The organism is Leifsonia sp. 10L418, assembly GCF_056395445.1.
Genome location: NZ_JBFTJN010000001.1, coordinates 57672 through 115342, shown reverse-complemented (window position 1 = coordinate 115342; position 57671 = coordinate 57672). Strand labels below are relative to the sequence as shown.

The following is a 57671-nucleotide window of genomic DNA, read 5'->3' as shown; positions in this document are numbered from 1 at the left end:
CGGTCGCACGGCCCAGGCACTGGCCAAGGCGTTCGACATGGAAACCGTCGGTGACCTGCTCAGCCACTACCCTCGTCGCTACGCCCGTCGCGGCGAGCTGACTGCGCTCGACGAGCTGCCGCGCGGCGAGAGCGTCACGATCGTCGCCGAAGTGCTGTCGGTCAATCTCCGGGAAATGAAGTCCAAGCGCGGTTCCATCGTCGAGGTCAAGATTTCCGACGGCAACGGCATTCTCACGTTGACTTTCTTCAACCAGAAGTGGCGCGCCGAAGCGCTGCGCCGCGGCATGCGCGGCATCTTCGCCGGCAAGGTGACGGACTACAAGGGGGCCCTGCAGCTGGCACATCCCGACTACGAACTCTTCACCGACGACGCCGACGCACCTCCGCGCGACAGTGATGCGCAACGGCGCTGGGTCGAGGCGCCGATTCCGATCTACCCGGCCACCTCGACAGTGGCGAGTTGGCAGATCGCGAAGACCGTGGCGTTGGTGCTGGACGCCTTGGGCCCGCTGCCCGACCCGCTGCCCGGTGCCCTGCGCGCCGAACGCTCACTGCTCACTCAGCGCGACGCCCTCGAGAAGATCCATCGTCCGGCAACGGATGCCGACTGGCGCGCGGCCAGAGACACGCTCAAATTCACCGAGGCGTTCGTTCTGCAATGCGCGCTCGTGCTGCAGCACAATGCGGCCCGCGGGCGGGCGACGCGGCCTCGCGTGCCGACGCCCGGCGGTTTTCTCGATCACTTCGATGGCACCCTTCCGTTCGAGTTGACCGGCGACCAGCGCCAGGTGGGCGGCGAAATTGCCCGGGACCTGGCCGAGAGTGGTCCGATGAACCGTCTCGTGCAAGGCGAGGTGGGATCGGGAAAGACGGTCGTCGCGCTGCGCGCCATGCTCGCGGTCGCCGATTCCGGCGGACAGTCGGCCCTTCTTGCGCCGACCGAGGTGCTCGCGGCACAACATCTTCGCTCGATCGTGCGCATGCTCGGACCCGACCGTGCGGCCGAGCTCATGCCGACTTTGCTCACTGGAGCGCTGCCGGCCGCCGACCGCAAGAAGGCGCTGCTACGCACCGTGTCCGGCCAGGCGCGCATTGTCATCGGCACCCACGCGTTGCTCAGCGACACTGTTCACTTCTTCGACCTCGGCCTCGTCGTCGTCGACGAACAGCACAGATTCGGGGTCGAACAGCGTGAGGCCCTGCGCTTGAAAGGCGCCCAGCCGCCGCACGTGCTCGTGCTCACGGCCACTCCGATCCCGCGCACCATTGCGATGACCGTGTTCGGCGACCTGGATGTCAGCACCATCGCCGAACTCCCGGCCGGGCGCCAAGGAATCGAGAGCTTCGTCGTACCGCTCGCCGAAAAACCCGCCTGGTCGATGCGCGTCTGGACGCGGCTCGCCGAAGAGCTCGCACAGGGCCGCCAGGCCTTCGTCGTCTGTTCCGCAATTTCGCCCAAGCTGCGGGAACCGGGGGAGGAAGCGCCGCCTGCCGGTGAGGGCGACGAGGTGAAGACACCGCCGATCACCGTCGAGGGGTTGCTCGCCGAGTTGCGCGCCAAACCCGAGCTCGCCGGCGCCCGGATCGAGCCGCTGCATGGTCGGATGTCGAGCGACGAGAAAGACCTGACGATGCGTGCGTTCGCCGCGGGTGACATCGACATCCTCGTGGCGACGACGGTGATTGAGGTCGGCGTCGACGTACCCAATGCGTCGGCAATGGTCGTGATGGATGCCGATCGCTTCGGCGTCTCTCAACTGCACCAGTTGCGGGGCCGGGTGGGACGAGGCGAGATCCCGGGGCTCTGCCTGCTCGTGACCACCGCGTCGGCCGACTCCCTCGCCCGGGAGCGCGTCGATGCCGTCGCATCGACTCTCGACGGCTTCGAACTGGCCCAGGCCGACCTCTCGCTGCGGCGGGAAGGTGACGTTTTGGGTGGCGAGCAGTCAGGTGGCAAGTCGTCGTTGCGGCTGCTTCGCGTCGCCACGGATGGCGAGCTGATCACCCAGGCCCGTGCCCACGCACACGAACTCATCGGGGACGATCCCGATCTGTCGAGCATTCCGCCACTGGCCGCAGCGGTGCGGCGCCGGCTCGACGAGTCCGAGCGCTCCTGGCTCCGCAAGGGCTGAGTCTCGACTCAGCCCATCGTGCTCTCCGACGGGGGAGCGACGAACGATCAGGCTTCCCCGGGGGCCAGGGGCTTCTTTGCGCTGGGGGTCGTGTTGTCGACGACAGGCGTACGGGCGAGCCAGCCTTCGATTCCGTCGAGCAATCGCTGGAGCCCGAATTCGAACAAGGCGTTCAAGTCAAGGTCGAAGTCGTCTGATCGCACCAGGGAGGCGAGCAGCGGGAGGTCTTGCGGCGATACCATCGCCGCGATGTCTGGGGATCGTGTCGTCATGTATTCGTCGGCTGTGAGACCCGTGTCTTGCTGTTGCTCGGCCTCGGAGGCGATGTCGATCGCCATCCCCTTGACGTGACTGAAGACGATGACGCTGATGTACATCATCAACTCCATGCTCAACTCAAGCGGAGCGAGTGCTCGCAAACACCATTCCGTATAACGGAATCCATTCGGCACGAGCTGTGGTCTCGTGATTGACATCACGCCGGCGAGCCACGGATGCCGCAGAAAGCCCGCCCACTGCAACCGGGCGGAGACCTCCAGATCGGCACGCCAGTCCGAGTCTGACGGGGGTGGGAAGGAATCCTCCCCGAGCACCGTATCGATCATGAGCAGGACGAGGCCGTCCTTGCTTTCGACATACCGGTACAGCGACATCGTCGAGGTGCCGAGCTCGGCGGCGATGCGTCGCATCGAGATCGCATCGATGCCTTCCGCATCCGCCATCATGATGGCGGCCGCCACGACCCTTTCGGTCGACAGGTGTGCCGGCGACGGGGCGGCCGGCGATGCGACCACGCTCCCAATGCCCGGCGTCGACACGATGAGCCCCTGTAGTTGCAGCTGCGCAAGCGCCTTCGTGGCGGTGGCAATTGCGACTCCCCACTCCTTGGTGATCCCGCGCGCCGAAGGGACTCGATCGCCGGGGCCCAGAATTCCCGACACGATCCGCTTGGCGATCTCCGCCGCAATGCTCTGAGAAGTCACACGCACCGTACTAGTACACCACCCTCAAAACTAGAACACTTGTACGGCGTACATTGCTTGTACTACCGTTCGAGCTATGAACGAATACAGTGTACTCATTTCAGGTGCAGGGATCGCAGGGCCTGCCCTCGCGCATTGGCTGCACCGGCAGGGCATTCGGTCCACGATCGTCGAGCAAGCGCCCGATCTTCGACTCGGCGGACAGGCCGTCGACCTCCGTGGTCTCGGCGAGGTGGTCGCGCAGCGTATGGGAATCATGGCGCGCGTTCGAGAACGCATCGTGCACGAGAAGGGGCTGCGCTACATCGACAGAACCGGCAGGGAGCTCGCCACGATGCCCGCTGATCTGTTCGTCGGCGACGGCAGTCCGGTGACCGAGATCGAGATCATGAAAGGCGACCTCACGGAGATCCTTCACGACCTCGTCGAGGAGCACACCGAGATCATCTTCGGCGACCGCATCACGGCGCTGTCGGACGGTGTCGACGGCGTCGCCGTCACCTTCCTCAGCGGGCTCACACGCACCTTTGACCTCGTCGTGGGAGCCGATGGGATCCACTCGGGTGTGCGATCGCTCGCCTTCGGTCCGGAGTCCCAGTTCGTGGTCCACCTCGGCGCCTACCTCGGCTACTGCACGGTCTGGGATGCCGGACCACTCGACTCGTGGTTCGACATGTACAACGAGCCCGGCAGGATGCTCGCCCTTCGGCCGGAGCGAGGCGGCACCGCCAAGGCCATGCTCGCCTTTGCCGACACCGGAGTGGACGTCGATCGGCGCGACGTCGCCAGCCAGAAGCGTCTTCTGCACGAGGTCTTCGCGGGTATGGGCTGGCGATCTGAGGAGCTGCTCGCGGCGGCCGATGCGGATGACGACTTTCACCTCGACACAGTCAGCCAGGTGCATATGGAGGGCTGGTCCCGCGGCCGGGTCGCGCTGCTCGGAGATGCGGGCTACTGCGGCTCGCCGCTCACGGGCATGGGCACGAGCTTGGCCCTGGTCGGCGCGTACGTGCTGGCCGGTGAGCTGGGCCGTGCACAGGGGGATCACGCCGCGGCCTTCTCGCGCTACGAGAAGGTCATGCGGCCGTATGTCGCCGCGTCCCACACGCTGCCCCCGGGCGGCGTCAACGGCTTCCTTCCGAAGGGGCGCTTCATGCTCCGGATGCGGGTGCTCTCGGCGCGGATGATGCACCACTGGCCGATGCGCCAGCTCGTCGCTCGACTGCTCGACAAGTCCGACGCGATCGCCCTCCCCGAATACGGCTGAGAGGCAGCACCGGGGCCGGAACCCGGTGCGCTGATTTCGAGTGCCACCGGGCAGGGCGAGCAGCGCGGGCGGTCGCGAGTTCATCGCATCCGCCCGCTTCTGCGCGGACACGCTCAAGCTTGGAGGTTGCCTCTGAACGAAGCGGTGGATTACCGGTGGCGCTAGTGTGATCCCTATGCACAGGATCGCCGTCGTCCCTGGTTCTTTCGACCCCGTCACCCTCGGGCACCTTGATGTGATCGGACGGGCCGCCGGCCTCTTCGATGAGCTTCACGTTCTCGTTGTGCACAACCCCGGCAAGTCGGCGCTGCTGCCGATCACCCAGCGGGTCTCCCTGCTGGAGGAGGCGATCGCCGAGGCTGAGCTGCCCGGCAACATCGTCGTCGCCTCCTGGAGCGTCGGTCTGCTGGTCGACTACTGCCAGGAAGTCGGCGCGAGTGTTCTCGTCAAAGGCATCCGCTCGCAGGTTGACGTGGCCTACGAAACCCCGATGGCTATCGTCAACCGTAATCTGGCGTCGGTGGAGACGATCTTTCTACTGCCCGACCCGGCCCACGCCCATGTCTCAAGTTCACTTGTGCGTCAGGTCGCCTCCCTCGGCGGTGACATCGCTCCCTACGTGCCGTCGAATGTCGCCCGCTACCTGCAACAGGTGCGCGTGTGAACCCGGGCTCGCTTCCACTCTCGACCGACCAGGGCGTCGGCCGAGATGTCACTGTTCCCGTCGAGGGTGCGGCGGTGCGCGGCGGGCTGAGCGGGGAACCGGCCGGCAGCACACACGGTGCGAATTCCTCCCGGCTCGCTGACGGCTCGATCCCGGCCGTCGCTGAGATCCAGACGGCTGCGGCCCGTATCGTCCGCAACGTCGAAAAGGTCATCGATGGCAAGTCGGCCGCGGTGCACACGGCGCTGACGGTGCTGCTGGCCGGCGGGCACCTCCTGATCGAAGATGTGCCGGGTGTCGGAAAGACGATGCTGGCCAAAGCCTTGGCCGCCTCCGTGGACTGCAGCGTCAGTCGCATCCAGTTCACCCCCGACCTGCTTCCCTCCGACGTCACGGGCGTGTCGGTGTTCAATCAGGCTGAGCGGCGGTTCGAGTTCAAGCGCGGCGCGGTATTCGCCAACATCGTGATCGGCGACGAGATCAACCGGGCAAGCCCGAAGACGCAGTCGGCTCTGCTCGAATGCATGGAAGAGCGCCAGGTCACCATCGATGGTGTCACCTACCCGCTGGGGAGCCCCTTTACCGTCGTCGCCACCCAGAACCCGATCGAGATGGAAGGCACCTACGCGCTGCCCGAAGCACAACGTGACCGGTTCATGGCCCGGATTTCGATGGGCTACCCCGACACCTCGTCGGAGCTGGCCATGCTCGATTCCCGTGACACCACGAGCCCGCTGTCTGAGATCGGAGCGGTCGTGTCGGTCGAGGAGTTGAAAGCGATGATGGTGGGCGCCCGCAACGTTTTTGCCTCCAGCGCAGTCAAGGAATACGTGGTGGCGGTCGTACGCGCCACGCGGGATGATCGTGACCTCCGGCTGGGGGCGAGCCCGCGCGCCACTCTCCAACTGATCAGAGCGGCCAAGGCCCAGGCCGCCCTGCATGGGAGGGACTACGTTCTGCCCGATGACATCGACTCCCTGGCCGTCGCGGTGCTCGGGCACCGTCTCATGCCGACCAGCCGGGCCGTCGGCCACCATCGCCAAGACAGCGCGCCGATCATCGAGGAGATCGTGCTGCGAATCCTTGCGGCGACACCTGTTCCGGTGAGTGTCGCGCGCTGACGACAATGTCCCCACGACGGCGACCGGCGGTTCCGGTCTGGTTTCCGCGGCTGACTTTGCGCGGCAGAGTCTTTCTCATCGTGGCTGCCGCAATTCTGGCCGTCGCCTATCTGCTCGGACGTCAGGACCTGCTCTTCATCGGGGGCGTGCTCGTTTTTGTTCCCGTCGTCGCGGCGGTCGTGGTCGGATTGCGGCCGGTGCGGGTGCAGATTACTCGCGTGTTCCGGCCGCCCGTCGTCGCTGCGGGGTCGTCGGCGTCGGTGTCGGTGCGGCTGCAGAATCTGTCGGCGGGACCCCTCAACGGCATCCGTTGGACAGAGCTCACGTCCGCAGGGCTGCTCGGGCCGGATTCTGCCGTTCTCCCGGGACTCCAGGGGGTGCTGGGCGGCGCGCCGCACCGGCCGCAGACCGCCACCGTCGACTACACCCTCACCCCGGACGAGCGAGGCGTCTACGACGTCGGTCCACTCGTGCTCACCCGGTTCGACCCGTTCGGCTTGGCGTTCTCGCAACGGCCCTGCGGGTCGGCCAACGACCTGGTCGTGACGCCGCGCGTCGCGTGGCTTCCGGGCAGCGGGCTGTCCGTCGTCGGCGGCGACGGAGCAAACCACGAGCTGCAACGCCACCATAATCCGCACGCGGATGAACTCATCGCGCGGGAGTACCGCCCGGGGGATCCGATGCGGCGGGTCAATTGGCCGGCCACGGCCAGGCGCGGCGAGATCATGGTGCGACAAGAGGAACAACGCAGCAACCCGTCGGTGCGGATCGTGCTCGACACGACGGAGGCCGCCAACTCATCCCGCGATTTCGATGTGATGAACCCCGGCGATTCCGCCTTCGAGCTGAGCATCGAGTTCGTTGCCTCGATCGGTGTGCATCTGCTGGAGGCAGGCTACCGCCTCGAGGTCATTGAACTCGGACAGAGTCAGTTGCGCGCCGACGGGCCTGGCAGTGAGGCGGCAGCCATCCACGGCGATGTACCCGCGACCTACACCGGTCTGCACGGCGATCGTGCCCTGCTCGAGGGTCTGGCCGGAATTGTTCCGGTCGCCGCGCCGGTCGATGGTTCTCCCGCCGGCCCGCGGCGCACAGAGTCGTCGGCAGATCGGGGATTCGAACCGACCTTCGCCATTCTGTCGGCGGTCGATGATCAGGATGTCCACACCCTCGACGTTCTGCGCGTGCATGCCGACCCCGCCGTTGCCTTCGTGCTCGACACCGTGTCAGAAGAGATGATCGATCGCTTGGCCGACTCCGGCTGGCTTTGCGTGGCCGTGCATCGCGAAGAAGACTTCGGTCGGGCCTGGGAGCAGGCGATGAGTGTGCGCAAGGTCGAGAAATGATCCCGGTGCAAGCACCTCCCGGTTCTCCGGCCGTCGTGCGGCCTCCGGAGGCCACCGAAGAATCTGCGCGCAAACGAGCCGCGCGCGGCAGGAAGCGGCGGGTACCTGACGCCCAGTGGCCAATCGTTGCAGCCCTGCTGGTTCTCTTCGCCGTCAGTTGCGGAGCCCTCGGCGCGATCCTCGACGGCACCGGATGGTGGCTGCCGATGGTGGTCACCGCCGCAGTGGTTCTCGGCGCCGGGGGACTCCTCCGCGCGCGCGGACTCGGCCCCCGACTGACCGTGCTCGCGGAGGTCGGCGTCTTCGTGATGCTCATCACCTTGTTCTTCGGTCGAGGCAGCGGTCTGCTCTGGCTGATTCCGACGACGGCGACGATTGACCGGCTGGACGCCCTGGTCGGGGAGGGCATCGATTCGATCTACGTGCAGAACGTTCCGGCAGACGTCGATGCCGGCATTATGTTCTTGCTCATCGTCGGGGCCGGACTCCTCGCGATTCTGATGGATGCCTGCGCAATCGCCTGGCGGGCCCCCGCATTGGCGGGGGTGCCGATGCTGATTCCGCTGGCTGCGCCCGGCTTGCTCATCGATGGTGGAGCGTCTGTGGTGGCGTTGATGCTGGCCGCCGCCGCCTTCCTGGCTCTCCTGATGGTCGATCAGCGAGTGCGACGGCGCGTGGAGCAGTGGCGCGTCGGCGGTTCGCTTGTCGTCGGCGGAATCGGAATTGTTGCCGCGCTGATGCTCAGCATCGTCTTCCCGCCGGTCGGGGCGGGCCCGCTGGTGGGAAACGGAACCGGCGGGCTGTTGTTCGGTTCCGGGGTCAGCCCCCTGGTCGACATCGGCAAAGACCTGCGTCGACCCGATCCGAGCCCCGTACTTCATTACACGACGACGGCCACGACCCTTCCGTACTTCAAACTGCTGACTCTGGACCGTTTCGTCGGAACCACCTGGACGTCCGGTTCTCCTCCGGGGCGCACGGGCCTCTCCATCGACGAGATCACCCGGCCCCCCGGGCTCGGCCCAGATGTCAAGACGTCGGAGTCGAGGACCGAGGTTGACATCGACGGGGTGGCGACGACCTGGCTTCCGGCGCCGTCACCCGCCGTTGCGGTCGATGGTTTGAACGGCCGATGGTTCTGGAACGACTCGGCAGAGGTGATCACCAGCTCGAACAGCACGACCAGGGGTCAGCGGTACACCGTCACGGCGCTGCAACTCGAGCCGACAGCTGAACAGCTGCGCGCCGCGAGCACGAGCTATCCCGAGGACATCCTCGGCTCGCTCGACGTGCCGTCGCCGCGGCCCGCCATCATCGATGAGACCGCACAGAGCGTGACAGCGGGCGCGACGACCGCCTACGACTCCGCTGTGGCCCTGCAGGACTATTTACGGAGTTACCGATTCAGCTACGACACCAAGGCTCCCGTCGTGAATGGCGCTGAAAGCGGGGGAGTCCAAGTCATCGGCGCCTTCCTGGAATCGAAGACCGGATACTGCGTGCACTTCGCCTCGGCGATGGCCATCATGGCTCGCACGCTCGGCATCCCGGCCCGGGTGGCCGTTGGCTACCTTCCGGGCTCCCGCGAATCCAACGCCGGGGCGTCGGCCGGCACGTACACCGTCGACTCGCACGACCTGCATGCGTGGCCGGAACTGTATTTCGTCGGAATCGGCTGGGTTCCGTTTGAGCCGACGCCGAGCCGCGGAACCGTGCCCGCCTACGCCAGGCCCAATCAGCCGGCACCCGCCGGGAGCACGCAGAGCCCCGCGGCGCCGACGTCGATTCCGCGCCCGACCGACAAGCCAGGGCAGAGCCAGAGCACGGCAATTCCTGCCGAAGCCGCTCAAGCGCAGACGATCGACACGGTGGGGAAGGTGACCGGCGCGGTGTTCGCCGTGTTGCTGCTGCTGCTTGTGCCGCTGGTTGTCCGCCAGCTGCGCCGCGCCCGCCGCCGCGCTCTGATCAGATCCGGCGACGCGAATGCCGGTGTGGCTTGGCTGGAACTCACCGACACCGCACGGGATCACCGCATCGGCGTGTACAGCACGGAATCCCCGCGAGCTTTCGCGGCGCGACTGGCCGACATGCCGGCGATGACCGGTGCCGAGGAGCGAGCCGCGCTGGAGCGACTGCTCGTCGAGGAGGAGCGGGAACGATACGATCGCCGCCCTCGCGGGGACGATCGCACAAGCGGCGTCGAACGAGAACACGACGTTCTGCTCGTGGTCGGCGCACTTCACTCCGGCGCCCCACGCTTCACCCGTCTCCTCGCGACGCTGCTGCCGGCTTCGCTTCTGCCGCAGGGCCGAGGCGCTGCCCGCCCTGACCCGAGCAAGCTCCCATCTTGAGAAGCGTAGAATTAGATCTCGTGACCAAGTTCAAGAAAACGCCATACACGGTCGAAGTGCGTGACCTCATCAATCGGCCAGGCTCGATGCACGAGCGCCACCTCGATCTCGTGGTTCCAGAAGACCTCGGTGAAGGACTCGTGTCCGTTAAAGCCGGCTCAATCATGGCCACCGACCTGCGCCTGGAAACGATCCACGACGGCATTCTGGTGACCGCAGATCTGTCTGCACAGGCATCCGGAATCTGCGGCCGATGCCTGATTGACATCGAGTTCCCGCGTCAAGTTCATTTTCAGGAGCTTTTCGCGTACTCTTTAGACGAAGCTTTTGAGTTTGAAGTTCAAGATGACCACGTGGATCTTGAACCTCTGATCAGGGATGCAGTGGTTTTGTCACTGCCTTTCCAGCCGGTTTGCCGGCGGGATTGCCCAGGTCTCGACATGGAGACCGGGCAGCGGCTTGCCGAATCCCCGGTACTTGAACCGAAAGAAGTGCGCGACCCCCGGTGGTCCGCGCTTGCGGGATTCCAAGCCTTCGAAGACATCGGCACGGATGAAGACATTCATGCTGAAACAGATAGAGAAGAGAAGTAGTCATGGCAGTTCCGAAGCGGAAGCAGTCACGAAGCAACACCCACGCGCGTCGTTCACAGTGGAAGGCCGAGGCCCCCACGCTGGTCAAGACGCTCGAAAACGGCAAGGTCACCTACAGCCTCCCGCACCGTGCCAAGGTTGTCGAAGACTCCGCAGGCACCCCGCTGTTCATGGAGTACAAGGGCCGCAAGGTCGCCGACGTTTAGTCGATACTTTTCGGTATACCAGTCATGACCGGTATGCAGGCCGAGGGCTCGTCGCTCCAGACGACCCTCGGTGTGTCGATTAACCCGCAACTTTTGGAGCTCGCGCTCACACACCGGTCTTACGCCTATGAACATGGCGGAATTCCGACCAACGAGCGACTCGAGTTTCTGGGCGATTCAATTCTCGGGCAGGCCGTCACGGTCATGCTGTACCGGGATTACCCTCATCTCGATGAGGGCGATCTCGCCAAGCGCCGGGCGAGTCTCGTCTCGAGTGCTGCGTTGGCCGAGGTCGCGCGGAGCATTGGTCTCGGCCAATACATCCGCTTGGGTCGCGGGGAAATGCTCACCGGCGGTAACGAGAAGGCGTCGATCCTTGCCGACACCGTCGAGGCTCTCATCGGTGCCGTTTACCTCGATTCCGGGGTCGACGTCTCGACTGAACTCGTCATGCGTCTGATCGCGCCTTTGAAGGCCGATCCGACGCGGTTCGGCGCTTCGATGGACCCCAAGACGACGCTGCAGGAACTCGCGGCCCATCGTGGTGCCGGTGTACCCGTTTACACCATCACCGAGAGCGGACCCGACCACTCGAAGGTCTTCGTGGCCACGGTCACCGTCGGGTCACTGGTCAGCGCTGAGGGTCACGGAACCAGCAAGAAGCACGCTGAGATGGCCGCGGCTCTCGAAGCCTGCGCCCTCCTCGGTCGCAACTGAGGCCACGCGTGCCCGAACTGCCCGAAGTCGAGGTCGTGCGCGCCGGAATCGAACCGGCGGTCACCGGGGCCGTCATTGCCGGCGTCGAGATCTTCGAGCCCCGATCGCTTCGTCGGCATACCGGGAGCAGCGAATCCTTCGTGAACGCCCTCGAGGGACAGCGCGTGCACGCCGCGGTGAGGCGGGGCAAGTTTCTCTGGCTCCCGCTCGCCTCCGGTCAGGCCCTGGTCATGCACCTGGGGATGAGTGGCCAAGTGCTGCTTCGAAACCCGGGCGCCGAGGGTGACCGGATGCTGCGCATCCGTCTGCACCTCGATCATCCCGACCATGGTGAGCTCTGGCTCAACTTCGTCGACCAGCGCATCTTCGGCAGCATGGCTGTCGACACGATGCTGCCCACCCGCGATGGGTTCGTCGGCGGATTCAGTGGTGATGCCACCACGCCGGGGGAGTGGGCGCACCTCATCCCGTCGCAGGTGGCGCACATTGCACGCGACCCGCTCGATCCGGCCTTCTCCGCCGCCGGCTTCGGACTCGCGCTCTCCCGCAAGAACACAGGCATCAAGCGTGCCCTTCTCGATCAGGCTCTCGTCAGCGGGATCGGAAATATCTATGCCGACGAGGCGTTGTTCGCTGCCCGACTTCACTATGCCCAGCCGGCGAGCTCGCTGTCACGCCCGAAGGTGACCCGGCTGCTGGCCGCCGTGCGCGAGATTCTCGGCAAGGCGCTCGTCGAGGGCGGAACGAGCTTCGACGCCCAATACGTGAATGTGAACGGGGAGTCCGGCTACTTCTCGCACAGCCTCAACGCCTACGGGCAGCACGGAACGCCGTGCCCGCGTTGCGGCACGATTCTCGTGCGCGAGTCGTTCATGAATCGTTCCTCGCACTTCTGTCCGCGCTGCCAGCGTCTGCGCTGACGCGCGCCCGGACTGACCCGCGCCTGGGCGAGCTCGCCCCCGATGGCTTCTGCGCCGCGCGGGCTGAAAACCGCGACGCGCGTTGAGCTCGTCGCGCGTCGCGGTTTTCGACGCGCGCGACGGATTTCTCGGCGACCCTTGACATCCGCGAGCGTAGATGGTTGGTTAGTTACGCAAGTAACTAACCAATGAACCATCTTCACCCAGAGAGCGGGCCAGCGTTGATCGAAGAAGGCAAGCCGATCTTCGTTCAGATCGCCGAACAGATCGAGAACGACATTATCGAGGGTGTGATTCTCGAAGAGAGTCAAGTGCCCTCGACCAACGAGTTCGCGGCGTTCTATCGCATCAACCCCGCCACGGCGGGCAAGGGCGTCAACCGCCTGGTCGAAGACGGCATCCTCTACAAGAAACGGGGAATCGGAATGTTCGTGGCCACCGGCGCGCGTCAACGACTCGTCACTACACGCACCGACGAGTTTCCGGGCCGTTACCTCCGGCCGCTGCTCGACGAAGCAGCAAAGCTCGGCATCTCACCGAACCAGGTGGCCGAGATGATCCAGAACAGCCCGACGCTGACCTCGAGCAGCGCGACACAGAAAGAAGCGATGTCCTCATGAGCATGACAAACCCTCCCGCCGTGCGCGTTGACGGCCTGACCAAGCAATTCGGTCGGTTTACCGCGGTCGACAACGTGAGTTTCGACGTCGAAGCGAACAAGATCTACGGTCTGCTCGGGCGAAACGGCGCCGGAAAGACCACGGTGATGCAGATGCTCACCGGTCAGCAGTTCGCGACGAGCGGGCGCATCTCGGTGTTCGGTGAAGAACCCGTCGAGAATTCACGGGTGTTGCAGCAGATCTGTTTCATCAAAGAGAGCCAGAAGTATCCGGAGCAGTACAAGGTGAAGCACGTGCTGAAAAGCGCGCCGTGGTTCTTCTCGAACTGGGACGCGGACTTCGCCGCCCAACTTGTCGACGACTTCCGGGTACCGCTGAATCGCGAACTCAAGAAGGTCTCGCGCGGCCAGCTCTCGGCCGTCGGGGTCATCGTCGGACTCGCCTCCCGCGCACCGCTCACGTTCTTCGACGAGCCCTACCTCGGCCTGGATGCCGTCGCGCGCCAGATCTTCTACGACCGCCTGCTCGAGGATTATGCCGAGCACCCGCGCACCATCATCCTTTCCACTCATCTCATCGACGAGGTGAGCAATCTGCTTGAGCATGTGCTGCTCATCGATGAGGGACGCATCCTGCTCGATCAGGACGCCGACGAGTTGCGCGGCAGCGCCAGCACCGTCGTCGGGCGCGCCAGCGATGTCGACGCGTTCATCGTCGGCCGTGACGTGCTGCATCGCGAGCGTATCGGCGGGTTGGCCTCAGCAACGGTCGGCGGTCTGAACAGCGAGGATCACCGCCGTGCCTCCGCGGCCGGAGTCGAACTCGGCCCGGTCTCCCTGCAGCAGCTGATTGTTCGATTGACGACAGGGCCGAGCGGCGTTGCCGCGCGCGACGGCTCACGCACCACCGCAGATTGGAGCGCCTCAGCATGACCACAACATCCACCCCCGTACCGTCAGACCTGAGGGAGACACCGAGCATGAGCGATCCGGTCGTGACGGCACCACAGCATTCCTTCGTGACGCGAATGTGGAGCGTGGTGCGGATGCACCTCGTCGACCGCCGCACCTACATCGGGATTCCCTGGCTCATCGTTGCATTCGCCTTTGTGATTTCGATCATCATCTCGAACATCATCGGCTTCGCCACCGGGAACGGGCTCGGTGGTGTGGAAGCGACGGAGAACCAGCGCTACAGCTGGGCCGTGCTCGCACCGCAGTGGTACCTCATCGTCGTGGCCGTGCAGTCGATCGCGTTCGGATTTCCGTTCGCCCTCGGCTTCAGCGTGACGCGGCGGGAGTTCTATCTCGGTACCTCACTCTTGTTCGTGCTGATTTCCGCCTTCAACGCCGTGGCCTTCACCCTGCTGACCCAGATCGAGCAGCTCACGAACGGCTGGTTCATCGGCACCTACATGTTCAACGCCCTCTGGTTCGGGCAAAGCGGGTGGTACGTCGACCTGCTCGCCTTCTTCGTGATGCAGATGCTCGTCTTCTTCGTCGGCGCATCCGTGGCGACCATCTACATGCGCTGGCGGATGCCCGGAATGCTCGTCTTCTGGGTCTCGTTCGCCCTGGTTCTTCTCGGCAGTATCGCCCTGATCACGTACACCAGCAGCTGGCCCATGGTCGGAACCTGGTTCGTGGCGCAAGGCACGGCCGGCATCTTCGCATGGCTCCTGATTCCGACGGCGTTCGCGGCCCTCGGCGGCTTCCTGGCACTGCGCCGGGCGACCCCGAAGAATTAGTTCAGCGGATGGGTTACGAGGCGACCCGCTTCCACGCCCCCTCGTAACCCATCGGCACGAACCCCAGCTCCTCGTTGACCCGCAGCATGTGCCGGTTTTCCTCGGCGTTGAACGTGGTCACGGCTGGTCGGCCCGGATGCCGCATAGCCAGTTGATGCAGATTCGCCAGCTTGACCAGCATCCCGAGGCCGTGTCCGCGATGCCCACGCAACACCAGGGTGGACTCCTGGCTCACACTGCGATCGGTGTCCGGTGGAACCGACAGCTCGGTGAAGCCGACGAGGCGTCCCGACGGACGATGCTCGACGGCCGCGGTCAGAAGCGTGCGCGGGCTCGCCCGATGTTTCTCTTCGTAGGTAACGAGGCGCTCGACGCTCCACACGTCTTCCGGCTCGTTCAATCCGGCCGACGGCGCGTCGGTGCTCATCCGCGTGTACAGCACCGCGACATCCGTTCGCCAGCGTGACGGCGTCATCCCTTCCCAGATGTGAACCCGGTATTCGGCTCCTGAAGTGCGCGATGCAACGCTGAACCGCTCGGCGAGCGCGACGGGGTCGAGGGGCAGGGCCAAGCGGCTTCCGCGTTCGATTTGCTCGAGCTGGTAGCCGCGGCCGAGCAGAAACCTCACCTCGGGATTCGCCCGGGGCACGGATCCGAATCCGGTCGGTGCCGCCAGGCGATCACCGGGGCCGTCGGGGGAGACCGTGTAGACGTACTGGGTGGTGCGTCCCTCGGCGACGGCGACACCCTCCACGTGGGCGGCGAGCGCGGAACCGATTCCGTGACGCCGCCAGTCCCGATGCACCGACAGTGACAGCCAGACGCAGTCGTCGCCTCCCTCGGCCTGGGCGTCGGTCCGGGCGCCGGCGACGATCTGATCACCGACTCTGACGGCATAGAGGCGCCGCGGGTCGTACTCCTGGTGGTGATAACCGGGAAGGAGCTCTTCGGGGGTGAAGGTTAACTCGTCGGAGCCGTAACCCTCGGCCTCGACTGCGTTCTGCAGCTCGAGGGATGCGGCGAAATCCGCCCAACCGGATGCCCCTGGCCGTGACGGTATCGGCAACTCTTCGATGGTGAACGAGACCATAGCGTGACAGCGTAGCCCGGCGGGGGAGCGGACACTACCCGTTCGGCGGAACACGACGCGCACTTCAGGGCCCACCGGCCCTCTGTCGGGTACCGTTGACTTGCACCCCAGCACACCAGAGGAAAGGGCGAGCGCGTTGTACCTGAAGAGTCTCACCCTCAAGGGTTTCAAATCGTTTGCCCAATCGACCACATTCGCCTTCGAGCAAGGGGTGACCTGTGTGGTCGGCCCCAACGGCTCCGGCAAGTCGAACGTCGTCGACGCACTCGCCTGGGTGATGGGGGAGCAGGGCGTGAAAACGCTGCGCGGCGGAAAGATGGAAGACGTCATCTTCGCCGGCACCTCCACACGCGGACCGCTCGGTCGCGCCGAGGTGACGCTCACCATTGACAATGCCGACGGCGCCTTGCCCATCGACTACTCGGAAGTCACGATTTCCCGCACCCTGTTCCGCAACGGCGGCAGCGAGTATGCGATCAACGGCCAGACCTGCCGTCTTTTGGATGTGCAGGAACTGCTGAGTGATTCCGGACTCGGCCGTGAGATGCACGTCATCGTCGGGCAGGGGCAACTCGACGCGGTTCTGCATGCCAGCCCGGAGGACCGCCGCGGGTTCATCGAAGAGGCAGCGGGCATTCTCAAGCACCGGCGCCGCAAGGAGAAAACCCTCCGCAAGCTCGACGCGATGCAGACGAACCTCACCCGGTTGAATGACCTGGCGGGCGAGCTGCGCCGGCAACTCAAGCCCCTCGGTGCGCAGGCCGAAGTGGCCCGCACAGCACAAGGAATCGCCGCGGTGGTGCGGGATGCGCGCGCACGCCTGCTCGCCGATGATGTTGTCACCCTCCGCACGGCCCTCGACACCCACGGTCGCACAGAGAGCGAACGGCACTCCGAACGAATCGTGCTGCAGGATCAGCTCGAACAGAAGCAGGCGCGCGTGCAGCGGCTGGAACAGGCGCAGATCGGCGACGCCGTCGACGCCGCACGCCGCACGAGTTTCGGCCTCGAGTCGGTGCAAGAACGTCTGCGCGGTCTCTACACACTGGCCAACCAGCGCCTGGCCCTGCTCGGCTCTGAAACCCCGGCGCAGGACCGCGGTCCCGGCGTCACGTCGGCCATGCTGCAGGATGCCGCCGACGAGATCGATCGGCTCCGCGCCGGCATCGCCACGGCGGAGGCGGGCTGGATCGACGCCCAAACCGAGACCGTGACCGTACGCCGCCGATTGGACGCGGTCGACGAGGAGATCGCCGCCCAGGCGCTCCGCGTCTCCGCTCACGACCTCGAGGTGTCCAAGCTGAGCGGGCAAGCCGATTCGGCTGCCTCGCACCTGGCCGCCGTGCGGGGTGAGGTGTTGCGCCAGCAGAACGCGCTCGATGCCGCAGAGGCCAGGCGCCAGGCCGCCCAGGAGCGCATCACCGAACTTGAGACTGCGGCGAACAACGCCTCGGCCGAGGCCGGCGACGCCGACGTCGCCGAACTCGCCGAACGCGCCAACGCGGCGATCGTGACCGTCGAGGCCGACATTGAACGCCTCCGCGAAACGGTGCACGCCGCAGAGCGTGAACGGGACGCCCTGGCTGCGCGCCGCAGCGCCCTGTCGCTTGCGCTCGACCAGAAAGACGGTTCCTCCGCCGTCATCGCCGCCGGGCTCGCGGGTATCCGCGGGCTGGTCGCCGAGCACATTCACGTGCAGCCGGGCTTCGAAGCGGCGATTGCCGCAGCACTCGGCACACTGGCGGACGCCGTGCTCGCTGAGACGCGCACTGCCGCATTCGAGGCCGTCGAGCACGCCGGGGATGCCGACCTGGGCCGGGTCGACCTGATCGTCGCTGAGGCGAACGGTGCGCGCGGCTCGTCATCGATCGCGGACGAACTGCCGGCTCTTCCTGGTCTTGTTTCGGCGAACTCCGTCGTCGACGCCCCGGAAGGGGTTCGGGGGATCCTGGCGACCACACTGATCGCCGCCGACCTCGCCGCGGCCCGTGCCGCCTACCCGCAGCTGGGTGCGGCACTCGCCGCCGCGGGAAGCACGACCCCGATCACGCTGATCACCCGGTCGGGAGACGTGCTGACCGACTACCTGTTGCGCGGGGGTTCCGGGGCGAAACAGAGCAAACTCGAATTGATCGCCGAGCGCGACGCCGCCGCAGACAAGCTAGAGGCGGTGCTGCACGACATCGAACGTGAGCGATTCGAATTGGCCGAGCAGCGCACGCTTCTTCAGTCCCACAAACAGCAGTCCGCGACGGCAGAGAGTGCGCTTCGCGAATCCGAAGCGCGTCGGTCAGCGCACACCGCAACGCTCAGCCGCGCCGTCGTGCAGATCGAGGCGTCGACCGCCGAATTCGACCGGCTGTCGGCGGGCCTGGCTCTCGCGAGCGTCGCGGTCGCCGAGGCCGAAATGGCCGTCGCTGCGGCTCAATCCGAACGTGAAGTTGCCCAGTCGCGCCCGCGACCGATCCTCGACGTCAGCACCCGCGACGCCCTTTATGCCGAACTTGAGGCGGCCCGCGAACGCGAGATCGAGGCACGGTTGCAGGTTGAAACGTCACGCGAACGGGTCACGGCCGCCGAGGCACACCGTGAATCGCTGACGAAGCAGCGGGAGGCGGACCGCACCGCTGCCGAAGAAGCGGCCAGGCGCGCGGTCATCCGCCGTCGTCAGGTGGATGCCGCGACCGGCGTCGCCGAGGCGCTGCCCGCCGTTCTCGCCTCGGTCGACGCATCGGTGGCGGAAGCACGAGTGCGGCTGACGAATGCTGAAGCCGAGCGCAGCAGCCAGAACCAAGAACTCGTCGCCCTCCGCTCGGAAGAATCGGCGCTTCGCAATCGGCTGCAGGCGATCACCGAGAACGTGCACGGCCTCGAGTTGCAGATCTATGAGAAGAAGCTGCATCTCTCCAGCCTGCTCGAACGGGCCGAGAGCGAACTGGGCCTCGTCGAAGCGGTGCTGGTCGGCGAGTACGGTCCCGACCAACTGATTCCCGCCGCTGATCCGGCGGATGCCGACGCGTCGCCGACCCCGTTCGATCGGGACGAACAGCGGAAGCGCCTCGCCGATGCCGAACGCAAATTCGCCCAACTCGGCCGGGTGAACCCGCTCGCGCTCGAAGAATTCGCAGCACTCGAACAACGACACCTGTTCCTGACCGAGCAACTGGCCGACCTGACGAAGACCCGGGCCGATCTGTTGACCATCATCGACGACATCGACGGCAAGATGGAGGTCATCTTCGCCAGCGCGTTCGACGACACGAAGGCGGCGTTCGCCCAGGTCTTCCCCGTGCTGTTCCCCGGCGGCACCGGCAGCATCTGGCTGACCGACCCCGACAATATGCTGACCACCGGCATCGAAGTCTCGGTCAAGCCGGCCGGCAAGAAGATCGAGCGGCTCTCCTTGCTCTCCGGCGGCGAGCGTTCACTCGCGGCAGTGGCGCTCCTGATCGCGATCTTCAAGGCCCGGCCCAGCCCGTTCTACATCATGGACGAGGTCGAGGCAGCCCTCGACGACGCCAACCTCGGCCGTTTGCTCACCATTTTCGAGGACCTTCGTGAGACGAGTCAGCTGATCGTGATCACGCACCAGAAGCGCACGATGGAGATCGCCGACGCGCTCTACGGGGTGTCGATGCGTCAGGATGGCGTGTCAGCGGTCGTCGGTCAGCGTCTTGCGCGCGACGAAGAGCAGGCGTCGTAGAGAGCTCGGTGGTTATGCCGGCAACCCCCGGTTGCTGCGGATGACGTCGTGCGGGTCGACGCGCCGCTTGATCTCGGCCAGACGTGCCAGGTCAGCCTCGCCATAGGCATCCGCCAATCCCTGACCATGCGTGAGGAACGTCGGCACCGTCAACTGCACGGTGCGTCCGGCCACGGCCTCGTCCAGCGGTTCGAAGAGGGCGTCGGGGTCGAGAGCGGCCGTCGGATCCATGATGATGGCTGCGGCGAACACCGTGTACCGGGCATCAAGGTGGCCGACTACTGCCGTTGCGTCGCGGTCGGAGCGGGCGATGGCGCCGCCGAGCGGCCGGAATGAGAGCAAAGTCAAGCCGGCCGGGCTTGCCGCACGGAAGCCGGCGGCAATGTCGGCCAACACCGATCCCGATGTATCGCTCAGGGTCGCGGCCCAATCGAGCGCCCCGCTCGGGTCGGTGGGTTCAGCGGCGACCTCTCCGAGCTGACCGATCGTGAACGGCCGGGTCATGTTGGCGACCGGCGTGACGCCCTCGACGAGCTGTGCGATCAGCGCGGCGCCGGCAGCGGCCGATCCGACGAAGACGACATCGACGGTGGCGAAGGTCTGCCCGCGCATCGGCTCCGGTACGAATGGGGCGTCAGGCATGTTGATGAGGCCGACAAGGAGGGACAGCTCGTCGGGCGCGGTGCGAATGACGGCATCGGCCAGCTCGAAGACGGCCTCGGCGGTCACGCCCGGGAAGATGATCTTGCCACCGAACAGGTCGGGTGCTTCAAAAAGGTCGATCTCCAGCGTCGTCACGACGCCGAACAATCCGCCTCCGCCGCGGAGAGCCCACAACAACTCCGGGTCGCTCTCCGCGGTCACCCTGCGCAGCTCGCCCGAGGCATCGACGAGTTCGACGGCACGGATCGAATGAGCGGCGAGTCCCTTCCACCGACTGAACCAGGAGTGACCGCCCGAGAGCAGGTACCCGGCCACACTGACGTCGGGGTTCGTTCCGGCCAGCGCGATCAGTCCTGTTCCTTCGAGCGAGGGAAGGAACGTGCCCCAGAGCACGCCGGCGCCGACACGCGCGTAGCGCTCCTCGACGTGGATCGTCACCTCATCGAACGCGGTCGGGCGCAACAGAATGCACCCTGCCAGGTCGCCGTTCGCTCCATGCCCGCGCGGTTGCACCGAGACATCCAGACCCGTGGCGTGTGCGGCCTTCAAGATGTGGCCGATGTCTTCCACATGGTTCGGCGTGACGACGGCGGCAGGTTGCTGATCGATCGCGAGATTCCATGCGGCCCGAGCCTCATCCCAGGTTGCCTGTCCCGGACGAATCACCGTGCCGTCGAGAAGTTCGGCGAGCTCGTCAAAAGCCGATTCGTGGTGGGAGGTGAACGTCATGACGTGGCCTTTCATCGTGGGTGAATGGAGGTTCGTCGGCTGAGATTCGCAGTCGGCACCCCGGAGCATAACCAGGCACTCCCGTCGGCGCCAGCCCCCCGGTTCCGGGGCCGTAGGCTAGAGCCATGGCAGATCGCACCCCCTGGTCACTTTCCGGCGCCCTGCGCGGCATGTTCGCGAAGAAGACAATCGACGCAGAGACCTGGGACGACCTCGAGGATGCCCTGCTCCGCGCGGACTTCGGCCCCGATGTCACCGACGCAGTCGTGGCCGACCTGCGGGCCAAGGTCGCCAAGTACAACACGACCGACCCGGCCGACCTGCAGCGGATGCTGCGCGAAGGCATCGAAGAGCGCCTCGCCCGGTTGAACCCGACGCTGACCCTCAGCGATCGCCCTGCCGTCGTGCTCGTCGTTGGCGTGAACGGGGTCGGCAAGACGACCACGATCGGCAAGTTCGCCAAGTTCCTGCGCACGCACGGCCGCACCGTGCTGATCGGCGCGGCCGACACATTCCGCGCCGCGGCCGTCGAACAACTGGCCACCTGGGCCGAACGCGCCGGCGCCGAGATCGTGAAGCCGCAGGCGCAGGGCCAAGACCCGGCATCCGTCGCCTTCCAGACCGTGGAGCGGGCCAAGGCGGAGGGTTTCGAGATCGTCATCATCGACACCGCCGGCCGTCTGCAGACCAAAGGCGGTCTGATGGATGAACTCACCAAGATTCGCCGGGTGCTCGAGAAACAGGCGCCGATCGCCGAGGTGCTTCTCGTGCTCGACGCGACAACCGGTCAGAACGGGCTCGCCCAGGCCGAGGCCTTCATCGAGCACGCCGGAGTGACCGGCCTCGTTCTGACAAAGCTTGACGGCTCGGCCAAGGGCGGTTTCGTTCTGGCCGTGCAGGAGAAGACCGGCATCCCCATCAAGCTTGTCGGCCAGGGCGAGGGAATCAACGACCTCACCGGCTTCACCCCTCACGTATTTGCACAGAAACTCGTCGGATAGGACCCCTCATGACCATCGAACACGACTTCTTCGGTGTACTCGGCAGCGACAGAGCCGGCGACATCCACTGGTCTGAAACCGCCGAACTCGGCGACCAGAACGTCGACATTGATTTGAATGCTCCCGACGAGGAGTCGGTGAAGGTTGAGAACCTCGATATCGCCGCCGCGATGATCAGCTCCCTCGAAGACTTGGACTCGCAGGCCCGTGAGTCGCTCGTCGCCGATTTGAGCAAGGAAAACTCGAAGACCGCGCTGTACATCGAGCAGTCGATCGATGAGCTCGGCCCCGAGGCGCTCTCCGACGCGCTCATTTGGGGCTCTGGCGACCAGCAGATCGATTTCTTGCGTTCTCTGCGCCTGCAGCGCATCGGTTTCCACCCGCACAACAGCGGCAGCGAAGAACACTTCGCCGTGCTGGACTACTCGATCAGTCCGCACGAGACCGACACCCTGCTCATCGTTGCGCTCGACGTCAACGGAGACACGGTGTCGGTGGAGATCGACGACTAGTCGAGGCCGCCACGCCCGCCTGTGCGCGGCCTGTGCGATTGTGACCAGCAAGACCGGTTAAACTAAAGCCACCATGGCTACTTTCGGAAACCTTTCAGACCGCCTCGCCGAGACCTTCAAGAATCTCCGCACCAAGGGCAAGCTTTCGGCTGCGGATGTCGACGGCACAGTTCGCGAGATTCGTCGCGCTCTTCTCGACGCCGACGTGGCGTTGTCCGTGGTCAAGGATTTCACCGGCAAGGTGCGCGAGCGCGCCCTCGGTGACGAGGTCAACAAGGCGCTCAACCCGGCGCAGCAGGTTGTGCAGATCGTCAACGAGGAACTCATCGCGATCCTCGGCGGTCAGCAGCGTCGTCTCGAATTCGCGAAGAAGCCGCCGACGATCATCATGCTCGCAGGCCTGCAGGGTGCCGGTAAGACCACCCTCGCCGGAAAGCTCGCGAAGTGGTTGGCCAAAGACGGCCACACTCCGCTTCTCGTCGCCGCCGACCTCCAGCGCCCGAACGCCGTCACCCAGCTGCAGGTCGTCGGCGAGCAGGCCGGAGTGCCGGTCTACGCGCCCGAGCCCGGCAACGGCGTCGGCAACCCGGTCAAGGTCGCCAAAGACGCGATCAAGTTCGCGCAGCAGAAGCTCTATGACACGGTGATCGTGGACACCGCCGGTCGTCTCGGTGTTGACGCCGAGCTGATGAAGCAGGCCGCCGACATCCGCAAGGCGATCGATCCCGACGAGGTGCTCTTCGTCATTGACGCGATGATCGGTCAGGATGCGGTCGCGACGGCCAAGGCGTTCCAGGACGGCGTCGACTTCACTGGTGTGGTGCTCACCAAGCTCGACGGTGACGCGCGCGGTGGCGCCGCGCTCTCGGTGGCCTCGATCACCGGACGCCCGATCATGTTCGCGTCGACGGGCGAGAGCCTCGACGACTTCGAACCGTTCCACCCCGACCGCATGGCCAGCCGCATCCTCGACCTCGGTGACATCCTCACCCTGATCGAGCAGGCGCAGGGTGCCTTCGACGAAGACGAAGCACGCAAGGTCGCCGAGAAATTCGCGACGGACACCTTCACTCTCGATGACTTCCTCGGTCAGATGCAGCAGCTGCGCAACATGGGCTCCATCAAGAAGATGATGGGCATGCTGCCGGGCGCCGGCGCCATGAAGGCTCAGCTCGACAACTTCGACGAGCGCGAGATCGTGCGCACCGAAGCCATCATCCAGTCGATGACGAAGGCCGAGCGGGTCTCCCCGAAACTCCTGAACGGCTCACGCCGCCTGCGGATCGCACGCGGCTCCGGCAGCACGGTGACCGAGGTGAACCAGCTGGTTCAGCGGTTCGAGCAGGCCGCGAAGATGATGAAGACGGTCGCCAAGGGCGGCATGCCGAACATTCCCGGAATGGGCCCGATCCCCGGCGCCGGTTTCGGCGGCGGACGCGGCAAGGTGCAGGCGAAGAAGAAGGGCTCGAAGTCGGGCAACCCGGCCAAGCGCGCCGCGGAGAACGCGGCAATCGAGGCCGGTGTGAAGCCGGCCGGCGCCGAGGCTGCCGGAACCGGCTTCGGCCTCGGCGGCGCGAAGAAGGCCGGCGGACCGAGCGAAGACGAGATGGCTGCCCTGCAGAAGATGCTGGGCCGCTAGCCCGGGTCAAATGCCCGCGAGAATCGCCGCTCCTGCCGAGAATCGCCGGAGGACCGGCGATTCTCGGTACGAGGGGCGACAGCCGGCGGACGTTGGCCGCCAATAAGCTGTCGCAATGACTTCTTCGCAACGACCGGTTCGATTGGGTGTGCAGTTGGCGCCTCAGCATGCCGACTACTCACAGATCAGAACCGCCGTGGCCGAGGTGGAGGCCCGTGGCGCCGACATCGTCTTCAACTGGGACCACTTCTTCCCGCTGTCGGGCGACCGTGACGGTATGCACTTCGAATCCTGGTCGTTGCTCTCGGCCTGGGCCGAGCAGACGACGACGATCGAGCTGGGCGCGCTGGTCAATTGCAACAGCTACCGCAACGCCGACCTGCAAGCCGACATGGCCCGCACCATCGACCACATCAGCGGCGGTCGTTTCATCTTCGGCACCGGGTCCGGCTGGTTCGAACGTGACTACGTCGAATATGGCTACGAGTTCGGCACCGCCGGTAGCCGTCTGAATGCCCTGGCCGCCGATCTTCCCCGCATCGAAGCGCGGTGGGCAAAGCTGAACCCGCCGCCGACCCGTGCCGTTCCGGTGCTGATCGGAGGCGGGGGAGAGAAGAAGACCCTGCGCATCGTCGCCCAGCATGCCGATATCTGGCATTCCTTCGGGGCGCCTGACGTGCTGGAGCACAAGCTGGGCGTGCTGGCCGGATGGTGCGACATGGTCGGTCGGAACATCGAGGAGATCGAGATCTCTACCGAGGTGCGTCATCGCACGTTCGCCGAAGCCGACGAGCTCTACGACCTGGGTGCCCGACTCTTCACCCTCGGAGTCTCCGGCCCACACTATGACCTCGGCGCCGTCGCGGATTGGCTGGCCTGGCGGGACGGCAAGAACGCGCTCTGACGCATCCTTCGTCACCGTGCGCATCCGTTGAATGTGGATTATCACAAATGCGGTGAAGTCTGACAGAATGGTTAGTCGAGTTCTGTTGTGTCCGACCCTCTAATCAGATGCACTGAACCCCTTTGAGCTTGTGCCGAGTGTGCCCCCACGCTCACGGCCCTCAGTTCGCCAAAATATCAACATCACAGGAGAATTGTGGCTGTCAAAATTCGTTTGAAGCGCATGGGTAAGATCCGTGCACCGTACTACCGCATCGTCGTTGCCGACTCGCGCACCAAGCGCGATGGTCGTGTCATCGAAGAGATCGGCATCTACCACCCCACGCAGGAGCCCTCGGTCATTGAGGTCAAGTCCGAGCGTGCCCAGTACTGGCTCGGCGTTGGCGCCCAGCCGACTGAGCAGGTTGCTGCACTGCTGAAGCTCACAGGCGACTGGGGCATCTTCAAGGGTGACAAGGACGCCAAGAACACCGTCAAGGTCAAGGAGCCCAAGGTTGCCTTCGTCGCTGACGAGAAGAAGAAGCCGGTTCTGAAGCCCAAGGCTGAGAAGCCGGTTGCCAAGGTTGAGGCTCCGGCCGAGGCTGAAGCTGAAGAAACCACCGAGGACAAGGCGTAATTTTGCTTGCTCCCGCACTTGAGCACCTCGTCAAGGGGATCGTTGATCACCCTGACGATGTGCACGTTGCTGCAAAAAATTCCCCCCGCGGCGATGTTCTCGAGGTTCGTGTGAACCCCGAGGACCTCGGCCGGGTCATCGGTCGCTCAGGCCGCACTGCGAAAGCACTGCGCACCTTGGTGGCCGCTCTGGCCGACGGCAAGCGCGTGCGTGTCGACGTCGTCGACACCGACTTCTAAGTCGTACTCGGTGAACGAGAACACGCCTCCGCGCACCCAGCTCCGGGTGGGACGCCTGACGAAGGCCCATGGCCTCAAGGGCGCTATCAAGCTGGAAATGTTCACGGATGACCCGGGACGTCGTTTCGTCCCGGGCTCTGTGTTCACCCTCCAAGTGCCGACCGGGTCGCCCTGGCACGGCAAGACTTTGGAACTCGTCGAGTTGCGCTGGTACAACCAGCACCCCGTCGGTTTCTTCAAGGATGTTCTCGACCGCTCAGCGGCCGAGACGCTGGCCAAGGCGATCCTCTGGATCGAGCAGGACCCGGCTGAAGCATCCGATGAGGAAGACGCCTGGTACGACCACCAGCTCGTCGGCCTCGCGGTCATGCGTGACGGTGTGAAGGTCGGGACCATCGCGCGTCTCGACCACATGCCTGCGCAGGACCTGTTGATTGTGAAGACGCCCAATGGTGATGTGATGGTGCCCTTCGTGAAGGCCATTGTTCCCGCCGTTGACATCGCCGCCGGCACCGTCACGGTGACGCCGCCGACCGGTCTGTTCGAGGAATTGCCCGACGAGGCTGAGGAATCTGCAGAAACTGCTGAGACCGCGGCCCCTGTTGCTCCCGAAGCCGACGCGCCTGCTGGCGCTGACGCCGACGCGGCGCCGGACGTTCCTGCCGAGTAGTTTCAGCAGTCAGCTCAACTGTGTGGCCGCGTGCATTCCTTCGGGAAGGCACGTGGCCACAGTTGTATGCGAGGGGCGTCCGGTGCTGGCACCGCGGAGCACTCTCGTAGAATTGTCGGTATGCGCATCGACATCGTCACGATTTTTCCCGAGTTCTTCGATGTGCTGGACATCTCACTTCTGGGCAAGGCTCGCCAGAGCGGTTTGATCGACCTCGGCGTGCACAACCTGCGCGACTACACGCATGACCGTCACCGCACCGTCGACGACACCCCGTACGGCGGGGGAGCCGGTATGGTCATGAAGCCCGAGCCGTGGGGTGAGGCGTTCGACGCGATTCTCGCTCCGGCGAGCGGCCCGGATGCCGGCCCCGATGCCGGCTCGGATGTTGCCCCGGCAGACGCCGAGCCCATGTCACACACCGATGACGCCACATCCGAGCTGCCCCTCGTCATCTTTCCGTCGCCCGCCGGCGACGTCTTCACCCAGGCCATGGCTCGCGAGCTTGCGGCCGAGAAGCACCTCGTCTTCGGCTGCGGCCGCTACGAGGGCATCGACCAGCGCGTGATCGACGACACCGCTACCCACGCTCGCGTGCGCCTGGTCAGCCTCGGCGACTACGTGTTGAACGGAGGCGAGGTCGCCGTGATGGCCATGATCGAAGCGATCGGGCGCCTGATTCCGGGCGTTGTCGGCAATCCGGCCAGCCTCGTGGAGGAGTCTCACGAGAACGGTCTGCTTGAGTACCCGAGCTACACGAAGCCCGCCAGCTGGCGCGGTCGTGACGTTCCGCCCGTCTTGCTGAGCGGCAATCACGGCGCGATCGCCGCCTGGCGTCACGAGCAGCAGGTCGAACGCACCCGCCGTGTGCGTCCGGACCTTCTGCCTGCGGCGAACTCGGAGGAATAAACAGTTTCGGCTGGCTATTCTGGAGGCGTGATCATCCGTCGCGCTTTCTATTACTGGCAGTTCATCGCTGCCTTCGTTCTCCCGCTCTGGTTGGTGATCGGCTGGCCGATCTTCGGTGCCGGAGGCTGGCAGGTTCTGGGCGTCGTATTCGGCGCGCTCCTGCTCGGGCTCGGCCTCCTGGTGATCGCGCTGCTGTTCTTCGCGCGCAAAGAGGTCAGGGAAGAACGCGCGGTGTCCTGGGCGGATGTCGGTGTGCTGAGCCTCTGGCATGCGTCGATCATCGCCGTCGGTTTCTACGCCTCTTCGGCCGCGTGGTTGTCGGTCGTGGTTGTCGTGATCGGTATTTGCGCCTTCTGGTTCGCCCTGTGGGAGCTGTTCACCGCCGCGCGTCGCCGGATGCAGGCGATGATGGACCTGCTCGAACAGACCGCGCAACCGGGTGCGGCGTTCCCGCCGGCCGGCTTCACGGCGCCCGGTTTCCCCGAGCCTGGTCTCGGAAACACCCCGCGTCACACGCAGACTCCCGACCCGAACGTGATCATCGTGCGCGAAAAGCCGGCGTCACAGTAGCCATTCCCCGAATGGCGGAGACCCCGTCGCTTTGCGGGTGCCCGCTGTTTAGTGGCAGAATAGACACTTGTGCCGCGGCAAGCCTCTGCCACAGGGGAGCTGCACCAGTCGGCACGCAATTACTTATTCCATTCCTCGGCCCTGCGCGACTCGCGCCGGAGCAGAGCACAAAGCCGTATTCGACCTGTGGCGGGTGCAGAGAGCGAAAAATCATGCATATTCTCGACCACGTGGATGCCGCATCCCTGAAGTCGGACATCCCCGCCTTCCGCGCCGGCGACACCGTCAAGGTTCACGTCAACATCGTTGAAGGCACTCGCTCGCGTGTGCAGGTCTTCCAGGGCGTCGTTATCGGCCGCTCGGGCGAAGGCGTTCGTGAAACGTTCTGCGTTCGCAAGGTCAGCTTCCAGGTTGGCGTCGAGCGTACCTTCCCGGTGCACTCCCCGGTCATCGCTGAGATCGAGGTTGTGACCCGCGGTGACGTTCGTCGCGCGAAGCTGTACTACCTGCGCAACCTGCGCGGCAAGAAGGCAAAGATCAAGGAAAAGCGCTAGTCAGACTGACCCATACGGGTTCACCTGCGCGTGCCTCGGCTCCTCATCCCATAAACTGGGTGGGGAGCTCAGGCGGTTAAATGACAGAAAATACGGTGCCCACGCGATCATCTCGCCGGGCCACAGACGCACGGCGCAAGAAGCGCGGCGTCGCCCTCTTTATTCGCGACCTCTTGGTCATCTTCGTCGTTGCACTCTTGATCTCCTTCTTGATCAAGACGTTCCTGGTTCGGTCTTTCTACATTCCGTCAGGGTCGATGGAAGAAACCCTTCACGTGAACGACCGCATCCTGGTCAACCAGCTTGAGCCGAAACTGATCCCGATCGACCGCGGCGACGTCATCGTCTTCAAAGATCCGGGCGGATGGCTGATGCCTCAGGCGGAAACGCCCCAGAACCCGCTGATCGCCAGCGTCGACTGGCTACTGTCCGTCGTCGGACTGTCGGCTCCCGATAGCAACGACCACCTCATCAAGCGGGTGATCGGTCTGCCGGGGGATCACGTCGTCTGCTGCAACGCGCTCGGCCAGATGAGCGTCAACGGCGTGCCGCTCGATGAGCCGTACATCAAGCTTCCGCCGGGAGTGACGAAGGTCTCTGAAGACGACTTCGACACGATCGTGCCGCCCCACTCGCTCTGGGTGATGGGCGACAACCGGTACAACTCCCGGGATTCCCGCTACAACGGCGACACGCCCGGCAAGGGATACGTGCCGATTGACAATGTCGTCGGGCGTGCGCTCGTGATCAGCTGGCCGATCAGTCGGTGGGCCTGGCTCGACGATTATCCCGAAGTCTTCCGCGGCGTCGAAGAGGGGGAGGGCTGATGGCTGTCTCCGACCCCACCCTGGAGACCGAACTGGCGCTCTTGTCAGCGGGCGCCCGAACGGTGATCGGCTGCGACGAAGTCGGTCGTGGAGCTCTCGCCGGCCCCGTCGCCGTCGGCGTCGCCGTGATCGATGCCGGAGTTCTCGCGATCCCGGCGGGCCTGCGCGATTCGAAGCTTCTGAGCGAACCACGCCGCGAAGCGCTCGAACCGCTCGCGAAAGCCTGGGTGCTGCACTCCGCCGTCGGGCTCGCCTCGGCCCAAGAGGTCGACGAACTCGGAATCATTGCCTGCCTGGGGTTGGCCGGCAAGCGCGCTTTGACCGCGTTGCATGAACAAGGCGTCGACATCACCGGCAGCGTTGTGCTGCTCGATGGCAACGACGACTGGTTGAACAAAGCGCTTTCCACGCCGCTGAACGTCGTCACCCGGGTCAAAGCGGACCGCGATTGCGGATCCGTCGCCGCCGCATCCGTCATTGCCAAGGTGCACAGAGACCGACTGATGATCGAAGCCGACGAGGCTTCGCCCGGCTATGGCTGGGCCGGCAACAAGGGTTATGGAAGTGCGGCGCACATGAGTGCCATCGCGGAGCTCGGCGCGCACGACCTGCACCGCAAATCCTGGCTCAAAATCTCAGCGTAGGATTGAAGCACCATGGAAGAAGACGAATTCGAGGACTACGACCGCGAGGTCGAGCTGGCCCTGTACCGCGAGTACCGCGATGTTGTGGGTCAGTTTCAGTATGTCGTCGAGACAGAACGACGCTTTTATCTCGCCAACGAGGTCGAATTGGTGCGCCGCGACACGGAGCACGACTTCTATTTCGAGTTGACGATGAAGGATGTCTGGGTCTGGGACGTCTACCGTTCCGACCGCTTCGTGAAATCGGTCCGCGTGTTGACGTTCAAAGACGTCAACGTCGAGGAACTCGCATCCAAAGAGTTCGAGCTGCCGAAGGAATTGGCGCTCGACGAATAGCCTCAGAAAGGCAACAAAAGCAGTGAAGCAGGAATCTGATCAGCGTCGACAATCCTGGATCGAACGGGAGGCGCTGGCGGAAGCCATGATTCCTCTCATCGGCGGTCTGTATCGCGACAACAATGTCGTGACCTCCATTCACGGTCGTAGCTTGATCAACCAGTCGGTGATGGGCCTTGTGAAGGCCCACCGATTCGCCCGTCAGCTCGACGATGTCGAACTCGAACTCGACGAGACCCTCCCCATGCTGCGCACGATGAGCGAGATGAAGCTCGGCGCCGCCTCGGTCGACCTGGCCCGTCTCGGTCTCGGCTTCAAGGCCCAGAACTCGAATGCCGTGGACTCTGGTCTGACGATCGAGGAGTATGTGCGTGAGCAGCTCGCCGATGTCGCCGGCGGCCACGGTGTCGACGATCGCAGCAGCACCGACGTCGTGCTCTACGGATTCGGACGGATCGGGCGACTGGTCGCGCGTCTCCTGATTGAGCATGCCGGGGGAGGCCACGGGCTGCGCCTGCGGGCCATCGTCGTGCGCAAGGGTTCTGACAACGACCTGATCAAGCGCGCCAGCCTGCTGCGCCGCGACTCGGTGCACGGCCCCTTCGACGGCACCATCGTCGTCGACGAAGAGGCGAACACCATTCTCGCCAACGGCACCCTGATCCAGGTGATCTACTCAAGCGACCCGGCCACTGTCGACTACACCGAGTACGGCATTGAGGATGCCATCGTGGTCGACAACACGGGCCGTTGGCGCGATGCGGAGGGTCTCTCCCAGCACCTGAAGTGCCCCGGAGTTTCCCGGGTCTTGCTGACCGCGCCGGGCAAGGGCGATCTCAAGAACATCGTGCACGGCATCAACCACGACACGATCACCGCGGATGACGCGATCGTCACGGCCGCGTCGTGCACCACAAACGCCATCACGCCGGTGCTCAAGGCGATGAACGACCGCTTCGGCATCATCGACGGCCACGTCGAGACGGTGCACTCGTTCACCAACGACCAGAACCTCATCGACAACTTCCACAAGGGAGACCGTCGGGGCCGTTCCGCCGCACTGAACATGGTGATCACCGAGACCGGGGCGGCGAAGGCCGTCGCGAAGGCGCTGCCCGAACTGGCCGGCAAGCTCACCGGAAACGCGATCCGCGTGCCGACGCCCGACGTGTCGATGGCGATCCTGCACCTGAGCCTGGAGAACGGCACCGACAAAGACGAGCTGAACACCTACCTGCGCGAAATGTCGCTCTATTCGTCGTTGCACAAGCAGATCGACTACATCGACTCGCCTGAGGTCGTCTCCAGCGACTTCCTCGGCTCCCGGCGTGCCGGAATCGTCGACGGACTGGCCACCATTGCCACCGGCAAGAAGGCCATCCTGTACGTCTGGTACGACAACGAGTTCGGCTACAGCTGCCAGGTCGTGCGCGTGCTCGAGGAGATGGCGGGCGTTCACCCGCGCGCCTTCCCGGTCGCCGCCCGGTAATCTCTGCGCTACTCAACGGCCCCCAGCTGCTTCTCCACAGCAGCTGGGGGCCGCTGGTTTTCTACCGATCGTCATCCGGTCGCTTTCGACTCCGCTGCTTCCCGCAGGCTGACGGGTGGAGGCTCTGATGGCAGCGAAAGACGACCTGGGCAGGCGCGGCGAAGACTGCGCCCTGACCTATCTCACCGCGGCGGGCTACCAGCTGGTCGAGCGCAACTGGCGCTGTGCGCAGGGCGAAGTCGATCTGATCGTCGCGCGTGACGGCGAGGTGGTCTTCGTCGAGGTGAAGACCCGATCGAGCGTGCGGTTCGGGCATCCGTTTGAGGCGATCACCCCGGTCAAACTCGCGCGGCTCCGTCGGCTTGCGTACGCGTGGTGCGCCGAGGCGGAGAGACCACCCCGGCGCATCCGCATCGATGCCGTCGCGGTTGTGGCGGCCGCAGGAGCCGAACCGGTGCTGGAACACCGTCAGGGGTTGTTCTGATGGGGCACGCGCGCACCCATGCCGTTGCGCTTCTCGGTCTGACCGGTGCACTCGTCGAAGTCGAAGCCGACATTTCGGGGCAATTGCCGGGCATGATCCTGATCGGACTGCCCGACACTGCACTGTCGGAGGCCAAGCAGCGCGTACGTGCCGCGGCGAAGAACTCCGGTTGCTCGCTCACCCGCAACTTTCTCACCATCAATCTCTCGCCTGCCGCCCTGCCGAAGCACGGTTCGGGCTTCGACCTGGCGATCGCACTGGCATGCCTGGCCGCCGACGGCGTCGTCGCCCCGGCATCGGTGAGTTCTGTCGTGCATATCGGCGAGCTCGCTCTCGACGGTCGGCTGCGTCCGACGCGCGGGATGCTTCCGGCCGTGCTGGCCGCGTCGCGGTCGGGGTACACGACGGTCATGGTGCCGGCGGGCAATGCAGAAGAGGCCGCTCTCGTTCCCGGCATTCGGGTGATTGCCGTGACCTCGCTGCGGGATGCGGCGATCTGGCATGGCGCACGGCTGGAACCGATCCCAGTCGACGCAATGCTTCTGCCGGCGGAGCAAGTGCCGGATGCCGAGGAAACAGACCTCGCCGACGTCGTCGGCAACGAGGACGCGATTCTCGCGCTGCAGATTGCGGCTGCCGGCGGGCACCACGTGTTCATGATCGGCCCGCCCGGTGCCGGCAAAACAATGCTCGCGGCCCGCCTACCCGGGCTGTTGCCCGATCTCGACGCCGCAGCCTCCTTGGAGGTCAGTTCCTTGCGTTCGTTGAATGGGCAAGGAGTCGGGGCATCCCTCGTGGTGCGCCCGCCGCTCGAATCGCCGCATCACACGGCGACGGCGGCGGCGATGGTGGGCGGAGGTTCCGGGCTGATCCGACCCGGGGCCGCCGCTCGGGCCTCGCACGGAGTGCTCTTTCTCGACGAGGCTCCCGAGTTTCAGTCGGCTGTGCTCGATGCGTTGCGTCAGCCGTTGGAATCGGGGGTGATCACCATTCACCGTGCGAATGGCGTCGCGCAGTTTCCCGCTCGATTTCAATTGGTCATGGCCGCGAATCCGTGTCCGTGTGGGCAATTCGGCGCGCCGGAGCATGACTGCACCTGCCCGCCGAGTGCCCGTCGCCGCTATCTGGCGCGCATCTCGGGACCCCTGCTCGACCGAATCGACATCCAGCTGACGGTGAGCCGCATCACCGCGGCGCACCTCAGGCTCGCGGAATCCGAGCCGCGTGTGACCAGTGCGACCGTGCGCGCCCGCGTCGTCGATGCTCGGTCCACGGCGGCGGAACGCCTGATCGGGACGCCCTGGTCGCTCAACTCCCACGTTCCCGGGCCGTGGTTGCGGGGGCCTCACGCTCGACTCGGTGGTGCGGCGACGGCACCGATCGACCGGGCTCTGGAACGTGGGGGGATCACCATGCGCGGTTATGACCGCGTGCTCCGGCTTGCCTGGACGATCGCCGATCTCGACGGCGTGAGTCGTCCCGGCGTTGAACAGGTCGGCCAAGCGCTCTACCTACGAAAAGGGAGAACCTCGTGAAACAGTTCGGGCTCGATGAATCGCGGGTGCGCGGTCTGGTCAGTGCGGTGAGCCCCGGTCCGCCTCAGGATGAGGCGGCGACCGCTGATCTTTTCGCCCGGGCCGCGTGGACCAGTCTGACGGAGCCGGGTGACGGCATGGCCGGCATGTTGATCGGCTGTCTGGGGGCGTCGACTGCGCTCACGGCGATCCTCGAGTCGTGGCCTCTCGAGAAGCTGATCGGTGTGCTGCGCGATGCGGGCGGCGACCCGGAGGAAGATCTCGGTGAGAAGCTCGATGACGGCCTTCAGCGCTGGCGAAACCGGCTCTCGTCGGCCGAGGTCATTCATGTGCTCGAGCAATGTGCTCGAGCGGGTGGCAATCTGCTGGTACCCGGTGACCGACTCTGGCCCGCTGCCCTGGATGATCTGGGGCCGCATGCGCCCATCGCGCTCTGGTGGCGCGGTGTGGACAACGCCTGGCTTGCGCTGCCGAACTCGATCGCGTTGGTCGGTGCGCGTGCGGCGACGGGGTACGGCGAGCATGTGGCCATGGAGGCGGCGGCAGGACTCGTCGACCGCGGGTTTGCCATCGTTTCGGGGGCGGCGTACGGGATTGACGGCATGGCGCACCGCTCGACGTTGGCAAGTGGGGGTCTCACCCTCGCATTTCTGGCGGGCGGCATCGATCGGTTCTATCCGAGCGGACACGATGCACTCCTGGCGCGCATCGCCGAGGTCGGTGCCGTCGTTTCTGAGCTTCCCTGCGGCGCCGCTCCGACAAAATGGCGTTTTCTGCAACGGAATCGGCTGATTGCGGCGGCCAGCACCGCGACAGTCGTGCTCGAAGCGGGGTGGCGCTCTGGCACTCTCAACACGGCGGGCCACGCGGCAGCTATGTTCATGTAGTACCGCAGCTTATGCACGATTTGGTTAGGTGCAAAGCCATCTCGACCATCCATGCATAGTGTCCAGTACCTACTTGACGATGCTCTCAGACTTTCAGGCAGAGATCGTGGCCGGGTACCACTAGCGCGCAGTTGCCCACGGCGGCGGCGGCTGCGCACGCGAAGCGCGGTCCCGTTTGATCGACCGGGCGAGTTGAGCCCAGCTGGCCCGCATCGGGACCCGACCTCGCCGCTCCACCGTCCTTTGCGCCGTTCAGGTTCCGGGCGATGCATTTATCAGGTCCCGGGCGCCTCCAAGTCGTCGGCTCGCTGGATCTCCTCGTACGTGACGGTCCAGTCCTCCGGATGCGAGATGGGAGCATCCGGTGCTGCATCGCTATTATCCGTCCGATACTTTCGCCGTTTGAAAGACATCGAAGGCTTATGTTGCTATTGCGTTCGTTGTTCGTCGGTCTGTTCTTCCCCGGTCATTTCTTCGGACTGCACTGCCGTCAGGTCCAGGCCAGCGAACTGTTGTTCCAGCATTTCGCTGAGGAGATCGGCAAACTCTGCGCGTAGTTCCGGGAGAGCGTCGGCCGCGTCTCGGTTGAGGAGTTCGTCCACGCTCCAGACCGCGAAGAACGGCTGCCTAGGGAGCAGGATGCCGACTCTACGGATGCCCAACGAATCGTCTACGTCGAGGAGCGTGTAGCCAAGGAGCTGGAACAGGGTGTCCCTGAGCCAGGGGTTGGTGATCTTCTCCGTTGTCTTGAGATCCACGAGGAGATCTCCGATAGCCCAATCTCCGTCGGCTCCTCCTACTGCGGGGCTTCCAAGGAAGTTTGGATTCGGCATGTAGCGATCACCCGCCGCGATTTCTTGATTCCATTGCGCGACGAGTGGGGTGACGGCGTGATGCATGGTCGCGACGTCGACCAGTAGCGACTCATCGATGCCCATCATGAGATCGGTAGCGTCTTTTGCTCGCTTGATCTGCCGGCCGAGATTGCCCGAAAGCACAGCCGTGGGGTCGCTCCGCATGAGGCTCTCGCACCATGCGAGAGGTACTGACGCTCTGGCGAGACTAAGGGGATGCGGGTTCTTCTCCTGGAGAGTGAGGTATGCGAAGTTGAGGGTCATCTCGAGCACTTTGTGTATGTGCTTCCCCCTGTGGACAATGGTCAGATCCTTGGCGAGACGATTGAGGCCTCGCCATGCCGCCGTGTTCGTGACGTCGAAACCCGGCAGATCCATTCGGAGGCGATAGTCGAGGGCGATCCCCGCGACAATGGCGTGGCTCTTGCGATCCTTCGCTGCCTCGGGGATAAGGATTTGCGTTTCCAACGAAGTGAGTTCATCGAAGCCGAAGAACGAGGCCATCGCTTTGCCCCCGCGGCCAGGGGTTCCTGCAAGGGCGAGCTCGGGTGCACTCTCATAGATGAATTGCCGAACTGGCGACTGCCTGTTTTCGAGTTGGCGCGTGAGAGACATGGGACGACCATATCGCGAGCCTCCGAAACTGGGAGGCGCTCCGAACCGAATTGCCAGTTGGATTCACTGAGTGATCACGATTGTGCATAACCTGCAAAGCAGCTGGGCCTCTCGTAGGAGCACCGCAGCAATCTGGGTAATGTAAGGGCATCGCCGCAGGTACCTGAGCGCGCCGGCCCATCTGCGGAGAAGCGATGTCCTCTTGCCGTTGATTCCCCGTGTACCAAGGCTCACAGGTGCTTGCAGATGGGTTGGATAAGTGCAATCAAGGTAGTTGCCTTGCTTTATCGTGGGCGACCCACCGAGCGGACGGCGTAGTGTCGACGTTCATCAGCGTCGGGGGTTTCGGTTGTTCCAGTCTCGCCATTCCGAATTCGTCAGGTCGGGACGATTGCCATTCGGCAATGGAATGCGGTGGATTGGGTCTGAGTCAGTCAGGTGCTGCTCTGCCCACTCCAGGTAAATCTCCAGCTCGGCGTATCGCTCGCTGCCCGCGAATCGTGGGAGTACGGCGCGCAGATCGTCGAGAGTAGACCGGAGCTCGTGGTGATGAGCGACTTCGGTGTTCAAATCCTCCAACGTCTTGACCCAATGACCATAAATCGTCGCTCGCTGTCGAAGCAGCTCGGCGCGATTGCGAGCCTCAGCTTCAGCGGTTTCTCGGAGCCGTCGTTGCTCCTCTCGTCTGATCGCCTCGTCGGTCATCGATTGGATTCGGTTGATCGCGCGTAGCAACTTGTCTTCTATTCGCGTGACGGCAGTGTCTTCGATGACGAGAGAGCCGTATGACCCCGCACCTATCTCAAGTCGCATCCTCTCAGTCGGCACCAGGTCATTCTTCGTGTACGCCTGGTATCCCCACCGCTCAGACTTCTCGATCTCCTCCTTTGTTGGCACGTGAGCTACTTGACGTAGCTTCATCCGGAGTCGAATGGCAGCCGGATTGTGCCCGGCGTCGATCGTGAAGAGGTCCGCGCTGGGCCAGACTCTTTCGCGAGCACGAGTCCAAGAGTCGGAACGTATCTCAGACAGCACGGGTGTGATGGTCCATCCTCGGCGAGAGGCCTCTTGCACCAGTGCGTGCAAGATCGTCAATCCCCGTTGCCGTTGCTGGCTTGAGACGTCGAGTCGCGTCCTATGATCGACAAGCTCGCGCACCGCCGCGTGAGGCTTGCGAATCTGAGAGGGCATGGGGATGCTCTCGTGTTTCAGGGGCGGCTTAGACTCTGATTCGGCCCCCGAATAGGGCTCCGATTCAAGCTCCGGCGTGGAGATCGATGGGGGAATGCTCGACTGCGCCGCTGGCCGACTTGGAAGTCGTGCAGACGCCGAAATTCTGGCACGGGATGGATTGGCTTTGGGTTCGGGTGCGTCCGGATGGTGGCCGTGTTCGAGGTAGTACGCGCCCTTCTCCGCGAGCGATGCATGCCAGTGGCCGCGGCGTCGGTCGAGTTCGATGAGTCCGCGGTGGTGCAAGGCCGGCGCGGTCGTCTTGAAGGATGGCGTCGGGGGACTCTCCATGTCGCACCCGGCGGCGACCCATTGGAGCACGGTGAGCTGAACTTCGTTGAGGGTCAGGTTCATATCCTTAGTCTTGCTGTGAGGGCGACTAGGGGTAATGCGCAGATGAAATAAACGTGGTTGTAGGCCTACAAGGGGGCCACCCAACATCAGTGGCCCACCCTACGCTGAGTATTAACGAAACATGAGCCTGCAAGGAGTCAAGCAGTGAAGCTGAAGTCATTTCGAGGTCGCCGGTACCAGAATATGTTGGATTCGATCAACGTGTCTGTGGAGCGGGACGTGACGGCCCGGTTTGAGCGCACCACTGCGGTCAGCGTCCCGACTATCGAGTTCATCAGCGGTGTTCCAATGTGGGAGGTCGTGGGTGCTTGAAAAGTTGACGATTACTGGTGGCGCGTGCTTCGGCACAGAGCCATTGGTGATCCACCCTCTGCAGAAGGTCAACTTCTTGTACGGTCCGAACGGTTCCGGAAAAACCACGATCAGCCGAGCGCTTGCGGGCGACGGGGCGCTTTCCTTAGGGCTTGACTGGCACGATTCGTCACCTATGGCCATCAAGGTCTACAACCGGGACTTCGTCGATAGGACATTGCGAGAGTCGAATCGTATCCCCGGAGTCTTTGTGATCGGGGACACGAGTGTAGAAGCGGAGGAGCGTCTCGACACTATCGAACGCGAAGGGGGTGAGCGGGCACAAGCCGAAGACGAAATGGGCAGGGCGAAGAAAAGCCTGGATCAGGCAGAGCGGGCAGACAGCGATGCGAGCGATACGTTCCGTGACACAGCCTGGCATGCCTACAAGAACCTCACCGATGAGAACCCCTCGCTGTTGCCAGCGTTTTCTGGCGCAGGCGGTGTGGGCGGCTCGAAGCAAGCACTAGTAACCAAGCTTCTCGCGCTTGTCCTGCCTGATGCCCCTGCTCCATATCTAGACAGCTTGACTGCTGACGCCGATGCAGTTTTCGATACGAGTTCGACTTTCTGCAAGGAGCTTCCACTCACCAGCGCTTTCGATGTCCTGTCCTTCGATGGGTATGAGCTAATGGGGCAACGTGTCGTGGGTAGCGATGATGTATCGCTCAGCGAACTCGTTGCTCGATTGGGGAACAGCGATTGGGTTTCGTCAGGTCGGCACTACCTCGAAGACTCCGAGGGTCTGTGCCCTTTCTGCCAGCAGGAAACTCCAGTCCATCTGTTGTCCGGCCTCGCGACGATGTTTGACGATCAGTACGCGTCCCAGCGCGAAGCAATTGAGCAGTTCGCCGTGGCATTCACAAAGTGGAGCGCGGCCGTGGCTGATGCTCCTTTGGGCTACGACAGTGCCTCAGCTGCTTTTCTCGGCGAGGCTTCGCACCAAACGGCCCTACTTAACCTGACCAAGGTCATCGCGACTAATGCAGCCACGCTTGAGCAGAAGAAGCAGAACCCCTCGGTGCTCGGCGAGTTCAGCGGCCTTGATGCACTGATCACTGCACTCGACGAGGTCATCGCGACTGCAAACACCAAGATTCGCGAGCATAATGCGCTTATCGGCAATCGCAGCACGGAGCGTCCCAAGCTCGTGGAAAAATGTTGGCGATACCTGGCCGAGGTGCTTCTAGGCGAGACTCTTACAACGTTTAAGACAAAGCAAACGTCGCGCGCGGGGGGCATCAAGACTCTCGCAGGAAAAATCGCTGATGCCAAACAGAAGATCTCTGATCTGGACGATGAAGTGCGCAAGCTTCATCGCTCTGTCGAATCGACGCGCCCAGTGATCGATCAGATGAACGCGCTCCTCCAGCGAAGTGGTTTCACTTCATTCAAAATCGTGGAATCCCCATCGCTCGAAGACGGATACATGCTGTCGCGTGGAGACGGAGAACTTCAGGATCATTCGCTCAGCGAGGGCGAACGCACCTTCATTGCATTTCTCTACTACTTCCATCTCCTCGATGGCCGGGCAACCGGTTCAAATGAGTCACACCGAATTCTGGCAGTGATCGATGACCCGATCTCCAGCCTGGATAGCGACGTTCTCTTCGTGGTGGGTGCGCTAGTTCGCCACCTCATCGCCCGCGCAATGTCTGGTGATGACCGGATTGAGCAAGTATTCGTGCTCACTCACAACGTCTACTTCCACAAGGAGATCAGCCATCTCAAGAATGGCGATAGCTCCTCCGGCCGGATTTACTTTCTGATCCGGAAACGCCCGTCGGCACCAAGTACGGTCGGCTCCACCCGGACGAACCCGATCACGACCGAGTACAAGCGTCTCTGGGACGAAGTCAAGCGTGCCATTGATGGTGAGCAGATGAACGTTGTTGGGCTTGAAAATATTCTGCGACGCATCCTGGAGAGCTATTTCCGTGTGATGGGTGGAGGTATCTGGGATGATGAGATCACGCCCCTGTTGACAGAATCTGAACGCCACGTCTTCGGCGCACTTTTCCGCTGGGTCAATGATGGGTCACATTCGATCCTGGAAGATGTGTACTACTCGCCATCATTGATCAGTCAAGACCTTTACCTTCAGGTTTTCCATCGAATCTTCGAAGTTACAAAGCACGACGCGCACTACAAGATGATGATCCACGGCAAGCGAAGTATCACTGATTCAGAAGACGTGACCACCGATGGTCTGGAGAATCAGGAGGCCGTGCTGCAATAGTGCGCGCCAGGCTCGGACTCTCGGCTGTACGCACGACTCGCCAAGCGCATCGAGTTTCGCTTCGAGGTTGAAACGCCCCAGGTGCGATGCCGGATGCTTTTGATGTCGTGAGGAACTCCGTTTCTAAAGTTCTTGAGCAGAGAGATCATGCCTGCAACGACCGCACGAGCTGCGCTGGGACGGGCGTTCGACGCGACCTAAATGGCCTTTTGACCCTGAGAGAACAGAGGAATTTGACCCACCTCTAAACATCACCGTGTCCGGGTACATAGGCTCAAAGTGAGGTGGGTATCACGAGTGCAGTGCGCCAAGTAAGAGTACGGCCGTATCAGGGGTTTCTGCGGAGTGTCAGCATCTTCGATCTTGCCTGATCAAAGCTGATTTCTGCTGTCATTTGCTTTCGCTAGCTGTCACTGAATGTGCGGGATAGATGCGGAGTTTACTCAGCAAATTGGGCGTGGTTACGTGCCTCTCCTTCTAAGCGATCACATGGGCGGTCTCGCCGTCGCCCCAAGCGTCGACCAAAGGAGACCGGATGTCTGAGAGCACAAATTACGGCACCCGCCTCTTCTGTGGCAATGAGCTGGTTCACGGTGAATGGGTGATCGGGGCCGACGCGATCCGCACTGGTCGTCGATCCAGCAAGCGTTCCCAACGGGATGGCTCACAAGGCCTGCATGATTCACACGATGTGACTGAGGGATCGAATTGGCGTCAGTTCCGGTTCATCCCGTGCCCGCGGCTGTCGAGGGCAAGTTTCCAGAAGGACTCGCGCCGCAGGATGGTCTCGGCCTTCGTCTTAGGATCGAAGATTTCGAGGATGGAGTACTGGAAATTGCCGATGATGTGGTGATCTCCCAGATCAATCCGCATGCTCTCCAGCTCTTTGTTGCCGCCGGTCAGATTCCGCAGGTGTGCGTAGCCCGCCCATCTCTGCCATAGTCCATTGGCTTCGCCTGCTGCAGAGCCAACGTAAAGTCGGCCGTCGCTGAGGTCCGTGATGACATAGACACCCTTGACGCTTGACAAAGCGTCCTTCCAGCTCGGTTCGTCGTTGGCGATAATTCGCTGGAGCTCGTGGTGCCTGAGCCGGACATTCTGGTACCCAGGGAAGGTTCCGAGTTTTGTGTCCGCGGCGAGCTCGTACACCTCGGGATTGAGCGGGCCCGCCTGGAGGCCGTCATACTTCCTCAGATACAGATCGCGCCCTATCGGCCGCTCGAGCTTGATGATAAGTCGTTTGACGTACTCCGAATACTCGTCCAAGAGTGTCAAATCGTAGCCTGATCCGCCGATGACCTCAGGCTCCGACGCCTTGACCCGGAAATAGCCGCCGAAGATGAAATACTGCGGACCGTACGGGTAATACTGTGCGAACGCCAGCAAGTACTCGGCGCTGCCAAAGTTATTGTTCTGGTGCCGCTCGCGATGGCGGCTCAAGTTCAGCCAGTGCTCTGGGTCGTCGGCCAGCAGGAGGTCCCAGGCTGCTGCACCGCCCACGCCCGCGCGAATGTTGAACTTCACCTTGGTCAGTCCTGGCTCGGCCACAGGCATGAACTCCGTAAATCGGATCATTGTGACCACTCTTTTGCCTTCTGTGCATGCAGAGTGGCCATTTCGTCCGCCTCGCTTTCGAGTGGCTCCCGAGGACCTTCCCAGCCACACGAGCACACCGCGCGGTAGGAATCCCCGCTGTAACGGTTTCCCGCCAAGGCATGCCCCATGCTCCAGAGGATGCTGGTGGAGTGCTCTGGAGCCATCACGTGCCGATCGCCCGCGGCGGCAGCGAGGCGCTCTACGGGGCCGTTAGGACCGCGCCAACCGCAGTCGCACTCCGCGCGGAAGTCCGGGCGGAACTCGCCCCTGTCCACCTGGAGGATGTGGACCGCGTGATTGACGTTCACTTGACGAAACTCTCGCGGAAGATGAACTGACAAGATTCTTTCGACATGTCATCACTGTAGCGACGGGCTGTCATAGTGCGGAGATCGGTCCTGTCTCGACCGGAGGGTGAAAGCCGGAGCCGGGCTCAGAGCTCGATCACTCGCCCGCTCCGAAGGAACTCCTGAACGACGAGCGTCGGGCTCTTCAAATCCTTGAATGGGCTCGTCTTCGCGAGGTCCGTGATTGCCTCGAGGAGGTCGGCGACCTGCACCGCTGAGTCTTCTCGATCCGAATTGAGGGCAGCGTCGAGATTGTTGAAGAGCCTGCGGAAGTTCTCCCGGCGCTCATCAAAGGTCTTGTCGAGGGCCGAGAGGAGAAAATCTCGCTGCACGTGAATGATCTCGAGCTGGCTCTTCTCCCACGCCCGGATCTCGTCGCGCTTGGTCCGTTCCTGCGCCACAACCGTGACCCACTCGTGTGCGGACGCGACGACAAGCCGGAATGTGTCGACGACCATCGCCGGGCTCGGCTTAGGGAGCATTGATGTAATTGCGCTTGACGTGCTCATGCGTACTTCCTCAGGATCTCAATTGACGCCTCGGTCAGTTCCCCGGACTTGGGGTCGAGGACGGGTGTGTTCAGGACTTCCCTGACCGCGGTGACAAGTTGGTACGCGCGAAGAAACTCGCTTGCGTGTACCGCTGGGTCGAAGTTGAGCGCTTCCAGCTCGTTGAGGGCGAGCGTTGCCCGCTCGCTCAGCTGGGTGAGAACGTCTCGGAGCTCTTCGACGCGCCGCTCCACAGCGCCGAGCATGTCCCGCGCGAGTCCGAGGCGCTCGATCTCCTCTGCCACGTTAGAGACAAACTTCCGAGACTTTGTCTTGGTTCGTGCCCCAACGGCGCCCATGGTTAGGCCACCAATGAGTAGCGCGGGAACGATCACCACGAGGCCGAGCACAGCACTTCCTGCAGCGACACCGCCGCCGCCGGTGGCAAGTGAGCCGCCGCCAAGCCAGGCGAGTGTCGCGTTCTGGGCGGCGGCACCAGTAAGAGTGGAGATTGCAGTGCCGGTACTCGCAGAAGCGAATGTGGACACGCCCCAGAGGGCTGCCGCCGGCGCAGAGGCACCAGCACCGATTGCGCTTGCCAAGCCTCCGATTCCCGCGCTCACATTTTCGACATTCGCGGCATATTTCGGAATGTTCGGGACGCGTATGCGTACGCCGTCGACCTTCTTGAAGTTGAGTCGCTTGACAAGGTGCTCGTGCCGTTCGAGCCAGTCGGCAAGGCGCCCGACGTTCTCCTGATGGACGCTGATCATGTACTCGCCGTATCCCCGAACGGCGCGATCTGTCTCGACGCGCACTGACTCGCAGTCGGCGAGTGCATCGTCAAGGCGCTTGAGCGCGTTCTGTCGCGATTTTCGGCCGTTGGAGACGTCAAAGATGCCCTTGGTCCCCACACCGACAGCGGCAGCAGTGGCTATGCCGACGGGAACGAGGACTCTCCACCCAGCTTGGCCGATCTTGGGTATGGCCCGAATGGCCGCCTCGAGGATCACGCGCGACTGGACCCCCCCGACTTGCCGTGCATTCTTGTTCTGATCATAGTGCGGAGCACTATCGGTCATCCTCGAACGGATTCACGATGGTGTGCACCCCGTGTTCGGAGCAAGTGAACGCAATCTTGATGCCCTGATCCGACTCGAAGGGCTCGGGAGTGCAATCGGCGCCGCAGGCCGGACACGTTCTGTGCCGCGCGTCGGCGGAGGGCTCAAACACCTGCGTACTTCCCAGAGCCATTCAGCGCCGCGTAGAGCGTTTGCCGCGACACCCCGAGGTCTCGGGCCACCTTCGCTTTGGGCACGTCAGCAGCGACCCGCTGGCGAGCCGCCTCAACTTGCTCCGCTGTGAGCTTCGGCGCCCGGTCGTAGACGCCCCTCCGTTTCGCGATAGCGATACCCTCGGCCTGGCGCTCGCGGATCGTCTTTCGTTCGAGCTGTGCGATCGCAGCGAGCACGGTCAGCATGAACTCTCCCTGGGGCGTGTCGGTATTTAGCGCTGGGTTATCGATGAACTCCAGCGCGACGCCTTTCGACTTGAGCCTTCCGACTAGGGCGAGCAAATCTGTGGTCGACCGGGCGAGTCGGTCGGGGGACTTCACGCGCACCATGTCGCCCTCGCGCACGTAGGCGAGCATCTCCTGGAGCTGAGCGCGGTCGTGCGCACTCTTGCCCGAAATCTTTTCCGAGAAGATTCGATCGACGCCACCGAGCGCCTCAAGCTGCCGACCTTCGTTCTGGTCGGCGGCGCTCACGCGTACGTAGCCGACCACCTGGCCTTTGTGTTCGCTCATGTCTAGACCTTCCGCCGCCTATGTCCGATTCTATTGAATTCACACCCTGATGGACGGTACTCGACCTTTCGGAACATATGTACGCCCGGGTACACCCTGATGGACATCTTGCCTCGACTGCTCCGCCCCTACGTGTGCCGGCGATCTCGGACAATAACGCTTGTTGTCGGTGGCTCGTGCCATGCTGCATCTGTGATCCAGAAGGAAGTTGACTTCGAGCGACCCCGCAGCATGCGCTGCGGGTCATGTCACCGTGAGTGGCGCGTCATCGCGGAGTGGCTCGACCGCTTCGACCAGGCACTCGAAGCCTGTCCGGACTGCGGAACCGACTGCCGAAGCGACGATCGACCTGACTTCTGCGCGGAGCAAGACGACCCCTTGCACGACGATTCCACGGTGCGCGAGCATTACTGGTATCACTCGTCGACTCATGCGAACTGGCCGGACAAAGACTTCGATCCGGCTGCGCGGCTGACCGACGTCACCAAGCAACGCATGCAAGCTATGGGTTCTGGGAGCGGAGCGGTCGAGCGCTGGGCAGAGCGGCAGAAGACAAAGGCGCTCCACGTCGGTACTTATGAGGCAGCGATCGAGAACATGTTCAGGCGCATGAACGACGAGGGCGGCTCTGCTAACCAGTTCTACCTCTACCGCGTGCAGCTCAGCCCCGACTGCACTATCGAACCGGGAGTGCACCAGGAGCCTACCGACTTCGTCGGCGACGCCCACTTGGTAGACGTGTGCGGCCCGGGCATCAACACGCTCCGATATGTGAATATCCACGAGGACCCGTCGAGCATCTCCCTCGCTGTCGAGCTGGAGGCGATCCATGCCGTCCAGATGCTCTCGATACCCCTGCCTGCCGATGCAGCTGACTCGTGGGTCCTCGATGCCATCGCACGACTACTGGACGCCGCCTCCAAACACCCGCAGCTTCCACATGAGAAACTCCAACGGCGAGGGCGTCTGGTCCCATCAGTACTGGTGTCGGAGGCCCGCACTCTTGAAAGGGAGATCGCCGCCGATCTACCGTTGGCGCTCAGGGAGAGGTTCTGCCTTGGATTCGACGAAGCAGGCTTCGAGGCGGATCCCAGTGCGTTCCCCACAAAGTTGGTCGGTCTGGCTCGGCTGGTCACCGACCCGCAAGCTGTGCTCAACTCATTCGATTCCGAGCCGTGGCGCGAGGTCTGGCCGCGCCCGGCGGTGCTGACTGAGGCCGAATTGTGCGAGCGCGGTGGCGCTGTTTCTCATTGAACCGCGACTTGCTGGACGCAGGGTCAGGGATGCTTTCAACCTTCGAGCTCGTTGAACAGGGCCGCGCACATGCCTCGATCACGTGGTCGAGGAGCGGACTTTGCGTCGACACTCTGGGGCTGGCGCTTTGGGGTCTCTGCGTCTATTTTATGTCGTTCCTCGGCAAACCGCGGGTCAGCTCAACTCGGCCGGGAACGCACCTCCAACTAGAATTGCGTCGTATACATACAGACTTGGCTGAAGGGTCACTCAATGGCGAAGCGCCTCTCCACTGGTCGAAACGAAGTCGGCATGCTCTCGGACATCCGAGAGGCGGCGGAGAAGATCGGCGCTGAGGTTCTCGGGTTCGAGATCGAGTGGGCGGTCGAAACCAGTGCCAAAAAGATTAACAAGCGTCCTGACGTCGAGGTGCGTCGCGCGACGGGCAATCGCGAGCTGCTCATCTCAGGCGAGGCCAAACGCCCCGAGACGCCCGAGGGCGTCCACCCCTACGTCCCCGGCGAAGTTACGGGTGCCATCGCGAAGGCGAGGGCCCTCGGAGGTCGATTCGCTTTCACGACGAACTTCCTCACGGTAGCGATGTTCGACTCACAGGCCTATGACGCCAGCAGCGGGTACCTCGACGCAATGGTCGGCGATGAAGTTCGACTCATCGAGGAGACGGAGACGTCGATTTCTGACTGGTGGGCCGTGCTCACCCCTGAGCGCCGGACCGCTCTCGTTCGTCCCGGACTTGAAGCATTCTTCGCGCAGCTCCGCGCTCTCCTCCAGCAGGGCCAAGCCGTCACCAAGGCCGGCAAGGACGAGGTCTACTTCGCCATCTTCAAGTCGTCCTCTGACGCCCTTCTCGCGGAGGCTCTACCTTCGGTTCTCGATGCAATCTCCACACTGACACTGCCCGCTGAGGTCGCCGCTGAGGCCAAGGACAGGGGCTTCGAGACGACGAAGGTCGACGTGGTCCGCTACTTCGTCGCACAGGCGATCGGTGAGGTGCTCACGTCGGGCCTTTTCTACGAGACAGTCAGGCCGACGTTCTCTCTGAAGGCGATCCTGTCGGGGACCAATCCGGCGACCTCGGAGCTCATGCGCGAGCTGTTGCTGAAAAACCTGGCCGAGGCCACCCGGTCCACGGGCGACTACGAGACGATCTTCGGGCTCTCCGAGGGCGCGAAGTACATCCTCGGCATCGAGAGTCAGACGCTTCGCACTTTGTGGCTCGAGCTATTCGCGGCCCTTGACGGTGTGCGCTTCGATGAAGTGAATTCTGAAATCATCGGCGTCATCTTCGAGAGGCTGATCTCCGCCGACCAGCGCCAAGAGATGGGCCAGCACTACACTCAGACCCGCCTTGCGCGGGCGATGACTGCGTGGGCGGTTGAGAGCTCCGACGATCTGGTCGTCGATTTCTGTGCCGGCGGCGGTACGTTCCTCGTGGAGGCCTACACGAAGCTCCGGGAGGACAAACCTCACGAAGCCGTGCTGGAGCAGGTATTTGGGAACGATCTTGATTCGTTCGCTGCCCACCTGTCGACGGTGAACCTTGCCACGCGCGACGTCTATAAGGGACACAACTTCCCTGCGGTCTCCAATCGCGATGCTTTGAAAATCAGACCCGGCGACGCTGCCGTGGAGGTCACACCGAACGTAGGCGACCCGTACCGCCTCGAATACCCGGACAGGTTCGAGGTCGTGCTTGGCAACCCGCCCTACGACGAGAAGGCGCTGACGCCGCTGGAATACCGGAACGACCTCGCAGCGATCGCGGGCAGCGGCGGGCTCGCGGTGCTCCCCAAGGGGCTGCCCGACAACATCAACCTCGCGGCGTGGTTCATTCTGCTCGCAGCGGCATGGCTGAGGCCCGGAGGCAGGATTGCCCTGGTCCTGCCCGCGGCGATTCTGCAGAACGAGAAGCATGCGACGCTGCTGAACTGGATGAGGTCCCGATTCGACGTATCGGTATGGCACACGGAGTCGGACGTTTGGTTTTCCGACGCGCGGGTCGCTCCGATCGCCCTGTTCCTCAAAGAGCGCGAAGAGTCCGAGAAATCGTACGGTCGGTTCGAGTTCGTCAATGTGGTGGAGCCCGTGAGCGGTGCCATCAAGCTTGTTGACGGGTTCCCTCGTCCGGCGGGGGCACACGTCGTGCGAGATCTCAGCGGGCTGAGCCCCGAAGAGGACGCCTTAATCGCAGGGACCGAAGCCGACTGCCTGGCAGTGTTCGAAGCCGCGCCCAACGTGATCCGGCTCGGCGCCGCGCCCGACTTGACCGTCGCCAGCGGCAATAAGCTCGGCCATCCGTTCTACAAACTGAAGGATCGCGACCGCAAGAATACTGGCCTGCGCCGGTCGCTCCGCGGCTTCGACATCCAAACGACGTTGAGCCGCAACTATCTGACCCCCTTGTTCAGCTCTCCGAAGGACGAGCCGACAGGCGAGTTCGATCCGATGAGAGTCGACTGGTGGATTCTCTCGGCGCCAAAGGCGCTGCCGAAAGGCGGTGAGCTGGAGAAGTACATCAGCGCGGTGAAGCGCGCAGGGGCCGCTGACAAGCCGAGCGTCAAGGCGAAGGGCAAGAGCTGGTGGGCAGTGAGTTGGAAGCTCTCTCGCATAGCGGTTGGCATCCACCCTCAGTTCCAGCCTCAGGTCTGGTGGAGCGAGGAGGAGTTCGTCGCGAACAACAACTTCCACATGGTGTCGTTGTCGGACTCCGTCAACAAGGAAGACCAGGAGCTCGTCGCGGCATCGCTCGCCAGCGTCTACGGCAACCTCTCATCGCTTTACCGTAGCAATGAAGTCGGGTGCGAGGGCGTCAGATGGGTGTCCACCGGGAACCTCGATCGATGGAGTGTCCTCGACTGGACCAAGGTGAACGCCGAGGACAAAAAAGCGGTGCTTGTTGCTTACCGCGCATTCCGCAAACTGAAGTACACGAAGGTGTATGAGATGACCGCCGCGGCCAAAGCTTCTTGGCAGGCTCTCAGTTCTGCCGTGGCGAGGGCGGCCGGTGTCCCCGATGCGGACGCCAGCGCTGAGGCCGCTCTGCGCGAGGCCCACCTGACGACTCTCCGGCGCCGGGAGCGAGAAATCGTCGCAACCAGCGGACGGACGAGGGCTGGAACCTCCGGCGGCGGGAAGCTGCTCCGCGACATCAAGGCTTTTGCTGAGAGCAACCACCAGCCCGCAGTTTCCGCGCTCAGTGACGGCGACGAGACCGTGAAGCTCAAGGCCCAGGTGATCGAGGATGTGCTCTTCGACTTCGACAACGAGTCAGACAAACGGCGTGTGGGCAACGCGCTAGTCGCCCAGGTGGGCGACGGATTTGAGGCTGCTCCGGTCTGGGACGACTCAACGGTCGAGGCGGTACTGGACCTGTACGAGCAGGTGCTTCGTCAGTTCGTGCAACTGGATGAAAATGAGAAGGTGACGGTTGGATATGAGCACACAGCAGAGCTCATAAGAGAGCAAGTCACGAAGACTCTCTCCGCGGCAGTGAAGAAGCGTCTCAGCTGAAATAGATCATTCCGGATCGATCCCGGACAGCGGCTTCGAGCTGTTGAGGCGAAGCGATCTACTCGAATTGGGCGCGGCGCCCAGGCGGTGCTCAACCACATCGTGCACCACGACGGGACACCCCCGCACGCGCCGATAGTCCTGATAAGTGCGATTATCGGGTACAGAATACCAGCCCCTTGAAGTGAGACGGGGCTGAGTTGATTTTGGGACCGCGGAGCGCGGCGGCGTGAGGCCGTAGCATCGTCGACATGAGCATGAGCACCCAGGAGACAAGGGCGACCGGACCGCGATCGGGTTGGGACGTCGCCGCGTTCGTCGTCCTCGGCTTGCTCTTGGGGTGCGTGACGATCTTCGCGAGCTTCTTTGGCAGCCTTCTCGGCTTCGAAGGGGTCGGCAACAGCAACTCGTCTGACCCGGCTCCGTCGACACTGTCGAGCGTGCAGGCCGGCGCAATCATGCTTCTTGCCGTCGGTGGCCCGTGGGTGATCGCGGTTGTCGTTCTGCTGTGGGGAGTCGTTCGGCTCGTGAGCGGCAAGGTTTCGTGGCCGTTTCCCCTGGCCGGCTTTGTCTTGCTCTTCTTCAACTTCTTCGTTTGCGGGGGTCTCATCGCGTTCATGAACCGATGAGGGTGTCTGGGTTGGAGGGAGGCGCGGAGGCGCGCCGCAGCGGAGGGAGCGCAGACCATGACGGCACCACCGCTAGCCTTGGGGCGTGGCGACCGACGATGAGAAGTGGATGCTCTACCTCGGCCATGCTGTCGCTGTCTTCAGCGTCACTGGCGAAGTCCCGCGAGGTACTGTCCATCCAGGCCCGTGGGTCGGAGCGCAACGCGCGGCGGTCCGGCGCGGATTGAGTTCTATGACGGCCGGCCGTCAAGCTCTGCTCGACGAGCACGTGCCGGGGTGGCGAGAATCGCCGCCGCAACCGCCGCGAGCCTCCTGGTCGGAAAGCGCCGCGGAGCTGCGTGACTACGTGCGCAAGACTGGACGATTTCCACGTCAGAAGAGCGAGGCCCCGGACGAGGCGCGCGTTGGTATGTGGTTGACCAACCTGCGCACGGCTCAGCGCCGCGGCGAGCTGGAATCAGGGCCGGGCGCAGCGCGCGCAGAGTGGCTGGCTGAGCACGTCCCTGGCTGGGAGGGCCGCGGCGAGCGTGACGCGGTGTGGCAGCAGACTGCTCGCGAGCTCGGCACGTGGGTGGGCGCGACGGATGCCGGTCGCTGGCCGAAAATTCGCAGCGCAGATGCTGATGAGCGACGCCTTGCGACCTGGTTGAAGAATCGGCGTGATGACCACCGTGCCGGAAGGCTGAGCCGCGAACGCGTGGTGTTTCTTGATCAGTGCGCGCCTGGGTGGCAGGACTAAGTCGCTCCGAGTGCAGTCCCGATCAGGCCTCGCGCAGCGGTCCGGCGCCGAGTCGGAAAATGCTCCGGGCAGACCCTGTGTCTGTTGGGTGCCAGAGACGAGCTGCAACTCCGGGTCGAGCTGGTAGGCCGAGGTGTGCGCAAGATAGCTCGGGTCGTAACGGAACGTCGTTGAAGTAAGGCTCCCGCGGCTTCGGTGGATTGCGCGCGGCCGGCCAGCACTGTTTCGCCGGCGAACTCGAGACCAGCGATTTGCTGGCCCCTATCGCGCTGTGTAAAAGCGGGGCTATGCTATGTCCCGTTCGGTCAGCAGAGGTTCTCTCGCAAGCCGGACCCATTCAGGCGGGGGGCTGGAATGTGGGGGGAATCCGCTGACGGCGCGCGGCTGCGGAGAAACAGCCACGTGCAGGGTTGGCTGTTTCTCGTCGGCATCGTGGTGGCAATTGGTGGAGTGGGTGCTCTTCTGGGCATCTCCAGCGGTGCCGGCTTGTACATCCCGCCGACGATCGGTCGGCTGGCGATTGGCACCTTCGACGGCATCGACGCGCTCTTCTTCTTCATGTGGGCGTCGATGTTCCAGCTCCTGAGCGTCAGTGACGGGCTCCAGTACAGACTCATGTTGGGCAAGGCGCGGGTGCGGCGGAGCAGGGCGTCGGACGTCTGGGGCTTCATCGTCTTCACGCTGGTCGCGATCCTGTGGGGCGTCCTCGCTGTTCACCCCGTCTTCGCTGGCCGTGCCGTGGATCCGACGTACGTGAACCGGCTGCCCTCCGGTGTGCCGGCCAGCTCACTGGAGCACGGCGTCGTTGAGGTGACGACCACGTACTTCGTCCTCGTGGGACTCGTGCTCGTCCTCATCGCGGTCACACGCCTGTTCAATCCGATCGACTTCGACGAATACGAGCGCTACCTCCGCAGGGTCCTGCGCCTGCCGCCGCCTCGAACGCCCGTCCAGTAACCCACTCAGAAAATAACCCACTCAGAAAAGGAAGATCCACATGAAGATCGCATGGAAACTCTCCGCCGTCCTCGTTGGTGCGCTTGTGAGCACTAGTCTCGTCGCCGCGCCGGCTGCCTTCGCGACCACGACTGATCCCACGCTGAGCGCGGCAGGGGCGCAGGCGGTCACCGAATCTGGCCGCATTGTCGACTTCTATAAGGCGTTGGGCGTGGGAGCCTCTAACATTCCCGCTGCGTCTCAGCCGCAGGCCGCGACTCTCAGCGGCGTCCTCGACCTGGTTGTAGCCCCGGCTTCCACCCCCTCGCTGCCGACGCTCTCAGCGCCGCCCACCAATTGCTCAAACACCGGCGCTCTGGTGTCCTATTCGCAACAGGTCGCCGCGGCGAACAACGCGATCGACCCGAAGGCGACGACCCTGGGCCAGGAGACGGTGTACATGTACATGTCGCACTTCTACGATCTGCCCAGCATCTGCTCCAACAACGCCGCGTACTACTCCAAATGGATCACCAACGATGACCGGGCGGTCTACAACAGCTATCTCGCGACGAGCAACAATGTTCAGCTCGGCACGACGATCCCGCAAATGATCCTGAACGCCGAGACCCTCGTCTCCAATCCGCTCGCGCCTGTCGCGAAACTCGTCGTGGGCCACCCCGGCGCCTGGCTGGCAACAGGCGTCGACGGCATCAATCGCTTTGCGGCAGGGCAGTCTCTCATTAGCGAGTTCCAGACCGTCTCAACGTTGCTCGACGCCAACAGCACCCCCGAAGCCATCGTGAGCCAGATGCGGGCAGATCTGTCCTCCACTTGGAGTGACGCCGATACGGTGGACGCCATCATCGCGACCGTCGCAGCCTTGATGTCGCCGACCATCGGCCAAGCGCTGTTCTCGCTCGGGACGGTCGTCATCAGCTTTGAGCTGAAGGGTGTCAACTCGTTCATGCAGACGGCCGCCTTCAACGCCATGCGGATGAGCACAAGCGGCCGCGCGGCCACGCGGATGATGCGCTCCTACGGCATGTAGATTCACCGAATCTCGCAACGGCTCGTGGCCGGGGCGCGCAGGTCGACAGCCCAGCGTCCTGGCCACAGCTATGTGTTGCGACGAGAGACTGTAGGGCCGTCCGCCTAGTCGTGGTCGGTGATGAGGTCATCGCGGTCGAGCTGATTGGCGGCCACTAGACACTCTCCAGGGTTGCCGCTTCGATGAGGATGCCGCGCTTGAGAAACTCAGCTGGGACCTGGTCGGTGTCGACGGGAATGTCGTAGTCGCTGGTGCGCGGCGCCCAGGGGGAGTCGGGGTTTCCCAGCCGAGCGCCCACCCAGTCGGGGACGGGGAGTGAGTCCGCGTTGAGGCGGTACTCACAGAGCGCTGCGATCGCGGCGTCCCACTGCGCAGATCCTGTGGGCTCAGGCTCGGTGAGAGTGAGGCCCACACGAGTTGCTCCGCGCTCGGCCGCGAGGTTGTCAGCGAGCTGGAGCCAGCGCCGGAAGGCGTTGGGCTCGGCCTTCTCTGTGGAGTCGTCGGCGAGGTCAGCGCTGATGCCCGATGCGATGCGCGCTGCGTCGCTGTGCACGGTGGGGATCGTGACGATGGTGTGGCGCGTGGCGCGGAGCAGCGACTCGAGGGTCGCAACCGTTGGGTCACGCTTGCCGTGCTCGATCTGAGAAAGAGATGAGCTGGCGATTCCGGACAGTCGAGCGATCGCGCTCTGGCTGAGACCGCTGGCCGCTCTGGCCGCGCGTGCGAGGATTGTCGCGCTCATTGAGATCACCAACCTTTACTAATTCGTAAAAGTCTAACACGGAGGGCGTGATGGGATTTGGGGCGCCACGTGGTCAGGTTGCGAGAGCGCCCTCGCTGTCCCGCATGCGCGACTCTGGTGCAGCAGTGTGCCGCAAACGCGACAGCGTTGCCGGGTCTGGAGTAGCGCTGCCCGCGCTACTCGACGACGACCAGCGTGTAACCCTGGGTTGGATCGCCCTAGGGACACCCGGCGGCGGCTGCGCCGCGGCGTCAGCCGCCGCCGTATCTGGGACTGCGCCGGGGCAAGTCGACCTGATGTCAGACCCATGGCGCACCATGGGGTCATGACGCCGTCGACAACCTGCATGGCTCTGCTCCCCAGGCGGGAAGCGGAAACGTCGTCGTCGACCTGGTTCGCGGCGAGCTTGGCCGTCGGGGGCCGTCTCTGCGCCTCAATGCGCACAGGCGACGCCGTTCACGATCAGAAATCAGCCTTCTCTTTGGGTAATGGGAAAGGTAAGGTAATTCATTACCTGCGTTACCCATTACCACGTTGGCAATTTGCCACCGTTTTTGAGGAGCTGAAATGAGCACCGACGCCAAGAACCTCACCGCCGAGGAGAGGGCTGCCAGCGCTGCCGACGAGTTGGCGGCCGAGGGCCTCAGTGTGACCGCCGCGGCCGTCCGAGAGCGCTCTGGTGTGCGCATGTCCACCGCACTCGCGGCCTCCAGGGATTGGAAGGAGCGGGACAAGAAGTCCAGGGAAGAGTTTGCCGAGCCGGTGCCAGAGCAACTCCAGGCCCGCCTGCTCTCTGCTTTCGAAGGGGCATGGCGCGAGGCGCGCGCGTTGTCCCGTTCTGAGTTCGATGGCGCACGCGCCGGCTTGGAGGCGAAGCTGCTCACGTCCGAGGGCGAAGTGGGGAAACTCACCGCGGCGGTCGACGAGCTCGAGGAGGAGCGCGAAGCGGCGCGAGTCCTAGCGGCTGAGCAGGCTGCAGAGCAGGCATCTCAGCTTGCCGAGGAGCGCTCGCGAGCCGACCGGGCCGAGGGCGCGCTGGGGGCTATGACCGCTGAGCGGGACCGGCTGATCGCCCAGCTCGAGGCCATGCGGTCCGTGACGGACGACTGACGCGGACCGGGTCGCATTGAAGGGGGTGGGTGGCATGGCATCAGGTATCGAGGGTGACCTCGCGCGCATCGAGGCGGGCCTGAACACGCCCACTCTGAAGCTGCTGGATCGCAAGTCTGCAGGTGTCGCCATGTCGATCTTCGCCGCTGTGTTCCGGCAGGACGCGCAGCCGATGCCGGTCGAGCGTTTCCACAATGTCGTAGAGGCCCTGCTCGGCGAGCTAAAAGGCTTGGGCTACACCGTGCCCGACAGCGGCGGGAAGTCGCTGGCGATGCAGTGGGTGCGCGAGCGCTGGCTTTACCGCGATCCCGGCCGCGGCCAGGAGACGTACCAGCTCACCGGCGATGCCAAACAGGCCATGGACTTCGTGACTCGGGCGACTCGCACACAGCTCAACGTCTCGCTGTCTCGCATCGAGACCATGCGGCGCGTCGTCTCCGAAGCGGCTCTGGTCGCCAACCCGGACCGCGAGGAGCGCAAGCGCCGTCTCGCTGAGGAGATCGGTCGCCTGGAAGCCGAGTACGAGCGCTTGGACGGCGGCGGCGAGCTACCGGGCTCCTCAGAGGTCGAGCTGACCGAGCAGTTCGCAAACGTGCTGCGCGAACTCGACGGCCTGCCTTCTGACTTTCGCCGGGTCGAGGAGACCGTTCGGGATATGCACCGGGTGATCACCAAGCGGTTCCGCGAGGAGGAGCGTCCTGTCGGCGAGGTTGTGGATGACTATCTGGATCAGTCGACCAATCTGCTGACCGTGACCCCGGAGGGTCGAGCGTTCTCGGGGGCCTTGGAGCTGCTCCGCAAGCGCGATTGGCTGATGAGCCTGAGCGCCGATCTCGATACGATTCTTGCTCACCCGTGGGCGGGTACCCTTCTCCCCGACGAGCAACGCCAGCTCCGGACCACTGTCGACGTGATTCGCCGCGGCATCTCCGACGTCCTCGGGCAGCGCCAAAGGCTGACGGCGACGCTCCGCGAGCACATCGAGAACTACGACCACATCAAGAACCGCGAGCTCGACGCTGTGCTGCGCGGCGTTGATCGCGAGATGCGTATGTGGATGCAGTCGGCCAAACCCCGCGACCACGTCGACGTCGAGCTTGTCCCGCCCAGCATGGAAATCTCGGCGTTGCGGTTCCGGACGTTTGACCCCGAAAGCGAGCGAGCGCCCGACCCGCTCGAGGACGTGTCCGGTGAGGCACCTGTCGGACTGTCCCTCGACGACATCCGCAAGCAGGGCGGGCCGTCGATAGACGAGCTCCGTCGGCAGATCGAGGAGTTGCAGGCGACGGGCAATCTCGAGTCCGCGGCGGCGCTGTTCAACACCCTGCCCGGCGACCTCCGCCGGCCGGTCGAGATCCTCGGCCTTCTGCACCTGTTCACCCGGATGGGGGCAGAGATTGACCCGGCGTTGCGCGAGCAGGTCTCTGCGTTGCGGCCGGACGGCAGCGTCCGTCGGTTCCTCATCCCGACGTCTACGATCCACGCATCCGAGGATGCTCACTCCGAGGGAGACCCGCGATGACCGACACCCTGGTAGAAGACGAGGGGTTCCTCGACGCCGACGCCGACGCCGCCGACGGCGACCCGAGCTATGCATTCGATGCGTTCGATGCGGAGGTGGCCTCGAACTACGAAGACGGCGAAGCCGATCAGGTCAGCCTGGCGATGTTCGAGGGGGACACCGGCGAGCTCTTCTCCGATCAACGACGCTGCCTGCATGCGTTGCTGAAGCAGCGGTACATCTCGGCCGAGCGTCACCCCGAGCACTGGGCTGTGCTGCTTGCATCTCAGGACGTGATCAAGAGCCGCCTGAACGACTTGTTCCTCGAGCTCGACGTTGACCGCGACTTCCAGGTTGCGTTCAAGCGACAGGCCAGCGCGGAGAACGGCGAACCGCTCCCTTCACTGCTGCGCGACATCTCGCACACCAAAGAGGAGACCATCGTGCTGGTATTCCTGCGGCAGCGGTTCTTCGCGCAGCGGCAGGATGGCGAGGACGTCGTGTTCGTGGACCGCCAGACGTTGCTCGACGATGTCGCCGACCAGCGCCCAGAGCACGCTACGCACCGTGCCATGGACCAGAAACGTGCGGTCAAGTCGATCGACGCTCTGGCCAGCGCTGGCGTGCTCCTGAAGACCGCAGACCCCGACCGATTCAGGATCTCGCCGATCATCGAAGTACTCATGCCGATCGAACGGCTCCGTGCCCTGTGGACGTGGTTAATGAGCCAGAACGGCACTGAGACGTCTGGCGCCGATGAGGTCAGCGGAGACTCCAGCGACTCGACCGATTCCGACGACACACTCGACCTATTGTTCGACCTCGAGGAGGATGACGCATGACTCTCGACCTGATGATCCCCGAGCAGCCACGGTTTCAAACGGATCATGCGCAGTGGCGCGTGGAGACTATCCAGATGGTGAACTGGGGTGGGTTCCACGGTCGCCACGAGGTGCGCATCTCGCCCGGTTCCACGCTGATGTCGGGGGCGTCGGGATCCGGGAAGTCGACGGTACTCGACGCGTATCTCGCCCTGATGATGCCCTCTGACACGCCGTTCAACGGGGCCTCCAACGATGCCGGCGGGCGGGCGCGTTCGGCCGAGCAGCGCAATTTGCTGACCTACTTGCGAGGCAAGATGGACACGAGCCGTGTCGATGGCTCGGACGAGCTGCGCGACCAGGTGCTTCGCGGGGGTGAGGGTGAACCCATCTGGGGTGCGCTCTCTGCGACATTCATCAATGATGACGGTCGGCGCTACACCGTGCTTCGCATTTACTTCGTCAAGGCCGGCGCGAGCGTGGGCGGTGACGTTGCCACGACCTTCGCGACCTTCGAGGGGTATCTCGACCTCTCCAGACTCACGCCGCTGGCCGCCATGCGGTTTGACAAGCGCACGCTGAAGGCGGCTCTTCCGGGTCTGGTCACCTTCAACACGTTCTGGGAGTTCGAGGACAACATCCACACACGTCTGGGCATCGGCGGCGGGGACGGCGGCCGGAAGGCTATGCGTCTGCTCGCGCGCGTCCAGGGAGGGATGCAGGTCAAGCGCGTCGACGGTCTCTACAAGTCGATGGTTCTCGAGGAGCCAATCACCTACCAGGTCGCTGACGACGCCCTCGAGCACTTCGCCAACCTGGAGGCCGCCT

Annotated in this window: 52 protein-coding genes (2 of these 52 cut by a window edge); 42 read left to right on the top strand and 10 right to left on the bottom strand. The window is 63.7% G+C overall.

What is annotated here, in order from left to right; all coding sequences use genetic code 11:
* Positions 1-2134, top strand: the 3' portion of a protein-coding gene (locus AC1DCF_RS00500) for an ATP-dependent DNA helicase RecG (RefSeq protein WP_477209809.1). The gene continues 44 nt to the left of window position 1, outside the view; only the last 2134 of its 2178 coding nucleotides appear in the window; its start codon lies off the left edge, out of view; it ends in the stop codon at positions 2132-2134.
* 47 nt (positions 2135-2181) lie between these two features.
* On the opposite strand, the gene AC1DCF_RS00495 is transcribed toward AC1DCF_RS00500, so the two are convergent.
* On the bottom strand, positions 2182-3117 hold the full coding sequence (locus AC1DCF_RS00495; protein ID WP_441790416.1) for a TetR/AcrR family transcriptional regulator C-terminal domain-containing protein: 936 nt from the start codon (positions 3115-3117) through the stop codon (positions 2182-2184).
* A gap of 76 nt (positions 3118-3193) precedes the next feature.
* On the opposite strand from AC1DCF_RS00495, the gene AC1DCF_RS00490 reads away from it, so the two are divergent.
* From AC1DCF_RS00490 to AC1DCF_RS00435, 12 genes are all read left to right on the top strand, one after another.
* Positions 3194-4384, top strand: coding sequence for an FAD-dependent monooxygenase (locus AC1DCF_RS00490; protein ID WP_477209302.1), 1191 nt, complete (start codon positions 3194-3196; stop codon positions 4382-4384).
* Positions 4385-4559: 175 nt separating this feature from the next.
* Positions 4560-5048: a pantetheine-phosphate adenylyltransferase gene (gene coaD, locus AC1DCF_RS00485; protein WP_441790418.1), complete on the top strand. Its 489-nt coding sequence runs from the start codon at positions 4560-4562 to the stop codon at positions 5046-5048.
* A 149-nt stretch (positions 5049-5197) separates the two neighbouring features.
* Entirely contained in the window at positions 5198-6169 is a 972-nt protein-coding gene (locus AC1DCF_RS00480; protein ID WP_477209808.1) for an AAA family ATPase, read from the top strand.
* A gap of 80 nt (positions 6170-6249) precedes the next feature.
* The gene (locus AC1DCF_RS00475; RefSeq protein WP_477209301.1) at positions 6250-7515 is read left to right on the top strand and encodes a DUF58 domain-containing protein; all 1266 of its coding nucleotides are present in this window, start codon (positions 6250-6252) and stop codon (positions 7513-7515) included.
* Complete coding sequence (locus tag AC1DCF_RS00470; RefSeq protein ID WP_477209300.1) at positions 7512-9866, top strand: transglutaminase TgpA family protein; 2355 nt, start codon at positions 7512-7514, stop codon at positions 9864-9866. Before AC1DCF_RS00475 ends, AC1DCF_RS00470 begins: the two co-directional genes overlap by 4 nt.
* A 20-nt stretch (positions 9867-9886) precedes the next feature.
* Positions 9887-10459 carry a YceD family protein gene (locus AC1DCF_RS00465; protein WP_441790421.1) on the top strand — a complete coding sequence of 191 codons (573 nt, stop codon included), beginning with the start codon at positions 9887-9889 and terminating at the stop codon, positions 10457-10459.
* A gap of 2 nt (positions 10460-10461) precedes the next feature.
* Positions 10462-10665: a 50S ribosomal protein L32 gene (gene rpmF, locus AC1DCF_RS00460; protein ID WP_345063222.1), complete on the top strand. Its 204-nt coding sequence runs from the start codon at positions 10462-10464 to the stop codon at positions 10663-10665.
* Positions 10666-10689: 24 nt separating this feature from the next.
* A complete protein-coding gene (rnc, locus tag AC1DCF_RS00455; RefSeq protein WP_441790422.1) occupies positions 10690-11382 on the top strand; it encodes a ribonuclease III in 693 nt (230 codons plus the stop codon).
* 8 nt (positions 11383-11390) lie between these two features.
* A complete protein-coding gene (mutM, locus tag AC1DCF_RS00450) occupies positions 11391-12302 on the top strand; it encodes a bifunctional DNA-formamidopyrimidine glycosylase/DNA-(apurinic or apyrimidinic site) lyase (protein ID WP_477209299.1) in 912 nt (303 codons plus the stop codon).
* Positions 12303-12490: 188 nt separating this feature from the next.
* On the top strand, positions 12491-12922 hold the full coding sequence (locus AC1DCF_RS00445) for a GntR family transcriptional regulator (protein ID WP_477209298.1): 432 nt from the start codon (positions 12491-12493) through the stop codon (positions 12920-12922).
* The gene (locus AC1DCF_RS00440) at positions 12919-13854 is read left to right on the top strand and encodes an ABC transporter ATP-binding protein (protein ID WP_477209297.1); all 936 of its coding nucleotides are present in this window, start codon (positions 12919-12921) and stop codon (positions 13852-13854) included. Before AC1DCF_RS00445 ends, AC1DCF_RS00440 begins: the two co-directional genes overlap by 4 nt.
* Complete coding sequence (locus tag AC1DCF_RS00435; protein WP_477209296.1) at positions 13851-14669, top strand: hypothetical protein; 819 nt, start codon at positions 13851-13853, stop codon at positions 14667-14669. The genes AC1DCF_RS00440 and AC1DCF_RS00435 overlap by 4 nt, the downstream gene beginning before the upstream one ends.
* 13 nt (positions 14670-14682) lie before the next feature.
* On the opposite strand, the gene AC1DCF_RS00430 is transcribed toward AC1DCF_RS00435, so the two are convergent.
* Entirely contained in the window at positions 14683-15759 is a 1077-nt protein-coding gene (locus AC1DCF_RS00430; protein WP_477209295.1) for a GNAT family N-acetyltransferase, read from the bottom strand.
* A 136-nt stretch (positions 15760-15895) separates the two neighbouring features.
* Between AC1DCF_RS00430 and smc the strand changes: the two genes are divergently transcribed.
* Complete coding sequence (gene smc, locus AC1DCF_RS00425; protein WP_477209294.1) at positions 15896-19462, top strand: chromosome segregation protein SMC; 3567 nt, start codon at positions 15896-15898, stop codon at positions 19460-19462.
* A 12-nt stretch (positions 19463-19474) separates the two neighbouring features.
* Here smc and AC1DCF_RS00420 read toward each other — a convergent pair whose 3' ends face one another.
* Complete coding sequence (locus AC1DCF_RS00420; RefSeq protein ID WP_477209293.1) at positions 19475-20854, bottom strand: FAD-binding oxidoreductase; 1380 nt, start codon at positions 20852-20854, stop codon at positions 19475-19477.
* Between the two features lie 125 nt (positions 20855-20979).
* Between AC1DCF_RS00420 and ftsY the strand changes: the two genes are divergently transcribed.
* From ftsY to AC1DCF_RS00335, 17 genes are all read left to right on the top strand, one after another.
* Positions 20980-21855 (top strand): signal recognition particle-docking protein FtsY, encoded by an 876-nt coding sequence (gene ftsY / locus AC1DCF_RS00415; RefSeq protein ID WP_441790429.1) that lies wholly within the window; start codon positions 20980-20982, stop codon positions 21853-21855.
* Between the two features lie 8 nt (positions 21856-21863).
* Positions 21864-22367, top strand: a complete 504-nt coding sequence (locus tag AC1DCF_RS00410; RefSeq protein ID WP_441790430.1) for a DUF2004 domain-containing protein — start codon at positions 21864-21866, stop codon at positions 22365-22367.
* 73 nt (positions 22368-22440) lie between these two features.
* Entirely contained in the window at positions 22441-24006 is a 1566-nt protein-coding gene (gene ffh / locus AC1DCF_RS00405; protein WP_477209292.1) for a signal recognition particle protein, read from the top strand.
* Between the two features lie 115 nt (positions 24007-24121).
* Positions 24122-24910 carry an LLM class F420-dependent oxidoreductase gene (locus AC1DCF_RS00400; protein ID WP_477209291.1) on the top strand — a complete coding sequence of 263 codons (789 nt, stop codon included), beginning with the start codon at positions 24122-24124 and terminating at the stop codon, positions 24908-24910.
* A 195-nt stretch (positions 24911-25105) separates the two neighbouring features.
* Positions 25106-25525 (top strand): 30S ribosomal protein S16, encoded by a 420-nt coding sequence (rpsP, locus tag AC1DCF_RS00395; RefSeq protein ID WP_477209290.1) that lies wholly within the window; start codon positions 25106-25108, stop codon positions 25523-25525.
* A gap of 2 nt (positions 25526-25527) precedes the next feature.
* Entirely contained in the window at positions 25528-25764 is a 237-nt protein-coding gene (locus tag AC1DCF_RS00390) for an RNA-binding protein (RefSeq protein ID WP_179578221.1), read from the top strand.
* Positions 25765-25861: 97 nt separating this feature from the next.
* Complete coding sequence (rimM, locus tag AC1DCF_RS00385; protein WP_477209807.1) at positions 25862-26434, top strand: ribosome maturation factor RimM; 573 nt, start codon at positions 25862-25864, stop codon at positions 26432-26434.
* A gap of 120 nt (positions 26435-26554) precedes the next feature.
* A complete protein-coding gene (gene trmD, locus AC1DCF_RS00380; RefSeq protein WP_477209289.1) occupies positions 26555-27343 on the top strand; it encodes a tRNA (guanosine(37)-N1)-methyltransferase TrmD in 789 nt (262 codons plus the stop codon).
* Between the two features lie 27 nt (positions 27344-27370).
* A complete protein-coding gene (locus AC1DCF_RS00375) occupies positions 27371-27913 on the top strand; it encodes a hypothetical protein (RefSeq protein ID WP_477209288.1) in 543 nt (180 codons plus the stop codon).
* Between the two features lie 212 nt (positions 27914-28125).
* A complete protein-coding gene (gene rplS, locus AC1DCF_RS00370) occupies positions 28126-28467 on the top strand; it encodes a 50S ribosomal protein L19 (protein ID WP_179578218.1) in 342 nt (113 codons plus the stop codon).
* Positions 28468-28547: 80 nt separating this feature from the next.
* Entirely contained in the window at positions 28548-29294 is a 747-nt protein-coding gene (gene lepB, locus AC1DCF_RS00365; RefSeq protein WP_441790437.1) for a signal peptidase I, read from the top strand.
* Positions 29294-29938 (top strand): ribonuclease HII, encoded by a 645-nt coding sequence (locus AC1DCF_RS00360; RefSeq protein ID WP_477209287.1) that lies wholly within the window; start codon positions 29294-29296, stop codon positions 29936-29938. Before lepB ends, AC1DCF_RS00360 begins: the two co-directional genes overlap by 1 nt.
* Before the next feature lie 12 nt (positions 29939-29950).
* Positions 29951-30274 (top strand): DUF2469 family protein, encoded by a 324-nt coding sequence (locus AC1DCF_RS00355; RefSeq protein WP_066596196.1) that lies wholly within the window; start codon positions 29951-29953, stop codon positions 30272-30274.
* A 58-nt stretch (positions 30275-30332) separates the two neighbouring features.
* A complete protein-coding gene (locus AC1DCF_RS00350; RefSeq protein WP_477209806.1) occupies positions 30333-31763 on the top strand; it encodes a glyceraldehyde-3-phosphate dehydrogenase in 1431 nt (476 codons plus the stop codon).
* Between the two features lie 127 nt (positions 31764-31890).
* Entirely contained in the window at positions 31891-32247 is a 357-nt protein-coding gene (locus AC1DCF_RS00345; RefSeq protein ID WP_477209286.1) for a YraN family protein, read from the top strand.
* Positions 32247-33782 (top strand): YifB family Mg chelatase-like AAA ATPase, encoded by a 1536-nt coding sequence (locus tag AC1DCF_RS00340; protein WP_477209285.1) that lies wholly within the window; start codon positions 32247-32249, stop codon positions 33780-33782. Before AC1DCF_RS00345 ends, AC1DCF_RS00340 begins: the two co-directional genes overlap by 1 nt.
* Positions 33779-34669: a DNA-processing protein DprA gene (locus AC1DCF_RS00335; protein WP_477209284.1), complete on the top strand. Its 891-nt coding sequence runs from the start codon at positions 33779-33781 to the stop codon at positions 34667-34669. The genes AC1DCF_RS00340 and AC1DCF_RS00335 overlap by 4 nt, the downstream gene beginning before the upstream one ends.
* Positions 34670-35097: 428 nt before the next feature.
* Here AC1DCF_RS00335 and AC1DCF_RS00330 read toward each other — a convergent pair whose 3' ends face one another.
* Entirely contained in the window at positions 35098-36138 is a 1041-nt protein-coding gene (locus AC1DCF_RS00330) for a hypothetical protein (protein WP_477209283.1), read from the bottom strand.
* Positions 36139-36468: 330 nt separating this feature from the next.
* Complete coding sequence (locus AC1DCF_RS00325) at positions 36469-37722, bottom strand: hypothetical protein (protein WP_477209282.1); 1254 nt, start codon at positions 37720-37722, stop codon at positions 36469-36471.
* Between the two features lie 304 nt (positions 37723-38026).
* On the opposite strand from AC1DCF_RS00325, the gene AC1DCF_RS00320 reads away from it, so the two are divergent.
* Positions 38027-40312 (top strand): AAA family ATPase, encoded by a 2286-nt coding sequence (locus tag AC1DCF_RS00320; protein WP_477209281.1) that lies wholly within the window; start codon positions 38027-38029, stop codon positions 40310-40312.
* 714 nt (positions 40313-41026) lie between these two features.
* Here the strand turns inward: AC1DCF_RS00320 and AC1DCF_RS00315 are convergent.
* From AC1DCF_RS00315 to AC1DCF_RS00300, 4 genes are all read right to left on the bottom strand, one after another.
* Complete coding sequence (locus AC1DCF_RS00315; RefSeq protein ID WP_477209280.1) at positions 41027-41887, bottom strand: GIY-YIG nuclease family protein; 861 nt, start codon at positions 41885-41887, stop codon at positions 41027-41029.
* Between the two features lie 454 nt (positions 41888-42341).
* Positions 42342-42764 (bottom strand): hypothetical protein, encoded by a 423-nt coding sequence (locus AC1DCF_RS00310; protein WP_477209279.1) that lies wholly within the window; start codon positions 42762-42764, stop codon positions 42342-42344.
* Positions 42761-43756, bottom strand: a complete 996-nt coding sequence (locus tag AC1DCF_RS00305) for a hypothetical protein (protein WP_477209278.1) — start codon at positions 43754-43756, stop codon at positions 42761-42763. Before AC1DCF_RS00305 ends, AC1DCF_RS00310 begins: the two co-directional genes overlap by 4 nt.
* Before the next feature lie 212 nt (positions 43757-43968).
* Positions 43969-44550, bottom strand: coding sequence for a recombinase family protein (locus AC1DCF_RS00300; protein ID WP_477209277.1), 582 nt, complete (start codon positions 44548-44550; stop codon positions 43969-43971).
* Between the two features lie 192 nt (positions 44551-44742).
* Between AC1DCF_RS00300 and AC1DCF_RS00295 the strand changes: the two genes are divergently transcribed.
* From AC1DCF_RS00295 to AC1DCF_RS00270, 6 genes are all read left to right on the top strand, one after another.
* Positions 44743-45804 carry a hypothetical protein gene (locus AC1DCF_RS00295; protein ID WP_477209276.1) on the top strand — a complete coding sequence of 354 codons (1062 nt, stop codon included), beginning with the start codon at positions 44743-44745 and terminating at the stop codon, positions 45802-45804.
* Positions 45805-46056: 252 nt separating this feature from the next.
* A complete protein-coding gene (locus AC1DCF_RS00290; RefSeq protein ID WP_477209275.1) occupies positions 46057-49314 on the top strand; it encodes an HsdM family class I SAM-dependent methyltransferase in 3258 nt (1085 codons plus the stop codon).
* A gap of 251 nt (positions 49315-49565) precedes the next feature.
* Positions 49566-49943, top strand: coding sequence for a hypothetical protein (locus tag AC1DCF_RS00285; protein ID WP_477209274.1), 378 nt, complete (start codon positions 49566-49568; stop codon positions 49941-49943).
* Between the two features lie 85 nt (positions 49944-50028).
* Entirely contained in the window at positions 50029-50682 is a 654-nt protein-coding gene (locus tag AC1DCF_RS00280; protein WP_477209273.1) for a helicase associated domain-containing protein, read from the top strand.
* Positions 50683-51084: 402 nt separating this feature from the next.
* The gene (locus AC1DCF_RS00275) at positions 51085-51639 is read left to right on the top strand and encodes a hypothetical protein (RefSeq protein ID WP_477209272.1); all 555 of its coding nucleotides are present in this window, start codon (positions 51085-51087) and stop codon (positions 51637-51639) included.
* A gap of 40 nt (positions 51640-51679) precedes the next feature.
* Entirely contained in the window at positions 51680-52669 is a 990-nt protein-coding gene (locus AC1DCF_RS00270; RefSeq protein ID WP_477209271.1) for a hypothetical protein, read from the top strand.
* Positions 52670-52823: 154 nt separating this feature from the next.
* Here AC1DCF_RS00270 and AC1DCF_RS00265 read toward each other — a convergent pair whose 3' ends face one another.
* Positions 52824-53411, bottom strand: coding sequence for a helix-turn-helix domain-containing protein (locus tag AC1DCF_RS00265; RefSeq protein ID WP_477209270.1), 588 nt, complete (start codon positions 53409-53411; stop codon positions 52824-52826).
* A 567-nt stretch (positions 53412-53978) separates the two neighbouring features.
* Here AC1DCF_RS00265 and AC1DCF_RS00260 point away from each other — a divergent pair.
* The 4 genes in view from AC1DCF_RS00260 to AC1DCF_RS00245 are tightly spaced (at most 34 nt apart) and all read left to right on the top strand, a layout consistent with a single transcriptional unit that may run on beyond the window.
* Positions 53979-54521: a DNA-binding protein gene (locus AC1DCF_RS00260; RefSeq protein WP_477209269.1), complete on the top strand. Its 543-nt coding sequence runs from the start codon at positions 53979-53981 to the stop codon at positions 54519-54521.
* Between the two features lie 34 nt (positions 54522-54555).
* Entirely contained in the window at positions 54556-56043 is a 1488-nt protein-coding gene (locus AC1DCF_RS00255; RefSeq protein ID WP_477209805.1) for a DUF3375 family protein, read from the top strand.
* On the top strand, positions 56040-56864 hold the full coding sequence (locus AC1DCF_RS00250) for a DUF4194 domain-containing protein (protein WP_477209268.1): 825 nt from the start codon (positions 56040-56042) through the stop codon (positions 56862-56864). Before AC1DCF_RS00255 ends, AC1DCF_RS00250 begins: the two co-directional genes overlap by 4 nt.
* Positions 56861-57671, top strand: partial view of an ATP-binding protein gene (locus AC1DCF_RS00245; protein ID WP_477209267.1) — the start only. 2579 nt of this gene lie beyond the right edge of the window; the window shows 811 of its 3390 coding nt (coding positions 1-811); the start codon lies at positions 56861-56863; the stop codon falls past the right edge of the window. The genes AC1DCF_RS00250 and AC1DCF_RS00245 overlap by 4 nt, the downstream gene beginning before the upstream one ends.

What these genes read in the sequence shown, in the direction of transcription:
- AC1DCF_RS00490 (WP_477209302.1), top strand. Translation starts at nt 3,194, where the DNA reads ATGAACGAATACAGTGTACTCATTTCAGGTGCAGGGATCGCAGGGCCT.
- coaD (WP_441790418.1), top strand. Translation starts at nt 4,560, where the DNA reads ATGCACAGGATCGCCGTCGTCCCTGGTTCTTTCGACCCCGTCACCCTC.
- AC1DCF_RS00470 (WP_477209300.1), top strand. Translation starts at nt 7,512, where the DNA reads ATGATCCCGGTGCAAGCACCTCCCGGTTCTCCGGCCGTCGTGCGGCCT.
- rpmF (WP_345063222.1), top strand. Translation starts at nt 10,462, where the DNA reads ATGGCAGTTCCGAAGCGGAAGCAGTCACGAAGCAACACCCACGCGCGT.
- rnc (WP_441790422.1), top strand. Translation starts at nt 10,690, where the DNA reads ATGACCGGTATGCAGGCCGAGGGCTCGTCGCTCCAGACGACCCTCGGT.
- AC1DCF_RS00445 (WP_477209298.1), top strand. Translation starts at nt 12,491, where the DNA reads ATGAACCATCTTCACCCAGAGAGCGGGCCAGCGTTGATCGAAGAAGGC.
- AC1DCF_RS00440 (WP_477209297.1), top strand. Translation starts at nt 12,919, where the DNA reads ATGAGCATGACAAACCCTCCCGCCGTGCGCGTTGACGGCCTGACCAAG.
- AC1DCF_RS00435 (WP_477209296.1), top strand. Translation starts at nt 13,851, where the DNA reads ATGACCACAACATCCACCCCCGTACCGTCAGACCTGAGGGAGACACCG.
- AC1DCF_RS00430 (WP_477209295.1), bottom strand. Translation starts at nt 15,759, where the DNA reads ATGGTCTCGTTCACCATCGAAGAGTTGCCGATACCGTCACGGCCAGGG.
- AC1DCF_RS00420 (WP_477209293.1), bottom strand. Translation starts at nt 20,854, where the DNA reads ATGACGTTCACCTCCCACCACGAATCGGCTTTTGACGAGCTCGCCGAA.
- ftsY (WP_441790429.1), top strand. Translation starts at nt 20,980, where the DNA reads ATGGCAGATCGCACCCCCTGGTCACTTTCCGGCGCCCTGCGCGGCATG.
- AC1DCF_RS00410 (WP_441790430.1), top strand. Translation starts at nt 21,864, where the DNA reads ATGACCATCGAACACGACTTCTTCGGTGTACTCGGCAGCGACAGAGCC.
- ffh (WP_477209292.1), top strand. Translation starts at nt 22,441, where the DNA reads ATGGCTACTTTCGGAAACCTTTCAGACCGCCTCGCCGAGACCTTCAAG.
- AC1DCF_RS00400 (WP_477209291.1), top strand. Translation starts at nt 24,122, where the DNA reads ATGACTTCTTCGCAACGACCGGTTCGATTGGGTGTGCAGTTGGCGCCT.
- rimM (WP_477209807.1), top strand. Translation starts at nt 25,862, where the DNA reads ATGTTCACGGATGACCCGGGACGTCGTTTCGTCCCGGGCTCTGTGTTC.
- trmD (WP_477209289.1), top strand. Translation starts at nt 26,555, where the DNA reads ATGCGCATCGACATCGTCACGATTTTTCCCGAGTTCTTCGATGTGCTG.
- rplS (WP_179578218.1), top strand. Translation starts at nt 28,126, where the DNA reads ATGCATATTCTCGACCACGTGGATGCCGCATCCCTGAAGTCGGACATC.
- lepB (WP_441790437.1), top strand. Translation starts at nt 28,548, where the DNA reads ATGACAGAAAATACGGTGCCCACGCGATCATCTCGCCGGGCCACAGAC.
- AC1DCF_RS00360 (WP_477209287.1), top strand. Translation starts at nt 29,294, where the DNA reads ATGGCTGTCTCCGACCCCACCCTGGAGACCGAACTGGCGCTCTTGTCA.
- AC1DCF_RS00355 (WP_066596196.1), top strand. Translation starts at nt 29,951, where the DNA reads ATGGAAGAAGACGAATTCGAGGACTACGACCGCGAGGTCGAGCTGGCC.
- AC1DCF_RS00345 (WP_477209286.1), top strand. Translation starts at nt 31,891, where the DNA reads ATGGCAGCGAAAGACGACCTGGGCAGGCGCGGCGAAGACTGCGCCCTG.
- AC1DCF_RS00340 (WP_477209285.1), top strand. Translation starts at nt 32,247, where the DNA reads ATGGGGCACGCGCGCACCCATGCCGTTGCGCTTCTCGGTCTGACCGGT.
- AC1DCF_RS00330 (WP_477209283.1), bottom strand. Translation starts at nt 36,138, where the DNA reads ATGTCTCTCACGCGCCAACTCGAAAACAGGCAGTCGCCAGTTCGGCAA.
- AC1DCF_RS00325 (WP_477209282.1), bottom strand. Translation starts at nt 37,722, where the DNA reads ATGAACCTGACCCTCAACGAAGTTCAGCTCACCGTGCTCCAATGGGTC.
- AC1DCF_RS00315 (WP_477209280.1), bottom strand. Translation starts at nt 41,887, where the DNA reads ATGATCCGATTTACGGAGTTCATGCCTGTGGCCGAGCCAGGACTGACC.
- AC1DCF_RS00310 (WP_477209279.1), bottom strand. Translation starts at nt 42,764, where the DNA reads ATGAGCACGTCAAGCGCAATTACATCAATGCTCCCTAAGCCGAGCCCG.
- AC1DCF_RS00300 (WP_477209277.1), bottom strand. Translation starts at nt 44,550, where the DNA reads ATGAGCGAACACAAAGGCCAGGTGGTCGGCTACGTACGCGTGAGCGCC.
- AC1DCF_RS00290 (WP_477209275.1), top strand. Translation starts at nt 46,057, where the DNA reads ATGGCGAAGCGCCTCTCCACTGGTCGAAACGAAGTCGGCATGCTCTCG.
- AC1DCF_RS00285 (WP_477209274.1), top strand. Translation starts at nt 49,566, where the DNA reads ATGAGCATGAGCACCCAGGAGACAAGGGCGACCGGACCGCGATCGGGT.
- AC1DCF_RS00270 (WP_477209271.1), top strand. Translation starts at nt 51,680, where the DNA reads ATGAAGATCGCATGGAAACTCTCCGCCGTCCTCGTTGGTGCGCTTGTG.
- AC1DCF_RS00265 (WP_477209270.1), bottom strand. Translation starts at nt 53,411, where the DNA reads ATGAGCGCGACAATCCTCGCACGCGCGGCCAGAGCGGCCAGCGGTCTC.
- AC1DCF_RS00260 (WP_477209269.1), top strand. Translation starts at nt 53,979, where the DNA reads ATGAGCACCGACGCCAAGAACCTCACCGCCGAGGAGAGGGCTGCCAGC.
- AC1DCF_RS00255 (WP_477209805.1), top strand. Translation starts at nt 54,556, where the DNA reads ATGGCATCAGGTATCGAGGGTGACCTCGCGCGCATCGAGGCGGGCCTG.
- AC1DCF_RS00250 (WP_477209268.1), top strand. Translation starts at nt 56,040, where the DNA reads ATGACCGACACCCTGGTAGAAGACGAGGGGTTCCTCGACGCCGACGCC.